The sequence below is a fragment of the Actinoplanes lutulentus genome, assembly GCF_003259845.1.
Taxonomy (GTDB): domain Bacteria; phylum Actinomycetota; class Actinomycetes; order Mycobacteriales; family Micromonosporaceae; genus Actinoplanes; species Actinoplanes lutulentus.
In genome coordinates, this window is record NZ_QLMJ01000012.1 from 113,123 (window position 1) to 170,793 (window position 57,671).

A 57,671-nucleotide genomic window follows, 5' to 3' on the forward strand; every position below is an offset into this window, starting at 1 on the left:
CGCGACGGCATGTTCGGCCTGCCGGGACGCCGGTATCGTGACCGGGCCGGCGCGGCTTTCGCCCGATGGGCCCCGCTGCCGCCGAGCAGCGCCCGCAGCGGGGCGAGGGTGTCGTTGGTGAGGTGGCCGGCCCACACCAGGTCCCACACGGCGGCCGCCAGATCGGTGTCATCGCCGGCGCCGACCCGATCAGCGAGCGACCGGAAGAACAGCGCCTGCCCGTCACCGAGCGCCTCCAGGACACTCTGGTGCAGTGGCGTTGCCGCGAACTCGTCGTCGGGCGGCGGCAGCAACAGAGCAGCACTGTCCGCGTAGGCCAGGGTGACCCACCCGTCCCCGCCGCTGATCGACCCGGAACCGGCCCACAGCACCTCGCCGCCGGCGCACAGCTCGTCGAGCATCGGCGGCGCGAAATCGGCCACCCGGGCCGGCAGCACCAGGCGCTCCCACGCGGACGCCGGCACCGCGATGCCCTGGATCTGCTCGATCGCGGCGGCCACCGCGTCCACCCCGCGCGTGTTGCCGCCCACCTGCTGCCAGCGCGGCAGGAACGCGGCCAGCACCCGCGGTGGCACCGGCTCGATCTCGCGGCGCAGCGCGGCGAGAGACCGCCGCCGCAGCATGCGCAGCACCTCGGCGTCGCACCACTCGGTCCCGGCGCCGCCGGGGGAGAACTCGCCGGTCGCCACCCGGCCGGTCGCGCTCAGCCGCTTGAGCGCCTGCTCCACGACGAAAACCCCGAGCCCGAATCTCGCCGCGCAAGTCGCGGCCAAGAAAGGCCCATGGGTACGCGCAAAGCGCGCCACCAGGTCACCGAGCGGATCCGCCACGGGTTCCAGATAGGCCTCAGGGATGCCGACGGGCAGCGCGACACCGAGGGCGTCCCGATAGCGCCCGGCGTCGTCGATGCCGATCCACCGCTCCTCGCCGGCGACCCGGATCCGAATCGCCCTGCGGCTGCTCTCGAGGCTGAGCGCCCACTCCTCCGGCGCCCCCCGGGAAGCCAGCTCGGCCGCCGAGAGGTCACCGAGCAGGCGCAGCAGCTCGGCCGTGTCCTCGGCGTCGCGGGGTGTGCGCTGCTCGGTCCGCCACTGCAGCTGGGCCTCGGTCTCGGTGACCACGCCCGGGTCGAGCAGTTCCCGCAGGTCGACCCGGCCGAGCAGCTCGCCGAGCAGGGTCGAGTCGAGAGTGAGGGCGGCGGCGCGGCGCTCGGCCAGCGGGGCGTCCCCCTCGTACAGAAAAGCGCCGACGTATCCGAAGAGCAGCGACCGCGCGAACGGTGACGGGCGGCTGGTCTCGGACTCGACGAGGCGAACCTTGCGGCCGGAGATCTCCCGCATCAGGCCGACCAGGCCGGGGACGTCGAAGACATCCCGCAGGCACTCGCGGGCGGCCTCCAGGGTGACCGGGAAGTCGGCGAACTCGCGGGCCACGTCGAGCAGCTGCGCGGACCGCTGGCGCTGCTGCCAGAGCGGCTGGCGGCGGCGCGGATCACGCCGCGGCAGCAGCAGCGACCGGGCGGCGCACTCACGGAACCGGGACGCGAAGAGCGCCGACGTGCCGACCGCCTCCTCGACGATCTGCGAGATCTCCTCGGGGTCGAACGCGACCAGCTCGGCGCCGGGCGGCTCGTCGGCGGTGTCCGGCAGGCGGACCACGATGCCGTCGTCGGAGGGCATGACCTGGCCGTCCACCCCGTACCGCTCGGAGAGCCGGCGGCCGATCGCCAGGGCCCAGGGCGCGTTGACTTTCGCCCCGAGCACACAGTGCACGGTCATCCGCCAGTCGCCGAGCTCGTCGCGGAACCGTTCCACCACGATGGTCCGGTCGTCCGGCAGGTGGCGGGTGGCCTCGCGCTGCTCCCGCAGGTACGCCACCAGGTTGCCGGCGGCCCACTCGTCCAGACCGGACTCGCGCAGCGTCGCGGTGGCCTTGTCGTCGCCGGCCCGGGTGAGGCCGCGCAGCCGGGCGCCGATGGCGCGGCCCAGCTCGATCGGGCGGCCGGGTGAGTCGCCTTTCCAGAACGGCATGCGGGCCGGTGCGCCGGGGGCGGGGGAGACCAGCACCCGGTCGGGGGTGATGTCCTCGATGCGCCAGGACGTGGACCCGAGGAGGAAGACGTCGCCCACGCGGGACTCGTACACCATCTCCTCGTCGAGCTCGCCCACCCGGGAGGCTTTCTCCGAACCGGCGAGAAAGACCCCGAAGGTCCCTCGGTCGGGGATGGTGCCGCCGCTGGTCACGGCGAGGCGCTGGGCGCCGGGCCGGCCGGTGAGCTCGTCGGTGCTCCGGTCCCAGACGAGGCGGGGGCGCAGCTCGGCGAAGGCGGTCGACGGGTATCGGCCGGAGAGCATGTCGAGCACCGCGTGCAGCGCGGAGTCGGGCAGCTCGGCGAAGGGCGCGCACCGGCGGACCAGCGCGGCCAGCTCGTCGACCTGCCAGGTGTCGAGCGCGACCATGGCGACGATCTGCTGGGCCAGCACGTCGAGCGGATTGCGCGGGTAACGCAGCTCCTCGATCGCGCCGGCGCTCATCCGCTCCGCGACGACCGCGCAGGAGAGCAGGTCACCCCGGTGTTTCGGGAAGACCACGCCGCGCGAGACGGCGCCCACCTGGTGCCCGGCGCGGCCGATGCGCTGCAGACCGGCCGCGACCGACGGCGGCGCCTCGATCTGCACCACCAGGTCGACCGCACCCATGTCGATGCCGAGCTCGAGGCTGGAGGTGGCGACCACGGCCGGCAGGGTGCCGGATTTCAGCGCTTCCTCGATCTGTTTGCGCTCCTCGCGGGAGACGCTGCCGTGGTGGGCGCGGGCGACCAGAGGCGGCGCGCCCTGGGTGGCGCCGGCCTGGGCCATCACCGCGGCCGGCATCGTGGCACCGGGCTGCGGTTGCATCGAGCCGGGATCGGCGCGCTCGGCGACCAGCTCGTTGAGGCGGGCGCAGAGGCGCTCGGCGCCGCGTCGCGAGTTCGTGAAGACGATCGTCGACCGGTGCGCCTCGATCAGGTCGAGCACGCGCTCCTCCACCGCGGGCCAGATCGACGGTGTGTTGCGCCCGCTGCCCGGGTCGTCGGCGTCGCGATCGGGCACCTCGTCGAGGCGGGTCATGTCCTCCACCGGGACCTCGACCACCACCTCGATGGTCTTGGCGCTCGGTGGCTGCACGATCTCGACGTGGTGGGCGCCGCCGAGGAACCGGGCGGTCTCGTCGATCGGCCGGACCGTCGCGGACAGCCCGACCCGCTGCGCCGGGCGCTCCAGAAGCGCGTCCAGCCGCTCCAGGGAGAGCGCCAGATGTGCCCCCCGCTTGGTCGCGGCGACCGCGTGCACCTCGTCGATGATCACTGTCTCGACCCCGCGGAGCGAATCGCGCGCCGCCGAGGTGAGCAGCAGGAACAGCGACTCCGGCGTGGTGATCAGGATGTCCGGCGGGGTGCGGGCGAAGAGCCGCCGCTCGTCGGCCGGGGTGTCACCGGTACGCATCCCGACGGTGATCTCCGGTGGCGGCAGGCCGAGCCGGCCGGACGCCTGGCGGATGCCGGTCAGCGGCGCCCGCAGGTTGCGCTCGACGTCGACCGCGAGCGCCTTGAGGGGGCTGATGTAAAGCACCCGGCACCGCTTGCGCGGCTCCTCCGGCACCGGCTCGTGGGCCAGCTTGTCGAGCGACCAGAGGAAGGCGGCGAGCGTTTTGCCGGAACCGGTGGGCGCGACCACCAGCGCGTTGCGCCCGGCGCCGATCGCCTGCCACGCGCCCGCCTGGGCAGCGGTGGGCGCGGCGAAAGCGGCCGTGAACCACTCACGTGTGGCCGGACCGAACGTTTCGAGCACCTCTCGCATGCGGACCATCCTGCCCCGGGGGTACGACAGAAAACCTGGCTCCGGGCGTACCCAAGAAGGGGTGTCGCTTTTGCCGTTTGTTGCTCTTCGCTGCCGTGATGGTGTCAGGCCGGATGTCTGCTTCGCGCGGAGACCGGGTGATCGTCATTCCTTGGGCGGTCTGTGGCTGATTATCCTGATACCCGACTCGATGGGTGGGTGCCGATGGCGGTCAGGCAGATGCTCGTCGCTGGTCGGTACCGTCTTCTGGAGCCGGTCGGCGCCGGTGGAATGGGACGCGTGTGGCTGGCGCACGACGAGATGCTTCACCGGGACATCGCGATCAAGGAGATCGTTCCCCCTGACTGGATGAGCGGTGCTGAGCAGGACCGGCTTCGGGAGCGGACCCTGCGCGAGGCGCGCAGCGCGGCTCGGCTCAACCATCCGCACGTGGTCCGGATCTATGACGTGGTGCACGCCGACGATAAGTCCTGGATCGTCATGGAGTACATCCCGTCGCGCTCGCTGCACCAGGTCCTCGGCGACGAGGGCCCGTACGATCCGGCCGGCGCCGCCCGGATCGGCCTCGCCGTGCTGGACGCGCTCGACGCGGCGCACCAGGCCGGCGTCCTGCACCGCGACGTGAAGCCGCACAACGTGCTGATCGCCGCCGACGGCAGAGTCGTGCTGACCGATTTTGGTCTCGCCACTTTCGTGGACGACGGCTCCGTCACGATGCCCGGACTGATCGTCGGCTCCCCGCAGTACGTCTCACCGGAACGCGCCCGCGACGGCGCCTCCACTCCGGAATCGGACCTGTGGTCGTTCGGCGCGACGCTGTTCGCTGCCGTCGAGGGCCAGTCGCCATATGCCCGGGAGACCGCGATGGCCACCCTCGCGGCGCTCGCCACCCAGCCGCCCGACCCGCCGGTCCGGGCCGGTCCGCTGGCGCCGGTCCTGGAGGGGTTGCTGCGGTACGAGCCCGGCGACCGGTTCACGGCTGCCGAGGTGGAGCGCCGGCTGCTCGCGATCGTGGCGACCGATCATCGGGACGCGCCGCTGGTCCCGGGCCAGAGGGGAGTCCGCAGGATGGCCGGGCGGACCGAGGACACCGCCCCGGCGGCATCGTCTTTCGACGATCCGTCGGGGGATATCTGGTACGCGGCCGAGGCCGAAGCGCCGTGGGACGACGGGCCGCTGAGTGTCGGGAACTGGCACTCCGAGGACTCCGGGCCCCTGTGGTCCGGATCTTCTTTGCGGCAGGGGACCGTGCCACCGCCGGCGGAGGGTTCGCCGGACGAGGACGCCGAGGCAGCGGCCGCGCCGGGGGAGGCGGCGGGCTGGTCCGAGCCGCTGCGGCCGGAGACGGGATCGGAGTCTGGATCGGGGTCGGAGCCTCCGGCCGCGGCGGCGGCGAGCGGTCCGGCCAAGAAGAAGTGGAAAGACATCCCCGAGACCGGAAATGATCCCTATCTGACGGGCGTGATATCCCTGTATGACAACGTCGGCCAGGAAGGCACAGTCAAAGCCGAACCTCCGGCGCCCGCCGCACCTCCGGCGCCCGCCGCACCTCCGGCGCCCGCCGCACCTCCGGCGCCCGCCGCACCTCCGGCCCCTGAAAACACCCCGGCCGCGCCGCGCAGCACCGGCCGGGCGATCGTCCGCGCGATCCCGGCCCCGCGAACCGTCTTCACCGGCGAGGTCCTGGACGGCGAAGCCACGCCGAAACCACCCAGGGCCAGAACCGGCCGGACCCGAGCGAGACTCGCCATCGCCGCGGTCCTGTTCGTCCTGCTGGGAAGCGGTGTCCTAGCCGGTTACCTGGCGCAGAACAACGGGCCCGGCCCGCGCGTGGTGCTCCCTCCGGTCGGCACGGTGCTACCCGCCGGCAAATCCGCGCCCCCCTCGGAACGACCCCAGCAGGCACCCGCCACGCCGGCGAAAAGCCACGCGACCGGGCCGGCAAAGCCGGCAACTACGCCGACCACACCCCTGCCCACCACCGTGACCACCGAGGTGATGACCTCAAGTCACCCACCCAGCTCGCCCCCGCCTGCCCCGTCGAAACTCGCCGCCCGCCTCGGTGGCTTCTCGCCGATCACCTGCGACGCGGCCCCGCCACCAGGCCTGCCGGTCACCCCGAAGAAGGACGCGGCCCGCGGCGTCAACGGCTGGACCCTGCTCTCCGGCTGGTCGTACTTCACCGACGGCTCGGGCTTCCACCTGGCCGTCCCGGACGGATGGACCTATCAGCGGATCGGCACCACGTACTGCTTCCGTAACCCGGAGAACTCGTCGGTGATGAGCCTCGACCTGGGCCGTGATCCGGACGACGACCCGGTGAAGGCCTGCCAGGCCGAGGACCGCCGCCTCCGGGAGGAGGGCAGGATCCCCGGTTACGCCCTGGTCGCGGTTGCCGTCGTCCCGTTGCTGCACAAGGCGGCCGACTGGGACGTCCGTTACCAGGGCGCCGGCGGTGAGCTCCGGCGCGCCACCACCCGGTGGGTCGCCATCGACGGCAAGGCGTACGCCCTCGGCTGGGCCACTCCGGACTCCGCCTGGACCGGCGCCAGCAGCCGCCTCCAGATGGTCCGCAGCACCTTTTACGCCACCAGGGCGAACGCCGGCGCCCAGGCCCGCAAGGGCTGACGGTCAGCCGGCGACGAGTTTGATACCGAACCCGACGAAGAGCGCGCCCACCCCGGTCGCCGCACCGGCCGCCAGCCGTCGCCGTGCCCGGAACTGACCGGCCAGGAACCGTCCTCCGAAGATCAGCGCGGTCAGGTACAGCATGCTGAAGAACTGGACCACCGAGCCGAGCACCAGGAACGACAGCGCCGGGTACGGGTAACCGGGCTCGACGAACTGGATGAAGAACGAGATGAAGAACAGGATCGCCTTGGGGTTCAGCAGGCTGATCACCGCGGCCCGCCGGAACGGGCGCTGCATCCCGGGCGGCTCCTCGACAGAGGCCGGAGTGGACTCCGCCCGGTCGCGCCACCGTTTCCAGGCACTGCGGATGATGGTGACGCCGACGTAGAACAGGTAGGCCGCGCCGGCGTACTTCAACACCAGGAACAGTGGCGGATAGGTGTTGAGCAGCGACGCCACTCCGGTCGCGGAGAGCACCATGAGAACCGCGTCGCCGACGAACACCCCACCGGCCGCGAGGTAACCGGCACGCACCCCACGTCGCGCGCCGACCGTCAGCACGAAGATCGAGTTGGGACCCGGGAGCAGGATGATCGCCACCACGCCGAGCACATAGGTCCAGAAATCCGTGACACCCAGCATGGTCAGGCCTCCATGCGGTCCCGCAGCCGCTGCGCCGCGGCCGGCCACTCGTCCGCCGTCATCGCGAACAGCACGGTGTCGCGCCACGTGCCGTCCGGCCGCAGGCGCTGCCGGCGGATGACGCCGTCCCGGCTGGCGCCGAGGCGGGCGATGGCCCGCTGGGAGCGCTCGTTGCGAATGTCCGTGTACCAGAAGACGCGCTCGGCGCCGAGCACGTCGAACGCCCGCTCCAGCAGCAGCAGTTTCGCCTCGGTGTTCACCCCGGTGCGCCACCAGCGGCGGCCCAGCATGGTGTGTCCGATGCCGACGGCTTTCAGATCGGTGTCGATGTCGTGGTATGTCGTCATGCCCATGACCTCGCCGGTGACCGGGTCGACCTGCGCCCAGCCGGACCGGCTGCCCAGCCACTGACCGCGCAGCACGCCCGCGATGTCCGCCGCGAGGCCGTCCGGCCCGCTCGGACGGGGGAACGGGATGTGCTTCCAGACCTCTTCGTCGTCGAGCGCCTCGAACAGAGCCGGCGCGTGCCCCGGCGTCAGCGGCTCCAGCCGCACGTGCCGGCCCTCCAGCACGACCGGCGTCTGCCAGGCCGACGGTGAACCCGGCAGATAAGCCGGCGGTGCCTGGGTGACCCCGGGCTCGGCCACCGGCGGGCCCGCCACGGTGCGCAGTGGCAGCACGCCCGCCCAATAGGGCAGGTCCATGTCCTCCGGCTCGTCGATCACGCCGCCGGTCCGCTCCCGGACCGACACCTCGACGAGCGGGAGCGCCAGCACGCTGGTCTGGGCGAGCTCGCGCCGATCGCCGGGCCGGCTGTCGGCGGCCCGCCCCGGGCCGATCTTCTCGGCGATGGCGGTCAGCACCCGCGCCTTCTCCGCCTCGTCGGTCACCAGCCGGGCGTCGCCGTGCACCACGACCGAGCGATAGTTGGCGCTGTGGTTGAACTGCGACCGCGCGTAGACCAGACCGTCCAGCAGCGTGACGGACACGCAGAGCGGGATGCCCTCGCCGCGGGCGGACAGACCCATCCGCCCGCCGCTGGACCCGTGCAGGTAAAGCGTGTCGTCCAGCCGGACGTGCAGGTTGGGAAGCACCCGGGGCTCGCCGTCGACGACGAAGCCGACCGCGCAGTCGAAGGCCTCGTCGAGGATGGCGTGGGCCTTCGCCCGGTCGTAGGCCATCTTCTTCCGATTACGCGTAGCAGTGGTGCGCTCGGTCGGCGGATAAATCTCGGTCATGGGTGATCCTCCTTGCGTGGATCCCTGTGCTAGTACACAATCACATCTGTGGCAGCACAGTATCAGGTCAGTGGGGACAGCGCCGCTGAGATTTCGGCGAGCATCGAGGCCGGCGTCCTGCGCGGTGACTGGGTGACCGGCGCGGCGCTGCCCTCGGTGCGTGTCCTCGCGGGTGCGCTGCACGTCAGCCCGGCCACGGTGGCAAAGGCTTATCAGGAGCTGCGCCACCGCGGCGTGCTCGAGACCGAGGGCCGCAAGGGCACCCGGGTCCGCTCCCGCCCGTCGGTGGCCGTCCTCCGCGCCGACCTCGCGCCGCCGGTCCCGCCCGGCGTCCGCGATCTCTCCTCCGGAGAGCCTGACGTGCGCCTTCTCCCTGCGCTCGGTCCCTCTCTCGCGGCCGTCGCCGCCGAGACAGGCAACCCCATGGGGTACGCGACAGCGGTCACCATGCCCGAGTTGATCGACGCTGCCCGTCCCCGCCTGCTCGCCGAGGGCATCCCGGTCGCCGACGCCGCGATCACGGTGACGGCCGGCGCGCTCGACTCGATCGAGCGCCTGCTCAACACACATCTGCGCCCCGGTGACGCGGTCGCCGTCGAGGATCCCGGCTGGGCCAACCTGATCGACCTGCTCGCCGCTCTCGACCTGCGCCCGATCCCGGTCGCCGTCGACGAGCAGGGCATGGACCCCGGCGCGCTGGCCGACGCGCTGCGATCGGGCGCGCGGGCCGTGGTCGTCACGGTCCGCGCACAGAACCCGACCGGCGCCGCCGTCTCCGAGTCCCGCGCCGCCGCGCTGCGTGAGCTGCTCAGCGGGCATCCCGACGTGCTGGTGATCGAGGACGATCACGCCGCCGAGCTGGCCGACCGTCCACCGCACTGCATCGGCCCGGTCACCCGTTCCTGGGCGTTCGTCCGCTCCGCGTCGAAACCGTTCGGCCCCGACCTGCGGATCGCCGTGCTGGCCGGCGACGAGACGACAGTGTCCCGGGTGGTGGGCCGCATGCGGATCGGCATGGGCTGGGTCTCCACCACAGCGCAGCGGCTGCTGCTGCGACTCTGGCAGGACCCGCAGGTCACCGACCTGGTGGCGGAGGCAGCGCGCGCTTACGCACGCCGCCGTGACGGCCTGCGAGACGCCCTGCGGGCGCAGGGCGTCCTCGCCTTCGGCGAGACCGGGATCAACGTCTGGGTCCCGGTCCCCGACGAGGCCCGGGCCGTCGCCGCTTTACGAGACCTGGGGTACGCGGTGGCGCCCGGCTCGTTGTTCCGCATCCGATCGGAGCCCGGAATCCGGATAACCGTCAGCACCCTGACCGACGAGGAGGTGCCGATCCTGGCCTGGGCGGTGGCAACAGCCGTCCATGCCGCCGGTTTCGGCCCCCCGATCCGCTGACGGTGTCCACCGGGAGTGTCGATGCGGGCAGCGTCCTGTCAGACCCTGCGGGTAAAACGGAGCGATGTCATCGAACGACGTACCACCCGGCGCGCAGCAGTGGGTGCCGCAGCACCCGGGGAGCATCGCCGATCTGAAAGCGGCCGCCGCCGGCTGCCAGGGCTGTGAGCTGCACGATCCCGCGACCCAGACGGTCTTCGGCCGCGGCGCGGAGGACGCGAGGATCGTCTTCGTCGGCGAGCAGCCAGGCGACATCGAGGACCAGCACGGCCTGCCCTTCGTCGGCCCGGCCGGCCGGCTGCTGCGCGAGGCCGTCGACGACGCCGGCATCAACCCCGCTGAGCTCTACATCACGAATGCGGTGAAGCACTTCCGCTTCGAGCTGCGCGGCCGCCGCCGGATCCATCAGACGCCCGGCCCGGCGCACATCACCGCCTGCCGCCCCTGGCTGGTGGCCGAGTTCTCGCTGCTCAAGCCGGAGATGGTGGTGGTGCTGGGCGCCACCGCGGCCAAGGCGCTGCTCGGACCGTCGTTCCGGGTGACCCGGTCCCGCGGGCAGCTGCTGCCGTGGCCGGCCTCGGCCCAGCACCCGGCGGACTTCCCGGCCGCCGAGATCCAGGCGCTCGCCACGATCCACCCGTCGGCGGTGCTGCGGGCCGACGATCGCGACGAGGCGTACCGAGGTCTTGTCGAGGATCTCAAAGTGGCGGCCGAGGCTGTCGGATAACAGTCTGAGTACGCTCGTCCGGTGCGGCTGACAGAATTCTGGGGACGGCTCGAGGAGTCGTTCGGAGCGACATATGCCAAGAGCATCGCGGCGGACCAAGCCTTTTCGGCGCTCGGCGACCGGACCATCGACCAAGCTATTACTCAGGGTGTCGAAACCGCCACTATCTGGCGTGCTGTTGTCGGCGCCTACCCCGATCGGGTGCCTTCCCGCCTGCAATGACGCGATTTTCGTACGCTTGTTCTGGCGTGTCGCTCGTTCGTAGTACAAGTGTTCGGCTATTGTCCACAGCGGCTCGGCCATCCACAGGCCGGGGTGGGGTGGATGTTTTTGTCATACCCACCGCATACCGTGTCGGCCGTGGTGAACAGAAGCTCTTCGGCGAAGACCGCGAACGCGAAGTCGATTACAGGGGTGGCGGCAATGGCAGGTCCGGACAAGGAAAAGGCGCTCGAACTCGCGCTGGCGCAGATCGACAAGCAGTTCGGCAAGGGCTCCGTGATGCGGCTCGGGGAGCGGCCGGTCGTCCAGACCGCTGTCATCCCGACGGGCTCCATCGCTCTCGACGTGGCGCTCGGCGTCGGCGGCCTGCCGCGTGGCCGGGTCGTCGAGGTCTACGGACCGGAGTCGAGCGGTAAGACCACGGTCGCCCTGCACGCCGTGGCGAACGCGCAGAGGGCGGGCGGCGTCGCGGCGTTCATCGACGCGGAGCACGCCCTCGACCCGGATTACGCACGGGCTCTCGGCGTCGACACCGACGCTCTGCTCATCTCCCAGCCCGACACCGGTGAGCAGGCACTGGAAATCGTGGACATGCTGATCCGCTCCGGCGCGCTCGACGTCATCGTCATCGACTCGGTCGCCGCCCTCGTGCCGCGTGCCGAGATCGAGGGTGAGATGGGTGACAGCCACGTCGGTCTGCAGGCCCGGCTGATGAGCCAGGCGCTGCGGAAAATCACCGGTGTCCTGAGCAACACGGGCACCACCGCGATCTTCATCAACCAGCTCCGCGAGAAGATCGGTGTCATGTTCGGCTCGCCCGAGACCACCACCGGTGGCCGCGCGCTGAAGTTCTACTCGTCCGTGCGCCTCGACGTGCGCCGCATCGAGAGCCTGAAAGACGGCACCGACGTCGTCGGCAACCGGACCCGGGTCAAGGTCGTGAAGAACAAGGTGGCCGCGCCGTTCAAGCAGGCCGAGTTCGACATCATGTACGGCAAGGGCATCTCGCGGGAGGGCTCGCTCATCGACGTCGGCGTCGAGCAGAGCATCATCCGTAAGTCCGGCGCTTGGTACACGTACGACGGCGACCAGCTCGGCCAGGGCAAGGAGAAGGCGCGGGAGTTCCTGAAGGAAAACCCGGACGTCGCCGCCGAGATCGAGAAGAAGATCCTGGAGAAGCTCGGCGTCGGCCAGGGCGCGGCTTCCGACGCCGCCGGTGGCCCGGAGCTGCCGCCGGTCGACTTCTGACGTGTGAGCGGTAATGCCAGGACGACGTGGTGCGCGGGCCGGGCGCGGGTGGGATGCCATTCCGCCCCGGACCGCGACCGACACGCCCGAAACCGACACACCCGAAACACGGAAACCGGCTCGCTCCGCTGATCCGCGGAGCGAGTCGGAGATCGCCCGTGAGATCTGCCTCCGGCAGCTCGCCACCCGTCCCCGGACGCGTGCCGAGCTGTCGAAGGTGCTGGTCCGCAAGGGCATCTCCGAAGAGGTGATCGCCGAGGTCCTCGATCGTTACGACGAGGTCGGCATCATCGACGACGCCGCCTTCGCGCGTGCCTGGGTCGCCAGCCGGCATCACGGCCGGGGTCTGGCCCGCCGCGCGCTCGCCAACGAGCTGCGCCAGCACGGGGTGGGCGCCGAGGAGGCGAGCGAGGCCCTCGAGGCCGTCGACGACGAGTCCGAGGCCGAGACGGCGCGAGCGCTGGTGGACCGCAAGCTGCGGACCGCCACGGGTGCTCCGGACGCGGTGTTCCGCCGCCTCGTGTCGATGCTGGCTCGCAAGGGTTACCCGGCCGGCGTGGCGATCCGCGCGGTCAAGGACGCCTTGGCCGCCCGCGACGAGGAGGCCGCCGAGTTCGCCGACGCGATCGACCCGGACGCCATGGCGAGCGACGCCGACCCGCTCTCCTAGATCACCCTCAACCTCCGCTCCTGACCCTCTGTCTGGCGTGAGGGTGGGACGACGCTGGGTGTCACAGCTACTCTCGGTGGCGATGAGGGCCATAATGGGCGAGGCCTTGGTTGCGGGTTGATAACGCTACCGTTGCCGTCATCACACAGTACGTCGGAAATGTCCTGGCGTGATCGTGAGCTGGGCGTAAGCACGTCTGTGCCGTACGTCCTATCCGCTGCCGAATCATGAGTCCTTGACCGAAGCAGTGCTCGCGACCTAGCCTCGCGTTACACAAGGTTTGTTCGACCATCGCAAGCAACAGTCACAACATAGATCGCATTACATTACGGCATCACTTGAGCGCTTTACCCGTACTCACCGATGCGATCGCCAGCCGCGAGCCACGCGGCCGGCGAAGCGACATATCGGTAGTCGACCCCACAACTCCACACACTCTGATCCGAACGGCGGACTGCCGGCTCGGAGCGGGGAAGGCATCCGACCGGCGGTGACGGCCTGAGTGAATCGATCACTCGGGGTGACGTCGAGCCGGGAGTGACGCCTTCGCGGTTCCAGGCCGACAACGACGGCGAGAGACCGACAACGACGGCGAAAGACTGGCAGCGGCTGACAGGGCCGACTGTCGCACCGCCGATCGCAGAGGTCGCAACGATCGCCGATCGCAGCAGGTCGGAGGGGAGCGCCAGCGCCTCGGAACGCTGACGTCACCCACAAGACGTGAACTCCGGAGACCCGACGAGGGCCCACCGGCGCCGAAGCACACCCGCCGAGCCACTCGCTGGGGCGCACGCACCTGAGAAGGCGCGAGTACCCGCGAGTCCGGCACCCGTGAAGGCCTGATGGCCCGCACGGGTGTGTGACGCACCTGCGACAGGTGCGGATGCGGAGATGGAAGGCCAGGGTCGGCCTGCGGCAAAGCGTGAAGAAGCCCGGAACCCGGTGAGACCCGGAACCCCGGTGCCGTCCGTGATCACTGCCTTGGTCGGGCATCCGCAGGATGGCCCGCGCGCGTGCACACCGCGCCGGCGGCGAAGGGAGACGCGGCGAGATGAAGCCCCTGGACTGGGTGCTCGTGATTGCTGTCATCGTGCTCGCCGTGTCGGTGATAGCCGGGCTGGTCCTCGGGGCGCGCGCGCTGCGCCAGATGCAGACCGAGCGTCACGACGCCCACGAGCGTCAGGAACTGGAGGTCGGCGAGGCGCAGGCGAAGGTCGCTGACGCCAACGCCAAGGCCGCGACCGTACGCGCGGAGACCGCCGCCGCGAAAGCGGAGGCCGGCGCCGCCCGGGCTGAGGCCCGCCGAGTTCTGGAAGCCGCGCACAGCGAGGCCGACACGATCCTGGAACACGCCCACCGCCAGGCCGAGTCCGACGCCGAGCAGGTCCGCACGGCCGCACGCCGCTCGGGGGAGCGGGAGATCGCGCTGCTCAACGCCACGGCGAAGGAACATGCCGCCGAGGTCGAGCGCCGGGCCGCCCGGATCGACGAGCGGGAGCGGCTGCACGCCGAGGAGCTGGAGCGGCTCGTCGAGCGCGAGCGCCGGCTCGGCGGCGTGGAGTCGGAACTGGCGAAACGGGAGGCCGCGCTCGGCAAGCGCGAGGCGGAGATCGCCAAGGTCGAGGAGACCAAGCGCCGCGAGCTGGAGCGGATCGCCGCGCTGACCGCGGACACGGCACGGACCGAGCTGATCGAGTCGATCGAGGGGCAGGCGAAGCGCGAGGCCGCGATCCTGATCCGCGACATCGAGACCGAGGCGAAGAACACCGCCGACACCCGGGCCCGGCACATCGTGGTCGACGCGATCCAGCGGATCGCCAGCGAGCAGACCGCGGAGAGCGTGGTCAGCGTGCTGCACCTGCCGAGCGACGAGATGAAGGGCCGGATCATCGGCCGCGAGGGCCGCAACATCCGGGCGTTCGAGTCGACCACCGGCGTGAACCTGATCATCGACGACACCCCGGAAGCGGTGCTGCTCTCCTGCTTCGACCCGGTACGCCGGGAGGTGGGCCGCCTCACGCTGGAGAAACTGGTGCTGGACGGCCGGATCCACCCGCACCGGATCGAGGAGGTCTTCGACAGCGCCAAGAACGAGGTGGAGATCCTCTGCGACCGGGCCGCCGAGGAGGCGCTGGTCGACGTCGGCATCACGAACATCCACCCGGAACTGGTGAAACTGCTGGGCCGGCTGCGGTACCGCACCAGTTACGGCCAGAACGTGCTGAAGCACCTGGTGGAGACCGCGCACATCGCCGGGATAATGGCCGCTGAGCTGGGCCTGGACGTCCCTACGATGAAGCGGTCCGCGTTCCTGCACGACATCGGCAAGGCGCTCACCCACGAGGTGGAGGGCAGCCACGCGCTGATCGGCGCCGACCTGGCCCGCAAGTACGGCGAGCACGAGGACGTTGTGCACGCCATCGAAGCGCATCACAACGAGGTCCCGCCGCAGACGATCGAGGCCGTGCTCACCCAGGCCGCCGACGCGTGTTCCGGCGGACGCCCGGGCGCCCGGCGGGAGAGCCTGGAGGCGTACGTGAAACGCCTGGAGCGGATCGAGGAGATCGCCGGCGGCAAGGTCGGGGTGGAGAAGGTCTTCGCCATGCAGGCCGGCCGGGAGATCCGGGTGATGGTGCGGCCGGACGACATCGACGACATCGGGGCGGCGGTGCTGGCCCGCGACGTGGCGAAGCAGATCGAGGAGGAGCTGACCTATCCGGGCCAGATCCGCGTCACGGTCGTGCGAGAGTCCCGTGTGACGGAGCTGGCCCGGTAAGCCACAAGATCAGCCTGATAAGCCTGATAAGCCACAAGATCAGACAGCGTCGCCGGCCTCGACGAGAGCGGCCGTCCGCGGCGCCTTACCCACCCGCCGGGTCCGTCGCTCCAGCCACCCGGCCAGGGCGGTCAGCGACGAGTTCACCAGGATGAAGATGATCGCGACCACGATCGCGGCCTGAACCACGTTGCCGAAGTTCGCCGCGACGTTGTTGACGCCCATCTGCAGCAACTCGCTGTACGAGATGATGTATCCGAGCGCCGTGTCCTTCACCAGCACCACCATCTGGCTGACGATCACCGGCAGCATCGAGCGGGCGGCCTGCGGGACGAGGATCTCCCGCATCACCTGGCTCTTGCGCATGCCGATCGCGTACGCCGCCTCGCTCTGCCCGCGCGGCACCGCGTAGATGCCGGCCCGGAAGGCCTCGGCCAGCACCGACCCGTTGTACAGGGTCAGGCCGAGCACGACCGCCCAGAAGATCGACATGGGCTGCTCGGTGATGAACGGAACACCGAAGAAGATGAAGAACATCAAGAGCAGCAGGGGTACGGCGCGGAAGAACTCCACGACCGCCCCGGCCGGCAGCCGGACCCACCAGTGGTCGGAGAGCCGTCCGACAGCGAAGACGATGCCGAAGGTCAGCGCGAGGACCATCGCGACCGCCGCCGCGCCGAGCGTGTGGCCCAGGCCCGGCAGGATGTAGTCGGTCCAGGTGCTGGCCGCGGTGAACGGCTTCCAGAGGGGTCCCGCCCACTGGCCCTTCTCGTCGAACCTCGCGTAGATCCAGTACGCCAGCCCCAGCAGGGCGACACCGAAGACCACGGTCAGAACCACATTGCGGATCTTGGCGCGGGGCCCCGGGTGGTCGTACAGCACAGCATCCGTGCTCATCGCTTCACCGCCAAGCGGTTGGCGAGCCAGCCGAAGCCGTACCCGGCCGGGATCAGGACCACCGCGAACGTGCCGGCGAAGACCAGGAAGATCGGGATGACGGCGTCGCCGTTCGCGTTGATGAGTTCCTTCATGGCGTTGGACGACTCCATGAGCCCGATCGTGCCGACGATTGTCGCGTTCTTGGACAACGCGATGAAGATGCTGCCCAGCGGCGCGATCACCGCCCGGCCGGCCTGCGGCAGGACGATCATCGTGAGGGTCTGCCGGAAGGACATGCCGATCGCCCGGGCCGCCTCGGCCTGCCCGGCCGGCACCGTGTTGATGCCGGAGCGGATCGCCTCGCACACGAACGCGGCGGTGTAGACCGAGAGCCCGATGACACCGAGCCAGTAGTTGTTCAGGTCGATCTCGTCCGACACCGAGAAGCCGAGCGTCGAGAAGAGGCCGAAGTAGCAGAAGAAGATGATCAACGTGAGCGGCGTGTTCCGGAAGACGTTCACCCAGGCCGCGCCGAAGCCACGCAGCACTGGGACCGGCGAGACCCGCATCGCGGACAGCAGTACGCCGAGCACGAGAGCGCCCACCGTGGAAGCCGCCGTGAGCTTGAGGATCCAGAGGAAACCCGTCACGTACACGTCGACGTTGTAGGGGTCGGAGAAGACGTCCATCGTCACCTTTCGGCAACAGGTGAGCGGAGCCGGGTCGCCCCGGCTCCGCTCAGGTCAGACAGGTCAGGCGCAGTTGGTGAGCTTGGTGGTGTCCAGCTCCGGCGCCGCGGTGCCGCTCTTGCCGAGCGAGTCGTCCCAGGCCTTCTTGTACGAGCCGTCGGAGGCAGCGGCGGTGAGGATCTCGTTGATCTTCTTGCAGCCCTCGCTGTCGTCCTTCTTCAGGCCGATGCCGTACGGCTCCTCGCTGAACGGCTTGCCGACAACCTTGAACTTGCCGGCGTACTGCTCCTGCGAGGCGTACCCGGCGAGGATGATGTCGTCCGTGGTGACCGCGTCCACCTGGCCGCCGGCCAGCGCCGTCACGCACTTGGAGTACGAGTCGAACTGCTGGAGCTGAGCGTCCTTGTAATCGGTCTGGATCCGCTTGGCCGGGGTCGAGCCGCTGACCGAGCAGACCTTCTTGCCCGCGAGGGACTCCGGTCCGGTGATCGTCGAGTCGACCGGGACGAGCAGGTCCTGTCCGGCGATGTAGTAAGGACCGCCGAAGCTGACGACCTTCTTACGCTCGTCGTTGATCGTGTACGTGGCGACCACGAGGTCGACCTGGCCCTGCTGGATGTACGGCTCACGGTTCGCGGAGACGGTGGTCTTCCACTCGATACCGCTCTCCTCGACGCCGAGACCCTTGGCAATGATCTTGCCGATCTCGATGTCGAAGCCGGTGTAGGTGCTGCCGGTCTGCAGACCGAGGCCGGGCTGGTCGGCCTTGACACCGATCACCAGCTTCTTGTCGCTGGAGGCCTTGCCGACAATGCCGGAGGCGCCGCCGGAGCTGCCGCTCTCGTCGTCTCCGCCGCCGCATGCGGCCACAGCCAGCGCCATGGTCAGGGCGCCGAAGGTAGCTGCCAGTCGGGTGATGCGCATGTTTACGCTCCTCGAAACAGGGGTTCTGGTCAATGCGTCAGGATCTTGGAGAGGAAATCGCGCGCGCGTTCACTCTTCGGATTGGCGAAGAACTCTTCCGGCGGCGCCTGCTCGACCAGCTGGCCGTCGGCCATGAAGACCACACGGTTCGCCGCGTGCCGGGCGAAGCCCATCTCGTGGGTAACCACGACCATGGTCATGCCCTCACGGGCGAGCGAGGTCATCACGTCCAGGACCTCGCCGACCATCTCGGGGTCGAGCGCGCTGGTCGGCTCGTCGAAAAGCAGGGCCTTGGGCTGCATGGCGAGCGCACGCGCGATAGCGACACGCTGCTGCTGGCCGCCGGAGAGCTGGGCCGGGTATTTCTCGGCCTGGTTGGCGATGCCGACCCGCTCGAGCAGGCCCATGGCCCGATCACGGACCACCGCCTGCTTCTCCTTGCGCACCTTGATCGGACCCAGCATCACGTTCTGCAGGATCGTCTTGTGCGCGAAGAGGTTGAAGGACTGGAAGACCATGCCGACCTCGCTGCGCAGCTTGGCGAGCGCCCGGCCCTCCGCGGCGAGAGGCTGTCCGTCGAAAGTGATCGTGCCGGAGTTGATCGGCTCCAGCCGGTTGATGGCGCGGCACAGGGTGGACTTACCGGAACCGGACGGTCCGATCACGACCACGACCTCGCCGCGCGCGACAGACAGAGACACGTCCTGCAGCACGTGCAAGGGTCCGAACCACTTGTTTACGCTCTCCAGCACGATGAGTGCTTCGTCTGTCACCCCTGGTCCATCCACTCGTAGTCGGTTCACTCGAATGGACACACCCTAGGGGGCCGTCCGTATCGGATCGTGTCGAGAATGGTCACGGAGCGGTAACACAGCCCACGCCGGGCGTTAGGGGTGTAGAGCATGGTGGACATGGCGGACGGCCTCTGGAACTGGTGTGTCGCCCAGGAAGTCGACGCTGACCGCGTGGAAGGCGCCTTGGCCGGTGCCCTGGAGCGGCGTGTCGGCGAGATCGAGAACGCCCTGCCCGGCGCGTTGATGACAGACGTCTACCGCGTCGGTGGTGACTTTCCGACACTCGTCGATGTCTACCTGGCGCCCTCGGACGTGGCCGAGGAAACCATCGCGAGCGCCGTCGCGGTCCGGCTGGGTGCCGCCGTCCTGCTCCCCGACGACACGCTCAACCCGTCACGGTACGTACTCGCCGAGCCGGACGGGACGCTCCGGGCCGTGCACGTGGCCGAGGTGGAGACCGACGACGGCCCGGAGAGGCGGCATGTCCGCCCCTGCACCGGCTCCGACCCGGCGTGCGCCTCGCCGGGCGGATGTGACCGTTCGCGCTTCAAGCCCGACCCGACGCGGGAACGGCCGACGCCGGTGTAACGGGTAGCCTGGTCAATTGCCATGACTACCGAAACGCAGGGCAGCACCCGCACGTACGACGTGCGCACGTACGGCTGCCAGATGAACGTCCACGACAGCGAGCGGATCTCCGGCCTGATGGAGGACGCCGGCTACGTGCGCGCCGTTGACGCTGACGCCGCCGACATCGTGGTCTTCAATACCTGCGCGGTACGCGAGAACGCCGACAACCGCCTCTACGGCAACCTCGGCCGGCTGCGCCCGACGAAGCTGGCGAACCCCGGCATGCAGATCGCGGTCGGCGGCTGCCTCGCGCAGAAGGACCAGGGCGACATCGTCAAGAAGGCCCCCTGGGTCGACGTGGTCTTCGGCACCCACAACATCGGCTCGCTGCCGGCCCTGCTGGAACGCGCCCGGCACAACGAGGAAGCCCAGGTCGAGCTCCTCGAGTCGCTCGAGGTCTTCCCGTCCACGCTGCCGACGAAGCGCGAGTCGACGTACGCCGGCTGGGTCTCCATCTCGGTGGGCTGCAACAACACCTGCACGTTCTGCATCGTCCCGTCGCTGCGCGGCAAGGAGAAGGACCGCCGCCCCGGCGACATCCTCTCCGAGGTACGCGCACTGGTCGCCGAGGGCGTCCTCGAAGTGACCCTGCTCGGGCAGAACGTGAACTCGTACGGCGTCGAGTTCGGCGACCGTCTCGCGTTCGGCAAGCTGCTGCGCGCCACCGGCGAGATCGAGGGCCTGGAGCGGGTCCGCTTCACCAGCCCGCACCCGAAGGACTTCACCGACGACGTGATCGCCGCGATGGCCGAGACGCCGAACGTCTGCCACTCGCTGCACATGCCGCTGCAGTCCGGCTCGGACCGCGTGCTCAAGGCGATGCGCCGCAGTTACCGCCAGGAGAAATACCTCGGCATCATCGAGAAGGTCCGCGCCGCCATGCCGGACGCCGCGATCACCACGGACATCATCATCGGCTTCCCCGGCGAGACCGACGAGGACTTCGAGCAGACCCTCGAGGTGGTCCGCCAGGCCCGTTTCTCCAGCGCGTTCACGTTCCAGTACTCGAAACGCCCCGGCACTCCCGCCGCGACCATGGAGGACCAGCTGCCCAAGGTGGTCGTCCAGGAGCGTTACGAGCGCCTGATCGCCGAGCTCGAGGACATCAGCTGGTCGGAGAACAAAAAGCGGGTCGGCGAGAAGGTCGAGGTCCTGGTCGCGGTCGGCGAGGGCCGCAAGGACGCGCACACCGGCCGGATGTCCGGCCGGGCCCGCGACGGCCGCCTGGTGCACTTCGCGACCGGCGATCTGACCGGCCCTTCGGCCCCGCGTCCCGGCGACATCGTCGAGACCGTCGTGACCTACGCGGCCCCGCACCACCTCAACGCCGACGGCGCCCCGCTCTCGCACCGCCGCACCCGCGCGGGCGACGCCCACGAGGCCGGCCGCACCCCCAAACTCAAAGGCGTCTCCCTGGGCCTGCCCACCCTCGGCGTCCCGGCCCCGCTCCCCGCCGCAACAGAGGGCTGCGCCCTTTAACCCCTTTTGAGTACGCCCAACGGGGCTCGCCACAAAGCCCCAACCCGTACCGCAGCCCGAGCCTCTGACGCCCCTCCCCCCGGCGCCCGCCACCACCGGCCCCGGCGCCCCCTCACGCCCAGACCATTACCCCACCCGCCCACAGGTCCAGCTCGTGCTCACGGTCGCGCAAAGCCCGAATCAACGACCGCAAGCACAAGCCGGCCGGCCGCTGCGGTGTGGGCGGCGGTTACCAGGTGATCCAGCAGTGCCGCTGTTCCGGGGGGATCGGGTGGGTCGCCGGCCACGGCCACCGAGATGCGGCGGCCCGGGCCCGGCAGCGGCACCACCCGGACCCGCGGATTGCGGTGGGCGGCGAGCGCCAGCGCGGGCAGCGTGGTGGCACCCATCCCGGCGGCCACCAGCGCCTGTACGGCCACGTAGTCGTCAGTGGTGAACCGGATGTCCGGTGTGAACCCCTCGGCCGCACACGCGATCCTCAGCCGCTCCTGGCAGCGTTCACAGCCGCCGATCCATGGCCGGTCCCGGTGGTCGGCCAGCCGGTCACCGGTCCAGTCCGCCGGAACCACGAGGTGCGCCGCCTCCTCCATCACCGTGACCACCCGGAGCCCGGCAAAGCTGGAGGAGACGAGCCCCGGGACGGCGGACAGGTGCTCGAAGACCACTGCCGCCTCGACCTCGCCGTTTCGCAGCAGGCGCACCGCCTCCGGTGGCTCGGCCTCGGTGAACCGCAGGTCCACCCCCGGGAACGCCGCGGCGAACGATGCCGCCGCCACCGGTACGAACGTGCCCAGCGCCGACGGGAACGCCGCGAGCCGTACCCGTCCGCTTCGCAGCCCGGTGTGTGCGGCCAGTTCGGATTCCGCGGCGGCCAGCCGGCCCAGGATCTCCTCGGCCCGGTCGGCCAGCAGCCGGCCCGCTTCGGTGAGGCGGATGCCCCGGCCGGCCCGCTGGATCAGCTGGCTGCCGGTCTCCGCCTCCAGCCGGGCCAGGTGGTGGCTGACCGACGGCTGGGCGTAATGCAGGGCGCGGGCGGCCGCGGTGACCGAGCCGTGCCGGGCCACCGCGACCAGGACGGTGAGCCGGGTGACGTCGAGCATCGGGTCAACCTATCAATCGGATCTATGGGTATTCGAGGGCTTTGACATTGGACCTATGGATAGGGGAGGGCTGACGATCGAAGCCATGGAACCGACTCTCGCCGACGTGCGCGCCGCCCGGACCCTGCTCGCCGGTCACCTGCCGCCCACGCCGATCTGGTCCTACCCGCTCGTCGACCGGGTCGCCGGGGCGAACGTGCTGGTCAAGCACGAGAACACCCAGCCGGTCGGAGCGTTCAAGGTACGCGGCGGATTGACCCTTTTGTCGAACATGACAGAGGCCGAGCGCTGTCATGGCGTTGTCACCTACTCCACCGGTAACCACGCGCAGTCGATCGCGTACGCCAGCCGTGTCTTCGGGGCGCCGTGCACTGTCGTCATGCCGGCGAGTGCCTCGGAGAGCGCGACGAAGAAGGTCGAGGCGTGGGGAGCGCGGGCCGTCCGCACCGGTGACTCGCTGGAGGCCGCCGAGCGGTACGCCCGCGAACACGCCGCCGAGACCGGCGCCCGCCTGGTCAGCCCGGGTGACACGCCGGAGCTGATCGCCGGGGTCGGCACGCTGTACCTGGAGATCCTCGAAGCGCACCCGGACCTGGACGCGATCGTGGTGCCGGTCGGCAGCGGCACCGGCGCGGCGGCCGCCTGCCTGGTCGCGGCCGAGCTGGCGCCGGGCTGTGAGGTGATCGGCGTGCAGTCGTCGGCGTCACCGGCAGCCCACGACTCCTGGCGTGCGGGAACGCTTGTCGAGCGCCCGAACCGCACCGCCGTGGCGGGCCTGGCCACCGGCCGGGGGTACGCCCTGCCGCAGCGGATGATCGCCGGCCGGCTGAGCGAGTTCCTGCTGGTCACCGACGACGAGATCAGCGAGGCCCGCCGCCTGCTGGCGACCGCGGCGCACACGCTCGCCGAGGGCGCCGGAGCGGCCGCCCTGGCCGCCGTGCTGACCCACGCGAAGCTCTTCGCCGGTCGCCGGGTGGCCGTCGTCTGCACCGGCGCCAACGCCACCATCGCCGAGATGTCGAGCCTGGTGCCCTCGGCCATGCACCGATAGCGAAAGGCGCGCAGCGGCCTAGCGTCGCAGGGGCGTCGCGGTGGGTGCCACGGGCGTCCTGCGAAACGCGTACCAAAAGCGCGAAGGCGGCAGGCCAACGGCCTGCCGCCTGATTGCGCAGATGGAGCTAGATGGAGCTGGTTGGAGCTGGTTGGAGCTAGTTCGCCTGCTCGGCGAGAGCGAGGAACTGGCGCTTGGACGCCAGGGCCTGCTCGGCCTCCTTGATCCGGCGGTTGTCGCCGGCCGCCTGGGCGCGGGTGAGGCGCTGCTCGGCCTCGGCGACCTGGTCACGCATCTGGCGCAGCAGCGGGTTGTCCTGCGGGCTGGTCTTGCGCCAGGCCGAGTCCATCGCCACGCGGATGCGCTCCTCGGCGGCCCGCCAGCGACGGTCGAGCGAGGCGGACGCCTCGCGCGGCACGCGGCCGGCCTCGTGCCAAGCGGCCTGGGCGTCGCGGAGCTTGTTCTGTGCGGCGCGGGCGTCGGAGTCGACGTCGAGCGCCTCCACCTCGGCGAGGATGGCGTGCTTGCGGTCCAGGTTGCCCTGGTACTCGGCGTCGCGGGCGGAGAAGACCTCGCTACGCCGGGTGAAGAACGCGTCCTGAGCGGCACGGAAGCGTTCCCAGAGGCGCTGCTCGGCCTCCTTGGCGGCGCGGGGCGCCGACTTCCACTCGGTCATCAGCTCCTTGAGACGGTTTGCCGTCGACGACCACTCGGTCGACTCGGCGAGCGTCTCCGCTTCCTTGACCAGGTCTTCCTTGGCAGTCTGAGCCTGCTTGCGCTGCCCGTCGAGGGTGGCGAAGTGCGCGCCGCGGCGACGGGTGAAGCCGTCCCGCGCGGTCGCGAACCGCTTCCACAGCTCGCCGTCGGTCTTCTTGTCGACGCCGCGGATCGTCTTCCACTCGTCGAGGATCTCCTTGAGACGGTCGCCGGCCGTTTTCCAGCCGGTGGCGTCGGCGGCGATCTTCTCCGCCTCCTCGACGAGGGCGGTCTTGCGCGCGAGGGCCTCGGTGCGGGCCACCTCGCGGGCGGCACGGGCCTCGCCGGCTTTCTCGTCCGCGAGGGTGGAGAGGCGCTCCAGCCGGGCCACGAGGCCGTCGATGTCGCCGACCACGTGAGCCTCGTCGAGCGTGGTGCGAATCCGTTTCACGCTGCTCAGGGAGTGGGCCGCGTCCGCCGCGCCCGACTTGAGGCGAGCCTCGACGAGGTCGACCTCGGTCACCAGGTCGGCGAATCGGCGGGCGAAGTGTGCAAGACCCTCCTCCGGCGTACCCGCCTGCCAGGAGCCGACCACCCGGTCGCCCTCGGCGGTCTTCACGTACACGGTGCCGTCGGCATCCACGCGCCCGAAGGCCGTCCAGTCGTTCATCAGCTCATCCTCGTTCTCCCGGCGCCGTCGGACCTGAACCCGGCCCGCGGCCACCGCCACAGCGCAGTGAATGCCAACCTTCCCACCGGCATTCTTTCTCGCGCATTGTCACAGGTCCAACCCGGTTAGGGGAAAGCTCCCGCCAACGACCGTGACACAACGGTGTCCTACCGTTGTCAAGTGCCGTCCCCAGCAGGTCATCGAGTGGTCACCGTCGTCGGCCCGACGGCGGCCGGCAAGTCCGCCCTGAGCATCGCTCTCGCCCACGAAACAGGTGGTGAGGTGGTCAATGCGGACTCGATGCAGCTTTACCGGGGCATGGACATCGGCACCGCCAAGCTGAGCGTGGCCGAGCGTGACGGCGTGCCGCACCATCTGCTCGACATCTGGGACGTGACCGAGCCGGCGGCGGTCGCCGAATATCAGCGGCTGGCCCGCGCGGCCATCGACGACATCCTCGGGCGAGGCAAGGTTCCGCTGCTCGTCGGGGGTTCCGGGCTGTATGTGCGAGCCGTTCTGGAAGATTTCGAGTTTCCTGGGACGGATCCCGCGATTCGGGCGCGTCTTGAGGCGGAGCTGGCGGCCGGCGCTCCGCTATATGCGCTTTTAACGGAAAAGGACCCGGTGGCGGCCGCGAAGATCCTGCCCTCCAACGGCCGCCGCATCGTCCGCGCCCTCGAAGTGATCGAGCTGACCGGGCAGCCCTTCACCGCGTCGCTGCCCGACCCGGCGCCGGTCTACGACTCCGTGCAGATCGGCGTCGACCGGGATACCGCCGCCCTCGACGAGCGGATCGCCCTGCGGGTCGATCTGATGTGGGAAGCCGGCCTGATCAAGGAGGTCCAGGGCCTGACCGGGATCCGGGACGGCCGGACCGCGTCCCGGGCGCTCGGTTACCAGCAGGCTCTCGCCCAGATCGACGGCGAGCTCACCGAGGACCAGGCGAAGGACGACACGGTTCGCGGCACCCGGCGCTTCGTCCGCCGCCAGCGGTCCTGGTTCCGCCGCGACCCCTCGACCACCTGGCTGGACGGCGCCTCGCCGACGCTGGTGGCCGACGCCCTCACTGTTGCGCGATGATGGGCGGCGTGCGTTTCACCAAAGGTCATGGGACCGGCAACGACTTCGTGATCCTGCCCGATCCGGACGGCGAGCTCGCGCTCACGCCCGAGATCGTGGCGTCGCTCTGCGATCGCCGCCGCGGGATCGGCGGCGACGGCGTCCTGCGGGTGGTGCGCAGCGCCAAACACCCCGAGGCCGCCGGTCTCGCCGGCGAGGCCGAGTGGTTCATGGATTACTGGAACAGCGACGGCTCGATCGCCGAGATGTGCGGCAACGGCGTCCGCGTCTTCGTCCGATACCTCCTGGACAACGATCTCGCCACGGCAGTCCCTGCGGGCCTGCCGGTGGCGACGCGAGCCGGGATCATGGTCGCCCTGGTCAGCGCGGACACGATCAAGGTGCGGATGACAACCCCGCGTGTGTACGCCGGAAGCGCGGCCACCGTCGGTTCCCTGACCCTTCCGGGTGTCGCCGTGGACTGCGGCAACCCGCACCTGGTCTGCGGCCTGCACGACGGCGTGTCGCTGGCCGGCCTGGACCTGCATCGTGAGCCCGCTTTCGACGCCGGCGTGTTCCCGCACGGGGTGAACGTCGAGTTCGTCGAGCAGGCCGAGCCGGTCAGCGGCGTGGACGGCCACGTCCGGATGCGGGTGCACGAGCGCGGCTCCGGCGAGACCCTGTCCTGCGGCACCGGCGCGCTCGCGGTCGGCGCGGTCGCCCTGCGCGACCGGGGCCTGTCCGCCGGCTCGATCGCCGTGGACGTGCCCGGCGGCCGGCTCATCGTGACCCACGACGAGGCGGACGGCTGGTGGCTGGAGGGCCCGGCCGTGCTGGTCGCCACCGGTTCGGTGTTGTGACGCTGCATCGCGTGGCCCACCGGGGTTACGCGGCGGCCGCGCCGGAGAACACCCTGCCCGCCTTCGAGGCCGCGGTCCGGGCCGGCGCCACGTTCGTCGAGTTCGACGTACGCGTCACCGCCGACGGCGTGCCCGTGGTGATCCACGACCGGACCGTCGACCGCACCACCACCGGCCGGGGCCGCGTCTGGGACCTGCGCTGGGACGAGATCGCCGCGCTGGACGCCGGCGTGCGGTTCAGCCCGGCGTTCGCGGGTGTGCGGGTGCCCGCCCTGGCCTCGGTGCTGGACCTGCTCGCCCCGGCCGCCCCCGAGCTGCTCGTCGAGATCAAGCCGCCGGCCACGCTGGACGAGGTGAAATCGATCATCGCCCAGCTGGCCGAACGCGACCTGCTGGACCGCACGGTGGTGCAGAGCTTCGACCCGGACGTGGTGCGCAAGGTCCGCGACGTCGCCCCGGACGTGCGGCGCGGGCTGCTGTTGTTCCGCTTCGACGCGGAGACGGTCCCGCTGGTCCGCGAGCTCGGCGTGGTCCTCTGCAACCCGCCGGTCGACGACGCGCTACGTCTGCGTGAGGTGACCGCCGAGCTGGCCGAGGCGGGGGTGGGCGTGATGCCCTGGACGGCGAACGACCGGTCCCGCTGGCCGGAGCTGGTGGAGGCGGGAGTGGCCGGCCTGATCACCGACTACGTCGGCGAACTGACCGGCTTCTCGCTCACGATCCGCTAGGCCGGGTTTTCTAGAAGATGCCCTCCGGGGCCTTGTCGAGCTCCGATTCCGGTACCGCAGCCGGGTTCTGCGGCGCCGGAGTGCCCCGGACCACCGCCCGGATCGCCGCCGCCACCGCCGGGGTCACCCGCTGGTCGAAGACGCTCGGCACGATCACCGTCGGGTTGAGCTTGTCCTCGCCCACCACGTCGGCGATCGCCCGGGCCGCCGCGAGCGCCATCTCCTCGGTGAACGCCTCGGCGCTCACGTCGAGCATGCCGCGGAAGACACCGGGGAACGCCAGCACGTTGTTGATCTGGTTCGGCTGGTCGGACCGCCCGGTGGCCACGATGGCCGCGTGCTTGCGGGCCTCCCGCGGGTCGACCTCGGGGTCCGGGTTGGCCAGCGCGAACACGATCGACTTGTCGGCCATCTTGGCGATGTCGTCGCCGGTGAGCAGGTTCGGGGCGCTGACGCCGATGAAGACGTCCGCTCCGGCGATCGCACCGGGCAGGTCCCCTGAGTAGCCGGCCTTGTTCGTGTTCTCGGCCAGCCACTGCCAGGTCTCCGACATGTCGGGCATCCCGCGGTGCAGGGCGCCCTTCCGGTCGTACGCGATGATGTCGCCCACACCCTGGCGCAGCAGGAGCTTCATGATCGCGGTGCCGGCCGCGCCGGCGCCGGAGACCACGACCCGGACGTCCTCGAGCCGCTTGCCGACCACCCGCAGGGCGTTGGTCAGCGCGGCCAGCACGCAGATCGCGGTGCCGTGTTGGTCGTCGTGGAAGACCGGGATGTCCAGCAGCTCCCGCAGCCGGGCCTCGATCTCGAAGCACCGCGGCGCCGCGATGTCCTCCAGGTTGATCCCGCCGTACGCCGGAGCGATCGCCTTCACGATCGCCACGATCTCGTCGGTGTCCTGGGTGTCCAGGACCACGGGCCAGGCGTCCACGCCGCCGAACCGCTTGAACAGGGCGGCCTTGCCCTCCATGACCGGCATCGCCGCGGCCGGCCCGATGTTGCCGAGGCCGAGCACGGCCGAGCCGTCGCTGACCACGGCCACGGTGTTGCGCTTGATGGTGAGGCGGCGGGCGTCGGCCGGGTTCTCGGCGATCGCCATGCAGACCCGGGCCACACCCGGCGTGTACGCCATGGACAGCTCGTCGCGGTTCCGGAGCGCGACCTTGGAGCTGACCTCGATCTTGCCGCCCAGGTGCAGGAGGAAGGTCCGGTCGGAGACCTTGCGGACGTCGACGCCGTCCTGGTCCTCGAGTTGCTTGACGACCTGGTCGGCGTGCGCCGCGTCAGCGGTGTCACAGGTCAGGTCGACGATCACGTGGGTGGGGTCGGAGTCCACGACGTCCAGCGCCGTCACGATCGCCCCGGCCTCACCCACACAGGTGGTGAGGCGGCCGATGGACGAGGCATCCGCGGTAACGGCAATGCGAATCGTGATCGAGAATCCTGCGCTCGGCAGGCGGGTGGTCACCACGGTGTTCCCTCCGACGTTGGTGGGTGAGTCTCCGCATTGTCGCTCTTGCGGAATAACGACCGCTGCTGCGGTGGTTACTGAGTAGTCAGTTTCCGACAGCCAGAACGTCCGGGTCGGTTATGTGGATGCGCCCGTCGCCGGGACGTGCCACGATCGGGCCGGAGGAGGTCACTTTTGCGAAACACCTACCAGGCACCCGTGCTGGACGAGCCCGACCTGACCACCGGTGAGCTGGAGCTGGAAGAGCGGCACTCGCTGAGGCGTGTGGCGGGTCTCTCCACGGAGCTGACCGACGTCACCGAGGTCGAGTACCGACAACTGCGACTCGAACGTGTCGTTCTGGTCGGCGTCTGGACCGAAGGCAGCGTCGCCGATGCGGAAAACTCGCTGGCCGAGCTGGCCGCCCTCGCCGAGACCGCCGGATCACAGGTGCTCGAGGGCCTGATCCAGCGGCGCAAGCAGCCCGACGCGGCCACGTTCATCGGCCGCGGCAAGGTCGACGAGCTGCGCGACGTGGTCATCATGACCGGCGCCGACACCGTCATCTGTGACGGTGAGCTCTCGCCCTCGCAGCTGCGCAAGCTGGAGGAGCAGGTCAAGGTCAAGGTGGTCGACCGGACCGCGCTGATCCTCGACATCTTCGCCCAGCACGCCAAGAGCCGTGAGGGCAAGGCCCAGGTCGAGCTGGCCCAGCTGCAATACCTTCTGCCGCGACTGCGTGGCTGGGGTGACTCGCTGTCCCGCCAGGGCGGCGGCGCCGGTGGCGGTTCGGGTGGCGGCGGTGTCGGCACGCGTGGTCCCGGTGAGACCAAGCTCGAGACCGACAAGCGGCGGATCAACACCCGCATCTCGAAGCTGCGCCGCGAGATCAAGAACATGAAGACGGTACGCGAGACCAAGCGGTCCCGCCGTGCCGCGAGCGGCATCCCGGCCGTGGCCATCGCCGGTTACACCAACGCCGGCAAGTCGAGCCTGATCAACCGGCTGACCCAGGCCGGTCTGCTGGTGGAGGACGCGCTGTTCGCCACCCTCGACACGACCACCCGGCAGACCGCAGCGGAGGACGGGCGTCTCTACACGCTCTCCGACACTGTCGGTTTCGTCCGGCACCTGCCGCACCAGATCGTGGAGGCGTTCCGCTCCACGCTCGAGGAGGTCGCACAGGCCGACCTGGTGCTGCACGTCGTGGACGGTGCCCACCCGGACCCCGAGGGTCAGGTCAGCGCGGTCCGTGAGGTGCTCGGTGAGGTCGGCGCCGACCGGATTCCCGAGCTGCTCGTGGTCAACAAGGTCGACGCGGCCGACGAAGAGACAAAGCTGCGGCTCAAGCGGACCTGGCCGGATGCCGTCTTCGTGTCGGCGCGATCCGGAGCGGGCATCGAGGAGCTGCACAAGGCCATCGCCGATCGGCTGCCCCGGCCGGCCGTCGACTTGACGATCCTGCTGCCGTACGACCGGGGTGACCTGGTGGCCAGGGTGCACCGGTCCGGTCAGGTGATCCAGTCGCGACACCTGGACGACGGCACTGAGCTGCGCGTACGGGTGGACGAACATCTCGCCTCCGACCTGGACGCTTTCCGGCTGTGAGGCGATGGCCTCACAGGTGCTCCCACCAGCGTTGATCCACACGTAATACCAACGGGCGACGCCGCATGCGACACTGTGCGGATGCGGCGTCTCGTCTTCTCGATCATCGTGGCTATGGGCTTCGTGATGGTCGGTTCCTCCAGCGCGTCGGCTGAGGACCCGACACCCGCGCCGACGGTGAGTGCCAAGGCGACCCCGGGGAAGAAGCTCTGCAAGATCACCGACAAACGGCTCGATGAGATCTCCGGGCTGGTGGCGACGAAGACCGGGTACGTCGTGATCGACGACGGCACCGATAATTCCGCCAAGGAAAAGATCTTCTTCCTCAACAAGAAGTGCGCCGTCACCAAGGAGCAGGAATACAGCGGTGACGGCCCCTTCGACACCGAGGACATGGTCCTGTCGCCGGACGGCAAGACGCTCTGGATCGCCGACATCGGTGACAACGGCGTCCGCGACGAGGACCCGAAACCGCGTCCGACCATCTCGATCTGGAAGATGGCGGCCGACGGTTCCAAGAAGGCCCAGATCTACCGGATGACGTACCCGGACGGTGACGCTCACGACGCCGAGGCCATCCTGATCGACAAGGACGGCCTTCCGCTGGTCATCACCAAGGAGATCGGCGTGGCGGCCGGGGTCTACAAGCCCTCCGCGCCGCTGGTGGCGAAAAGCGCCGACGGCGTGCCGATGACGCGGGTGGCCGACCTCACGGTCAACGCCACCGAGACGGCCGGCAACGCGGTGGCCCGGATCGGCAACAAGACGATCACCGGCGGAGCGATGGCTCCCGGTGGGGCCAAGGTCGCGCTCCGCACCTACACCGACGCGCTCGAATGGGACGTCACGAACGGCGACGTGCTGGCCGCTCTGAAGAATGAGCCCCGCACGACCGGCCTGCCGAACGAGCCGTTCGGCGAGGCCATCTCGTACAGCGCGGACGGCAAGACGTTCCTCACCGCCTCGGACATGAACGGCGACACCGAGACCGTCAGCTACATCCGGGAGTACACGCCGGCCACCGAGATCGCCGAGATCTCGGAGAAGTCCGGGCAGAGCGCCTCGGGCGGCTCCTGGTACTCGAACCTGACCGTCAACGACGTGACCTACATGGTCGCCGGCGTGGGTGGTCTGGGTCTGCTGCTGGTGGCGGCCGGTGTCTTCGGCATCGTGCGCTTCCGCAAGTCCCCGCAGGCGACCGCGGCCGCCGAGGCCGACGACCTGTCCGGCGGGCTGAACACCGACGACCCGGAGACCGAGCTGATCGGGGTCGGCGGCGTGCCGCAGCGCGGCGCCGCGGCGTACGGGCGGCCCGGTGGTGGCGGTGGCGGCCCGGTCTACGGCGCCCAGTCCGGTCCTCCGGCCGGCGCCGGCGGCCCTGGCCCGCAGCGGGGCGGGCCCGGCGTCTACAGCGGTGCTCCCGCGGGTGCGCCGGCAGGCGCTCCGGCCGGCGGCGGCCAGTACGGCCGGCCCGGTGGGCAGCAGCCTCCCCGCGGACCGCAGCAGGGCGGACCGCAGCAGGGCGGACCCCCGCAGCGTGGTCCCCAGCAGCAGCCGCGTGGCCCGCAGCAGGGTGGTCCGCAGCAGGGTGGCCCTCAGCAGCCGCGCGGTCCGCAACCGCCGCGTGGGCCCCAGCCTCCGCAGCGTGGTCCCCAGCAGCAGCCGCCGCGTAACCCGCAGCAGGGCGCTCCGCGTGGCCCTCAGCAGCAGCCGCGGGGGCCGCAACAGCCTCCCCGTGGGCCGCAGCAGCAACAGCCGCGTGGTCCGCAGCAGGGTGGGCCCCCGCAGCGTGGTCCCCAGCAGCAGCCTCCGGGCCGTGGCGGCGGCGGTGGCGGTGTCTACGGCCGCCCTGACGACCAGGATCACCGCCGATAGAGCTTCACGACGAAGGGCCGGTCCCACTGGGACCGGCCCTTTTCGCGTACCCAAAGGGGTTTTTCAGACGCGGCGCAGGACGGCCACGACCCGGCCCATGATGGTGGCGTCGTCGCCGGGGATCGGGTCGAAGGCGGGGTTCGCCGGCATCAGCCAGACGTGCCCGTCCCGCTGGCGGTAGCTCTTCACCGTGGCCTCGCCGTCGATCATGGCGGCCACGATGTCGCCCGCCTCGGCGGTGGGCTGCTGGCGGACCACCACCCAGTCGCCGTTGCAGATCGCCGCGTCGATCATCGAGTCGCCCTTGACCTCGAGCATGAAGACCTCGCCCTCGCCGACCAGCTCGCGCGGCAGCGGGAAGAACTCCTCGACGGACTGCTCGGCGAGGATCGGGCCACCGGCCGCGATCCGGCCGACCAGCGGAACGTACGCCGGCTGGGGGCGGGCGGCGCGCAGGGCCTCGTCGTCGACGAGCTCACCGGGCACGCGGACGTCCACGGCGCGCGGCCGGTTCGGGTCGCGGCGCAGGTACCCCTTGGTCTCCAGAGCCTTCAGCTGGTACGCCACGCTGGACGGGGAGACCAGGCCGACCGCCTCGCCGATCTCGCGCACGCTCGGCGGGTATCCGTACTTCTCCACCCAGTCGCGGATGAACTCCAGGATCCGGCGCTGGCGTGCGGTCAGGTCGGTGGCGACGGCCTCGGGCACGTTGCCGACCGGGGTGACCGAGCGCAGCTGGGGCGCGTCGCCGCTGCGGCCCCGGCTCGGTGTGCTGCGGCGGCGGATGGCCCCCGGGCTCGGTGGTTGCTGTTGGCTCGTGCGGTCGTCGGTAGGCACGTCCCCGCCCTCCCTGTCGGCCAGTGCCTTCCGGCACGTGGTGCGTCGCGGACCCGGACCGACGTTGTGGGGATGACGTCCGGCCCGGCTGACCCTCTTGACGGAAAACCGTAATAGGGAGATGCGACTTATTCAAACATCTGTACGAGTTTTCTCCGGCGTGTCGCGCCTCAAGGCTCGACTTCCGTACTCCTGTTCTGATAGACCGTCGTACGGGCGTTCTATCGAACGGGTGTCCGAGAAGGGGAGTCGTGATGGTTTCCAGTGGGATGCGACACGCGCCGCAGCCGGTGCGGCTCACCAGGCGTGGCCGGGCGGTTCTGCTCGGCGCCTATTTCCTTCTGGCGGTTCTCGCGAGTGTCGTGTTGTTCACTGGCGCTTCGCAAGGTTGACCAGCGATCTTCGGTGTCCCTTGGTGGTCGCCGGACGGGTGGGTCGTCCGTTTCATCGGCACGTCATGTCACCCTTGCCCGCTGCGGCGAGTGATTGTGACATCACCCCTGGTGGTGATGTTGAAAAACTCGGCGCGTCGGCACGTTGCTGAACTTGCGTCGGCGTCCGCCGGGGCCTAGCGTCTACCCCAACATCTAGTGGTTACACGGATGTAAGTCATCCACAGGTTGGGTTTCCCTCTCCCCGGTTATCCACATGCCGTCCACAGCCTCGCGTTGGTCTCGACCATGGCGAAGCTGTGCTTCTGTGTGTCCGGAGCCCGTCGGGAGGAAGCCGGAGGGGGTCAGCGGTGCGTTGCCCGTACTGCCGTCACGCCGATTCGCGCGTGGTCGACTCACGAGAGGCCGACGACGGTCAGTTGATCCGTCGCCGCCGGTCGTGTCCCGAGTGCGGCAAACGTTTCACCACGGTCGAGGAGGCGGTCCTCGCGGTGGTCAAGCGCAGCGGCGTCACCGAGCCCTTCAGCCGTACCAAGATCATGAGTGGTGTCCGGAAGGCCTGTCAGGGCCGTCCCGTCGACGAGGACTCGATCGCGCTGCTCGCGCAGCGGGTGGAGGAGACCGTCCGGGCCAAGGGCGCCGCCGAGATCCCCAGCCACGATGTGGGCCTGGCGATCCTCACGCCTCTGCGTGAGCTGGACCAGGTGGCTTATCTGCGGTTCGCGAGTGTTTATAAAGCGTTCGACTCTCTGGACGAATTCGAGAAGGAGATCGCCGCGCTCCGCGACGCGCCCGCCGTCAGGGAACCCGGGACGCGACATGCCGTCGCGCCGCGGTCCGGCTCGCGGGCGCCCAAGCTCAACAGCTGATCAGTTCGACGACTGATTCAGCCGGCAATTCAGCTACACCTTTCCGTGGTACTACGAGGGGGAGCACATCCTTATGGCCGGAGACGGCATCACTGCAGGTCGCCAGCGCAGCCGGACGAGCGGCGGCACCGGCGCGGCGGCCGGGGGGCTGCGAGTGGAGCGGGTGTGGACGACCGAGGGCGTCCACCCGTACGACGAGGTGGAGTGGGAACGCCGCGACGTCGTCATGACCAACTGGCGTGACGGCTCGATCAACTTCGAGCAGCGTGGCGTGGAGTTCCCGGCGTTCTGGAGCGTGAACGCCGCGAACATCGTCACGACCAAATACTTCCGGGGTGCGGTCGGTACCACGGTGCGTGAGCAGTCGCTGAAGCAGCTCATCGACCGCGTGGTGAAGACGTACCGCAAGGCGGGCGAGGAGAACGGTTACTTCGCCACCCCGGCGGACGCCGAGCTCTTCGACCACGAGCTGACCTGGATGCTGCTGCACCAGGTGTTCAGCTTCAACTCGCCGGTCTGGTTCAACGTCGGCACCCAGTCGCCGCAGCAGGTCAGCGCCTGCTTCATCCTGTCCGTCGACGACTCGATGGACTCGATTCTCGACTGGTACAAGGAAGAGGGCCTGATCTTCAAGGGCGGCTCCGGTTCCGGAGTCAACCTCTCCCGGATCCGCTCCTCCAAGGAGCTGCTCTCCTCCGGCGGCACGGCGAGCGGCCCGGTCAGCTTCATGCGCGGCGCCGACGCCAGCGCGGGAACCATCAAGTCCGGCGGCGCCACCCGGCGCGCGGCGAAGATGGTCATCCTCGACGTGGACCACCCGGACATCGAGGAGTTCGTCCGGACCAAGGCGCGCGAGGAAGACAAGATCCGCGCGCTGCGGGACGCCGGCTTCGACATGGACCTGGGCGGCGACGACATCGTCAGCGTCCAGTACCAGAACGCCAACAACTCGGTCCGGGTCACCGACGAGTTCATGAAGGCGTACGAGGAGGGCACCGAGTTCGGCCTCCGCGGCCGGCTCAACGGCGAGGTCATCGAGACCATCGACGCGCGCAAGCTCTTCCGTGACATCGCCAAGGCCGCGTGGGAGTGCGCCGACCCGGGCCTGCAGTACGACGACACGATCAACGACTGGCACACCAACCCCGAGACGGGCCGGATCACCGCGTCCAACCCCTGCTCGGAGTACATGTCGCTGGACGACTCGTCCTGCAACCTGGCCTCGCTGAACCTGATGAAGTTCCTCAAGGCCGATGGCGGCTTCGAGGTGGAGAAGTTCGTCAAGAGCGTCGAGTTCATCATCACCGCGATGGACATCTCGATCTGCTTCGCGGATTTCCCGACCGAGAAGATCGGGATCACCACCCGCGCCTACCGCCAGCTCGGCATCGGGTACGCGAACATCGGCGCCCTGCTGATGGCCTCCGGCCTGCCGTACGACTCGGACGCCGGCCGTAACGTCGCCGCCGCCATCACGTCGCTGATGAACGGCACCGCGTACCGCCGCTCCGCCGAGCTCGCCGGCGTCGTCGGCGCGTACGAGGGCTACGCCCGCAACGCCGAGGCGCACCAGCGCGTCATGCGCAAGCACGCGGCCGCCAACGACGAGATCCGTCCCGTCGGCCTGGTCGCCACCGAGATCGTCCGTGAGGCCACCAAGCAGTGGAAGAACGGCAACAAGCTCGGTGAGAAGAACGGCTGGCGCAACGCCCAGGCGTCGGTGCTCGCCCCGACCGGCACCATCGGCCTGATGATGGACTGCGACACCACCGGCATCGAGCCCGACCTTGCTCTGGTCAAGTTCAAGAAGCTGGTCGGCGGCGGCTCCATGCAGATCGTCAACCAGACGGTGCCGCGCGCCCTGCGCACCCTCGGATACCCCGAGGAGCAGGTCGAGGCGATCGTCGAGCACATCTCCGACCACGGCAACGTCGTCGACGCGCCCGGCCTCAAGCCGGAGCACTACGCGGTCTTCGACTGCGCCATGGGCGAGCGGGTCATCGCGCCCCTCGGCCACGTGCGGATGATGGCGGCCGTGCAGCCGTTCATCTCCGGCGCGATCTCGAAGACGGTCAACATGCCGGAGACGGCGACCGTCGAGGAGATCGAGGAGATCCACTACCAGGGCTGGAAGCTCGGCCTGAAGGCGCTCGCGATCTACCGCGACAACTGCAAGGTCGGCCAGCCGCTCTCGGCCGGCAAGGGCGCCAAGGCGACCGAGAAGGCCGCGGCTGACAAGGCCGCTGCCGAGGCCGAGGTCACCAAGGCGGTCGAGAAGGTCGTCGAGAAGATCATCGAGTACCGCCCGGTCCGCAAGCGCCTCCCGAAGAAGCGCTCGTCGGAGACGGTGTCCTTCTCGGTGGCCGGCGCCGAGGGCTACCTCACCGCGTCGTCCTACCCGGACGACGGCCTCGGCGAGGTCTTCCTCAAGATGTCGAAGCAGGGCTCCACTCTGGCCGGTGTGATGGACGCCTTCTCGGTGGCCATCTCGATAGGCTTGCAGTACGGCGTCCCGCTGGAGACGTACGTCGCGAAGTTCACCAACATGCGCTTCGAGCCGGCCGGCATGACCGACGACCCGGACGTGCGCATGGCGTCCTCGGTGATGGATTACATCTTCCGTCGCCTGGCGCTGGACTTCCTGCCGTACGAGACCCGCGCCGAGCTCGGCATCTTCACGGCGAAGGAGCGGACCCTCCAGGCGCAGGCCGAGGCCGCCGCCGAGGCTGCCGCAGTGGACGTGGCCGTGACCGGCATGGCCTCCTCAGCCCCGGTTTCCTCCTCCACGGTCACCGTGGCCGAGATCGCCGAGGTGAAGGCCGTGCTGCCGGTGCCGGTGAAGGCCGGCTCGTCGACCGAGCTCCTCGAGGTCGTCACGGGCCACGCCTCCGACGCGCCGCTCTGCTTCACCTGCGGCACCAAGATGCGCCGCGCCGGCAGCTGCTACGTGTGTGAGGGCTGCGGCTCGACCTCCGGCTGCAGCTGAACGAGAACCATCTGATCGCCCGGTCCGCTTCGGTGGGCCGGGCGATCTATGGTTTGGGCCATGCTGAGAGCTGACGCGGTCAAGGGCGGCCTGGGACAGTCGCTGGTGGTGTGGGTGGCCGTCGTTGTCGCCCTGGCCTTCACGCGGCAGATCGCGGTCGCCGGGGCGCTCTTCGGCGCCGGCCTGCTGTCAGTGATCGTTCTCGGTCAGTGGCACAGGCGGCACGCGCGCCGGGACACCGCCGCCGGCGCCTTCACCGGGGCGGTGCTGTGGCCGATTCTGATCGGCCTGACGATCGTCCTGATCAACATCGCCTCGATGTCACTGTCCGACGTCGAGTGACGGCGGCCGGCAAGCCTCAGCGGTGCTCGGCCAGGAAGTCGCCGATGATCTGGGCGAGGGCCGCCGGCTGTTCGACCACCATGGCGTGTGAGGCGTCGGCCAGCGTCAGGTACCGCAGGTTCGGCACCGACTGGGCCTGCTCCACGAGATAGCGCCGGTGCGCCTCGTACAGCTCGGCGAAGGGCTCCTGCTCGGGCAGGCTGCGGGTCGGCAGGACCACCAGCTCGGGGCAGGTGGTCGCCGCGTAGACCGGGCCGAGGTCCAGCGAGTTCATCAGGGCGCGCAGCTCGGACGTGGTCCCCGCGGGCGGCCGGATCGAGGTCTCGCCGTTCACGTGGGCCAGGTTGCGCCGGAAGCCCTCGATCCACACCTTCTCGTTGGCGCCCATGTCGCGGGCCGCCATCTGCTGGCGTTCCACCAGGTCGGGCAGCTGGTCGGCGGGGATCACCTGGCCGGCGGACGCCTCGATCGCGTCGAAGACCGTGTGCAGCCGGGCCAGCTCGCCCGCCGCCTTCTCGGGGTCGAGGCCGGGCAGGTGCTCGGGCCGGCTGGGCGGCGGGTTGCCGTCCAGGCTCACCACGCCGGGCGTCTCGGGGTGCCGTTGCGCCCAGAGAGCGGCGATCATCCCGCCCAGGGAATGACCGGCCACCGCCGGCCGGGTCAATTCCATCTGTACGCACACCGCGGCCAGATCACCCAGCACGGCGTCCCAGGTCCACGGCCCATCGCCGGAGCGGCCGTGGCAGCGCAGGTCGACGGTGATCACCCGGTGCCGGGGGCGCAGCTCGCGGGCCAGCGTGGTCAGGTGCGCCAGGTTGCCGCCAGCGCCGTGCAGAAGCAGCAGCGGAGGCTGGTCGCCACCGAAGTCGCGCACGGCCAGGGGCAGGTCCCCGGCATCGATGAGACGGTCGTTGATCATTGGATCTCCCCATCAAAGGCGTGTACGGATGGTAACCACCAGCCCGACCCTTCCGCTCGCGCCCCGCGCCCAATAAGGTGTGCGCGGACCCGGGAGGATCACTAGTGCGTACGCGTTTCGCCGTGCCGGCCGTCGCTCTGCTGCTCGCCGTCTCCGGCTGCGGCCCACGTGACGACGAAGCCGCCGCGTCCACGCTGCCCCCGGTCGAGGTCGTCGCGCCGCCCGCCGCGTCGGCCGGTGGCGCCTGCATCCTCTGGGACTGGGAGTTCATCGAGGGGACCCTCGGCGTCAAGTTCTCGGTGGCCGCCTCCGACCAGGTCGACGAGACGTCGACGTGCGTCGTGCAGAACGTCGACCAAGAGTGGCCCGACCTGTCACTCTCCGTGGTCGAAACGACCAAGGCTGACGCCGAGATCTTCACCGAGGAGCGCATGCCGGCGAAGGCGACCAAGCTCAAGAAACTGGGCAAGGCCGCCTATCGGCTCACCGGCAAGGCCAAGGACGGGCACGGCCCGAGTGTGGAGATCGGCTGGCTGAGCGAGGCGAAGCAGCTCCAGACGCTCAAGTACACCTTCGAGAAGGGCGCCGACGCGGCGACCGTGAAGGCCATGAACGGGAAGCTTTTCGCCCTCGCTCAGCAGATGAACACCACCGACGGCTGACGGGGCTAGCGCGCGGCGACGAACACCCGCGACGCCACCTCGCGCGGCAGGCGGATCTTGTCGCCGGAGACGTCGATGGTGACGCCGTCGCGTTCCTGAGCCACGTTGACCGTGGTGCCCGGGTCTATCCCCGCGGCGTGCAGCTGGCGCAGCACGTCCGAGTTGGTCTGCACGCTCTCGCAGATCCGGCGGACCACGACGCTGCCGGTCAGTCCGGGGAAGGCCAGGTTGCGCTCGCCGTGGCCGAGCACCTCGTCCAGTGCGCTCTCGTCCGGCGCGCCCAGCTCCTCGAGACCCGGGATCGGGTTTCCGTACGGTGAGCGGGTCGGCTTGTTGAGCAGCTCGTAGACGCGTTTCTCCACGGAATCGCTCATCACATGCTCCCAGCGGCAGGCCTCCTCGTGGGCCTCCTCGTAGGGCATGCCGATGACGTTGACCAGGAGCAGCTCGGCGAGCCGGTGCTTGCGCATGACAGCGACCGCGCTGGCGCGGCCCATGTCGGTCAGGACCAGGTGGCGGTCACCCTCGACGGTCAGCAGACCGTCTCGCTCCATCCGGGCGACGGTCTGGCTGACCGTGGGACCGCTCTGGTGCAGGCGTTCGGCGATGCGGGCTCGAAGTGCGGGCACACCTTCTTCCTCAAGCTCGAGGATGGTGCGCAGGTACATCTCGGTGGTATCGACGAGATCGTTCACGATGCGGTCCTCCCAGCAGCGATAATACCGCGCGGCGGGGAGTTCACTTCCGCCCCGAGCAAGTGCCTGACGACCCTACCTGACAGCGGAACACGTGTGCTAACGACACGTCGTCCCCGACCGGGGGACAGCGCTCATGGGAGCATGTCCACATGGCGGACGAGACGACGGCTGTCGTGTGGGACAGTGCCCTGCTGGAGTACGACATGGGCGACCATCCGCTCAATCCGGTGCGTGTCGAACTGACCATGGCGCTGGCCCGTGAACTGGGTGTGCTGGACCGGCCCGGCGTCCAGATGATCACGCCGCGGCCAGCGAGTGAGATCGATCTCACTCGCGTGCACCGCGCGGATTACCTGGATGCCGTACGGCTGGCCCCCATCGATCCATTCTTCACCGGCTGGGGCCTCAACACAGCGGACAACCCGGTATTCGAAGGAATGCACGACGCCTCGGCGCGGATCTGCGGCGCCACCATCGCCGCCGCGGAGGCGGTCTGGAACGGCTCGGCCCGGCGCGCGGTGAACGTGTCCGGCGGCCTGCATCACGCGCTGCGGGCCCGGGCCGCCGGCTTCTGCGTCTACAACGACCCGGCCGTGGCGATCGCCTGGCTGCTCGAACACGGCGCCCAGCGGATCGCGTACATCGACGTCGACGTGCACCACGGCGACGGGGTGCAGGCGGCGTTCTTCAACGACCCGCGGGTGCTCACGGTCAGCCTGCACGAGACGCCGCTCGCGCTCTTCCCGGGCACCGGGTTCGCCGACGAGATCGGCGGGCCGGACGCCGAGGGCACCGCGGTGAACGTGCCGCTGCCGCCGGGCACCGAGGACGCCGGCTGGCTGCGCGCCTTCCACGCGGTGGTGCCGTCGGTGGTCCGGGCGTTCGCGCCGGAGATCATCATCAGCCAGTGCGGCGCCGACGCCCACCGCCTCGACCCCCTCGCTGACCTGCGGCTGTCGGTGGACGGCCAGCGGGCCGCGTACGTCGCGATCCGCGCGCTCGCCGACGAGATCTGCGACGGCCGGTGGGTGGCGACCGGCGGGGGCGGGTACGCACTGGTCGAGGTCGTCCCGCGGGCCTGGACACACCTCCTCGCCGTCGCCACGGGGGAGCCGCTCGACCCGGAGACGCGTACGCCGAAAGGCTGGCGTGAACTCGCGGCGCAGCGGTGCCCGGGAAGTCCGGTGCCCGAGTCGATGTCCGACGGCGTGCCTCCGGTGATGGAACACTGGTCGCCGGGTACGACCGATCCGGTGGACCGGGCCATCCAGGCGACCCGGACCGCTGTCTTCCCCCTGCACGGACTGGACCCGCACGACCCAAGGGACTGAGGACGTGGAGAACCGGGCCATCACACGAAGCGCGGACATCCTGCTCGCCGACGGCTCGACCGCGCACCTGCGGCAGATCCGCGCCGAGGACGCCCCGGCAATCGTGGACTTCCATTCCCGGATGAGCGACCGTACGCGCTACCTGCGCTACTTCTCGCCGTACCCGCGGATCCCCGAGCGGGACCTCCAGCGTTTCGTGAATGTGGACCATCACGACCGGGAAGCCTTCGTGACTGTCGACGCCGACGGCCGGATCACCGCGGTGGGCCGGTACGAGCGTCTCGGCGAGGACTCGCCGGAGGCCGAGGTGGCCTTCGTCGTCGAGGACGCGCTGCAGGGCCGGGGCATCGGCTCGGTGCTGCTGGAGCACCTGGCCGAGGCGGCCCGGGACAACGGCATGACCCGTTTCGTCGCCGAGGTGCTGCCGGAGAACGGCGGGATGCTGCGGGTCTTCGGCGACTCCGGCTTCCAGGTGCAGCGGCGGTACGCGGACGGTGTGGTCCACCTGGACTTCCCGATCGCGCCGACCGAGAAGTCCCGTGAGGTGCAGGAGTCCCGCGAGCACCTCACCGAGGCCCGGTCGATCGCCCGGCTGCTGGCCCCGCGTGGCATCGCGATCTACGGCGCCAGCGCGAGCGGACAGGGCATCGGCGCCGCGATGCTGGGCAACCTGCGCGACGGCGGGTACACCGGCGCCATCGTCCCGGTGCATCCCACGGCGGAACGAGTTGCCGGGCTGAAGGCGTACCGAAGTGCCTCGGAAGCCGGTGTCCCGATCGACCTCGCCCTGATCGCGGTGCCTGCCCACGCGGTTCCGGATTCCGGGACCGACGCCGCCCGCGCGGGCGCGGGCGGCGTCGTGGTGGTCTCGGCGGGTTTCGGGGAGACCGGGCCGGAAGGCGCGGCACAGCAGCGCCGCCTCGTGGAGGCCGCGCGCGCCGCCGGGCTGCGGGTGATCGGCCCGAGCAGTTTCGGGATCGCGAACACCGAGGCCGGCGTCCGGCTGAACGCCACGCTGTCGCCACGGCTGCCGAAAGCCGGCCGGGTCGGCTTCTTCGCGCAGAGCGGCGCGCTCGGTGTGGCGCTGCTGGCCGAGGCGGACCGGCGTGGGCTGGGCCTGTCGAGTTTCGTGTCGGCCGGCAACCGGGCCGACGTCTCCGGCAACGACCTGCTCCAGTTCTGGCAGGACGATCCGGGCACCGACGTGGTCCTGCTCTATCTGGAGACGTTCGGCAACCCGCGCAAGTTCGCCCGGCTGGCCCGCCGGATGAGCCGGGTGAAGCCGGTGGTTGCGGTCGCGTCGGCGACGAGGCCGCCCGGGCTGGCGGGCGATGCGCCCGGTCCGGACGCCAATGCGGTGACTGCGCTTTTCGCGCGTTCTGGCGTCATCCGCGTGGACACCGTTCAGGAACTTTTCGACGTCGGCATGCTCCTCGCCCACCAGCCGCTGCCGGCCGGCCGCCGGGTCGCCGTGGTCGGCAACTCCTCGGCGCTGGCCGAGCTCGCCGTCGTCGCCTGCCGGGCCGCCGGTCTGACCGTGGCCGACGGCTATCCGAGCGACGTCAGCCCGACCGCCACCGCGCACGATCTGGCCGACGCGCTCGCCGACGCGGCGGTCGACCCGAGGGTGGACGCGCTCGTCGTGGTCTTCGCCCCGCCGGTGCCCGGCCAGCACGCCGACGAGGACGCCGACTTCGCCGCGGCGGTGGCGAGCGTGGCGCTCGCCGGGGAGAAACCGACAGTCGCCACGATGGTGTTCGGGCAGGTCCCGCGCCGGGTGCCGGCCTACGCGTCGGTGGAGGAAGCGGTGCGGGCGCTGACCCGGGTGGTCAATTACGCCGACTGGCTGCGCCGTCCGCCGGGTGTGATGCCCGTGCTGTCCGGTGTGGACGTGGAGGCTGCCGAGGCCGCCGCCGACGCCGGTGACACCGGCGCGCTCCTGACCGCTTACGGCATCCCGGTCGTGCCGTCCACGCTGGCCGGTTCCGCCGACGCCGCGGTGCTGGCGGCGGGCGCGCTGGGTTATCCGGTCGCGCTCAAGGCGGCAGGCGGTGGGTTGCGCCATCGGATCGACCTCGGCGCGGTGCGCCTCGCTCTGGGCGAGGCAGACGACGTACGCACGGCGTACGGCGAACTGTCCGCCGCGTTCGGCCCGGACGTGCTCGTGCAGACCATGGTGCCGGCGGGTGTGGCCTGCCGGATCGAGGTGGTCGAGGACCCGGCGTTCGGCCCGGTCGTCGGGTTCGGCCTCGGCGGTGTCGCGAGCGAGCTGCTCGGCGACCTGGCCTGGCGGGCCGCGCCGCTGACCGACCGCGCCGCGGAGGCGCTGGTCGACGAGCCGCGCGCGGCCCCGCTGCTGCACGGTTACCGGGGATCGACACCGGTGGACCGGGCAGCGCTGATCGATCTGTTGTTGCGGGTCGGCCGGATCGCCGACGAGCACCCGAGGATGCGGTCACTCACGCTGAACCCGGTGCTGGCCCGGCCGGACGGTTGCTCCGTCCTGCACGCCGCCGCCGAGTTCGGCGATGCCGGTGTCCGTCATGACACCGGCCCGCGGAGGCTGCGAAACGCCTGAGGTCAGGACCCGCAGACCTCAGGGCCCGCAGACCTCAGGACGCGTACGCCTCGAGGCGGGAGGCCCGCTCCGGGTCGCGCAGCTTGAGCATCGTGACCTTCTCGATCTGGCGGATGCGCTCGCGGCTCAGGCCGAACTCGCGGCCCACCTCGTCGAGGGTGCGCTGCCGGCCGTCGTCCAGGCCGAAGCGCAGCCGGATCACCGCCGACTCCCGCTCGGAGAGGGTGGCGAGCACGATCTCGACCTCGCTGCGCAGCTCGCCCTGGCCGACGCCCTCACCGGGCTGGTTCGGGTCGACCGCGGCGACGAAGTCACCGAGGGCGCTCTCGCCGTCCTCGCCGACCGCCTGGTCCAGGCTGACCGGCTCCCGGTCGTACGAGATCAGCTCGATGACCTGGTACTCCGGGACGTCCATGGTCTTGGCGATCTCGCTGATGCTCGGCTCCCGGCCGAGCGAGGCGGCCAGGTCGCGCCGGCAGCGGACCATGCGGTTGACCTGCTCGACCATGTGCACCGGGATGCGGATGGTGCGGGCCTGGTCGGCCATGGCGCGGGTGATGGCCTGGCGGATCCACCAGGTGGCGTACGTGGAGAACTTGTAGCCCTTGGTGTAGTCGAATTTCTCGACGGCGCGGATGAGGCCGAGGTTGCCTTCCTGGATCAGGTCCAGGAATGCCATGCCGCGACCGGTGTAACGCTTCGCGATGCTGACCACGAGGCGGAGGTTCGCCTCGAGCAGGTGGTTTTTCGCCGCCTTGCCCTCGGCCGCGATGATGAGGAGCAGGGGCGCAAGCTCGGCGGGGGCGGCGGGGAGTTTCTCCTCCGCGTACAGCCCGGCCTCGATGCGCTTCGAGAGGGTGACCTCTTCGACGGCGGTGAGCAAGCGTGTGCGGCCGATTCCGTTCAGGTACGCACGGACCAGGTCGGCGGAAACGCCGCGCTCGTCCGTGGCGTCCAGGTCGGCGAGCGCCTCGATCCCCTCGGTCACGATCTCTTCGACTGCCATCTGCTCCGACGCCTTCATCTCCAGGACCACTTGAGTCCCCTCCCCGCGATTAACGTCTCGTGCGTACCAGCCGCTTCCGTGCCGGTGACGCAAGCTTCGTCGCAAGCGCGTTAAGCGGAGGTGAGGCCAGCCTTCAGGTGGCATGAATCAGGGAGAACCCTGACGTCGACAAGCCGACAACCCGGTCGTTCGGGCAGTGCCGGTACTTGCCGGTCGCCGATAATGTGCCTGGACGAGAAAGGGTGATGACTGTGGTCTTCAAGCGCATGATGCAGGCGTTCGGTGTGGGTGGGCCTTCGGTCGACACCGTGCTGGCGAACCCCAACACCTATCCGGGCGGGTTCCTGGAAGGCACCGTCCACGTGGTCGGCGGTGACCACGCTGTCGACATCGAATATCTCGCGATCGGCCTGATCACCAGGGTCGAGGTGGAGAGCGGTGACAGTGAGTACCAGACCGACCAGGAGTTCCACCGGCAGCGCCTGACCGGTTCGTTCAAGCTGGAGCCCGGCGCGCGTCACGACGTCCCGTTCCGCTTCGACGTCCCGTGGCAGACGCCGATCACCGAGGTGTACGGGCAGCACCTGCACGGGATGACGATGGGTCTGACCACCGAGCTCGAGGTGGCCCGCGCCGTCGACAAGTCCGATCTGGACGCGGTGGCCGTGCACCCGCTGCCGGCCGAGGAGCGGATCCTGGAGGCGCTGCTGCGTCTCGGTTTCCGGTTCAGCCGGGCGGACGTGGAGAAGGGCCGGGTCTACGGGGTGGACCAGCAGCTCCCGTTCTACCAGGAGATCGAGTTCTACCCGCCGTCGTCGTACGCGAGCGGCATCAACCAGCTCGAGCTGACGTTCCTGCCGACGCCGAACAAGCTCCAGGTGATCCTGGAACTGGACAAGCGTGGTGGCCTCCTCAGCGAGGGGCACGATTCGTTCGGCAGCTTCGACGTGGATTACGCGACCGCCGACCAGATCGACTGGGCCGGCCGGCTCGACCAGTGGCTGCGCCAGTCCGCGCAGCGCCGCGGCCTGTTCTTCTAGAGCTCCAGCAGGACCGTTCGCGGTCCGACGTTCACGCTTTCGACGAGCATGTGTGCCCGGAAGCGGCCGGTGGCGACGGTCGCTCCCCGGGCGCGCAGCGCCTCGACGAACGCGGTGATCAGCGGCTCGGCCACCTCGGCCGGCGCGGCCGCGTTCCAGGTGGGCCGGCGACCCTTGCGCGCGTCGCCGTACAGGGTGAACTGGCTGACCGCCAGCACCGGCGCGTCCTCGTCCGAGGCCGACCGGTCGCCGTCGAGGATGCGCAGCTCCCACGTCTTGCGGGCCAGCTCGGCCGCTTTCGCCGCCGTGTCGTCGTGAGTCACTCCGACCAGCACGAGCAGGCCGTCCTTGATCTCGCCGACGACCTCGTCGCCGACCGTCACACTCGCACGGCTCACGGTCTGTACCAGTGCGCGCATCGCGGCCCCCTGCCGTTCCGGCCGCCTCGCCGGTCGCGGCGGCCGTCAGGACGGTAACCCGGAGGACCCGGAGGCTCTGATCCCGGGTGTTCCGCGAGTGAAATAGCGATTTGCATAGATATACCCATGGCCTGCCCTCTGCCGGTGCCAGGATTTTCCTGGTCGGAGGGGAACGCCGGCCACATGACTCCGGAATCGACCGGACGGCGCGCTCCTGATCACGGTGACCTGTGCCGGATCGACCGTATGCGGACGGGAGCCACCCCATGCCCCTCACGAGCACCTCGACCGGGCGTGCGACCGGAGCCTCCCGCCCACCCGCCGCACCGGCCGGCGGGGCACGGCTGTCTGCCCGGGGCGGTGATCCGGAGGCCAGCCGCCGCCATGCGCGTTCGGTGGCGAAACAGCAGCAGGCGGCCGAGCGGATCGCCACGGCGACCGCCGAGATCTCCGCGCAGAACGCCGAGGCCGCTGAGGCGTCCCGCCAGCTCGTCGACTCGATGCGGCAGATCGCGGCCGGCGCCGAGGAGGCGTCCGGCGCCACCCAGGAGAGCCTGGCCGCGATGAGCCAGATCGAGGAACGGGTCAACGGTCAGGAGAAGACCACCCGGCAGGTGGCCGATCTGAGCCAGGCCCTGCAGAGCCTGCTGAACGAGACCCGCAACGGGGTCAGCAACCTGCTCGCCAACGTCGAGAGCGCCTCGGCCCGGCAGACCGCTTCCGTGGTCACCATCACCGAGCTGGAGAAACAGGCCGACGAGATCGGTGAGATCGTCAAGACCGTTGCGCACATCGCCGACCAGACGAACCTGCTCGCGCTCAACGCCGCGATCGAGGCGGCCCGGGCCCGCCAGCACGGTAAGGGCTTCGCGGTGGTCGCCGACGAGGTACGCACCCTCGCCGAGACGAGCGAGCGCAGTGCCCGGCAGATCCGTGACCTGATCGACGAGGTGCGCAGCAGCGTCACCGAGATCGCCGGAGCGGTGCAGAGCTCGGCGGAGGCAGCCCGCGCCGAGGCGGAGAAAGGCAAGACCATCACGTCGCAGCTGGAGACCATCCGCGGCGACATGGGCACGATCATGACGAGCGCCATCGAGATGGCGGGCTCGGCGGAGCAGGCGAGGCGGGCCGCGGGCACCGCCAAGCAGCGTTCCGAGGAGATCGCCGCGGCGGCCGAGCAGCAGTCGGCGGCCTGCGAGGAGTCACTCCAGACGGTCGCTCAGCAGACGCAGGCGCTGCGGCAGAGCGAACAGGCCGCCGAGGAGCTGGCCGAGGTGGCCGAGACGTTGCGCAGCAGCACGGACATCGCGAAGTCCGCCGAGGACGTGGCCTCCTCGGCGGAGGAACTGTCGGCCGCGGTCGAGGAGACCACCCGGGCGGCCGGCCAGATCAACGTCGCGATCAACGAGATCAACATCGGGGCGCGCACGGCGGCCGAGAAGGGCGAGCAGACCGCGGACCTGGTCAGCCAGATCGAGGAGGGCGCGCAGGCGTCGGCGAAACGTGGCGCCGCCGCGGTGGCGCAGTCCGACACGATCCTGGAGCTGATCGGCACCAACAAGGAGGCGGTCGCCTCGATGATCGAGGCGATCGGCGGGTCGGCACAGGAGGGCGTCGAGAACGTCCGCAAGGTCACCGAGCTGGAGCAGATCTCCCGCCGGATCGACAAGATCGTGGACGCCATCGCCAACGTGTCTATCCAGACCAACATGCTGGCGGTCAACGGGTCGGTCGAGTCGGCCCGTGCCGGTGAGTTCGGCAAGGGCTTCGCCGTGGTCTCCACCGACATCCGCAACCTGGCCCGCGACTCCGCGGACAACGCCGACCGGATCAAAGACCTGGTCAAGGCGGTGCAGGACCGGATCGCCGACGTGCGTTCCGCACTGGAGGAGACCAGCCGGCTCTCGCTCTCCGAGGTGGCCGCGGCGCAAGCCACCACCTCGCGACTTGAGGAGATCGAGCGCGACATGCAACAGGTACGCGACGGCAACGCGGAGGTACGGGAATCGGCGCTGCAGATCGTCGGCGTACTGACCGAGGTGCGAACCGGGCTGGAGCAGATCGCCTCCTCCGCGCTGCAGGCCGAGCAGCTGGCCGGCCAGGCGTCGGCGGCGGCCCGCGAACAGGCGTCGGGCGCCGAGGAGCTGGCCGCCGCGGTCGAGGAGATCGCGGCCCTCGCCGACGAGCTCCAGAACGCCGCCTGACCCTCCATGGACGCCCAGGACGTCGACAGCGACTACGTCACGTTCGACGTGGCGGGCCAGCGGTACGCCTTCCCGATGAGCCGTGTCCAGGAGATCGTCCGGATGCCGAAGCTGGTGCGGGTGCCGCTCGGGCCGTACCCGCTGGAGGGTTTGGCGAACCTGCGCGGCCGGGTGCTCCCGGTGGTGAGCCTGCGCCGCTGCGTCGACATGGAGCAGCCCGCCCACGACGAGGCGACCCGGGTGATCGTGGTGGACGGCGGCGTGCCGCTCGGCTTCGTGGTGGACCGGGTGGCCAGCGTGGTCAGCGCCGGCCCGCAGGACGTCGAGCCCGGCGAGACGATCCGGTCCGCGGTCCGCTCCGACGTCCTGATTGGGATGATCAAGTCGGACGGCGGCGCCCTGACCACCGTGCTGGATGTGGACAGCCTGATCGGGACTCGGTTCGCCCGGCTCGCCGAGCGGCACGGTGGCCGGGACAGCTCCCCGGTGACCCGGCTGGCGGCCGAGAACGATCCGGACGCCGAGTACGACGACACCCTCGAACTGATCAGCTTCACGGTCGAGGGTCAGGAGTACGCGTTACCGATCGACGGCGTCCGGGAGATCGTGCAGGCGCCCGAGACGGTGAGTCACGTGCCGAACTCCGCCACCGGCGTGCTGGGCGTCATCGACCTGCGGGGACGGCTGCTCCCGGTGGTCAGCATGCGCCGCGTGTTCGGCCTGCCGGTCACGCCGCTGGAGCCGCAGAACCGGATCGTGGTGGTCTCGGCCGGCGACAGCGCGGTCGGCGTCGTGATGGACACCGTGCGCGAGGTGCTCCGGGTGCCGCACGAGCTGGTCGCGCCGCTGCCGAGCGTGGTGACGGGCGACGGCCGCGCGAGCGAGGTGGAGTCGGTGTGCCGGCTCGAAGACGGCCGGCGGCTGGTCTCGGTGCTCAGCGTGAAAGCGATGTTCGACCTGCTCAGCGTGAATGCGATGTTCGACCTGCTCGGCGCGAACGCGATGGTCGGCTCGCCCGAGGTACCCGACGAGATCGGCGGTGGCCGGGAGGAGAAGCAGGAGATGCCCGTGGAAGAGGACCGGACCGACGAGGAGCTCTTCGTCGTGTTCCGCCTCGGCGACGAGGAGTACGCCGTCGACGTCGACACGGTCCAGGAGATCATCCGGGTGCCCGAGGCGCTGATCCGGGTGCCGAAGACCTACGACTTCGTGGAGGGCCTGGTCAATCTGCGCGGGACCGTGATGCCGGTGGTCGATCTGCGTACCCGGCTCGGGCTGGGCCGCTGTGAGCCGGACGAGCGGCAGCGCATCGTCGTGATGATCATCGGCGGGACGCGTACCGGCTTCGTCGTGGACTCGGTCGCCGAGGTGGCCCGGGTCGCGCGTGACGTGCTGGAGCCGGCGCCCGAGCTCTCGCCGGAGCAGGCCCGGGTGGTGTCCCGGGTGGCGAACCTGCCGGACCAGCAACGGATGCTCCTGCTCATCGCGCCCGACCAGTTGCAGCCCGACCAGGCGCAGCCCGACCGGTCGCGATCCGTCGCGGGCGACGTGCTCGCCGGGGTCTGAGCGGAGCGCCCCGATGTCCACCTCCGTTCTGGTCGTCGACGACTCGGCGCTGATGCGCCGGGTGTTGAAGGACATCCTCACCAGCACCGGCGAGTTCGAGGTGCGGACGGCGCGCAACGGTGTCGACGCCCTGGAACAGCTCGGCCGGATGCGGCCGGACGTGGTGACCCTGGACGTCAACATGCCGGAGATGGACGGGCTCACCTGCCTTGCGCAGATCATGGAGCAGGACCCGGTCCCGGTGGTGATGGTCTCCTCGCTCACCGATCACAACGCCCTGGCCACGCTGGAGGCGCTGGAACTGGGCGCGATCGACTACGTACCCAAGCCGGGCGGGACCGTCTCGCTCAACATCGAGGACGTCAGCGACGAGCTCGTCACCAAGGTCCGGGCCGCGGCGAAGGCACGCCTGCGGCGCGCCGGAGGTCTCACAGCTCGGGTACGCGCACAGAACAGGCAGGTCACGGCCTCGCCACGTCCGCAGGCGCGCCGTGAGCCGGGCGCGGCCGGTGCCGTCGACCTGGTGCTGATCGGCTCGTCCACCGGCGGTCCGGCGCTGCTCTCCGAGCTGCTGCCGAGGCTGCCCTCGTCGCTGGGCGCACCGGTCGTGGTGGCGCAGCACATCCCGGCGTCGTTCACCGCGGCGCTGGCCGGCCGCCTCGACGAGATCTGCGCGCTGCGGGTGCACGAGGTGGACCGGATCATGAATCTGCGGCGCGGCAACATCTACATCGGTAGGGGCAACGCCGACGTGGTGGTGGCCCGGCGTACCAGCGGCCTGATCGTCAAGAGCGTGCCGGCCTCCGCCGAGTACCGCTGGCATCCCAGCGTCGACCGGCTGGTCGGCTCGGCCCGCCGGTACGTCGACCCGCAGCGGCTGGTGTGCGCGCTGCTCACCGGCATGGGTGACGACGGCGCCACCGAGATGCTCGCGGTCAAGCAGGGTGGCGGCCGGACCGTCGCCGAGGCCGAGGAGACCGCCGTGGTCTGGGGCATGCCCGGTGAGCTCGCCCGGCGTGGCGGGGCGACGGCCGTGCTGCCCGCACACGAGATCGTCGACCGGCTGACCGACTGGGTGCGCTGAGGGGGTTTTCACGATGGGACTCGTCCGCAAGAAGATCACCGGACAACCGGAGCAGATCACGTGGGAACGGCTGTCGGCTGACGCGTTGCGGGCCCTGCTCGGCGACCCTGATCCGGATGTCCGGCGGGAGGCGGCGCTGGGGCTGGAAGGCGTCGAGGAGGCGGTACCGGATCTGCTGACGCGGGTGATCCTGGAGACCGAGCCGAACATCCGTGACTCCGTGCTGACCACGGTCTCCGCGTACGACACCGAGGCCGTCGCCGGCGCCCTCGCCGTCCATCTGGCCAGTGACGACGCGGCTCTGCGTACGGCCGCCGCGGAGGCGCTGGCCCGGATGCCCCGGTCGATGCCGGCCCTGCTGCCCAGCCTGGTCGCCGCCCCCGACCACGACGTGCGCGTGATGACCGTGATGGTCCTGGCCGACCTGATCCACCCGGATACCGGGTACTGGCTGACCCGGGTGATCCGGGACGACCCGCATCCGAACGTGGTGACCGCGGCGATCGACGCCCTGCTGCCGCTGGCGACCGCCGAGCACGCGCCCCTGCTGGAGGCGGCCGCGCGGCGGTTCCCGGACGATCCGTTCCTGCGGTTCACGGTTCAGGCGGCGCTGCCCGGCCTGACCGGGACGGCGTGATGGCCCGGGCACAGGCCGTCGGCGCCGGGCTCACCGATGCCGACTTCACCCGGTTCGCCGAGTACTTCTACAAACGCACCGGCATCCATTTCGCCTCGTCGAAGCGGTACTTCGTGGACAAGCGGATCGAGGCCTGCATCCGGCAGTCGCCGTACGACAACTTCGCCGGCTGGTTCGCGGCTCTCCGGGTGAACGAGAGGTCCGGTGCCATGCATCAGGAGTTGATCAACCAGCTCACCGTCAACGAGACGTACTTCCTGCGTGAGGACTACCAGTTCGACGCGATGCTCAGCACGGTGCTGCCGAACGTGCTGCGCGACCGGGGCGGGGTGGCCCGGATCGACGGTCCGGTGAAGATTCTCTCGCTGCCCTGCTCGACCGGCGAGGAGCCGTACTCGATCGCGCTGCGGGTGCTGGAGGAGTGGGACCGGATCGACGACGTGGACGTAGAGATCCACGGCGCGGACATCGACAGCGACGTGCTCGCCAAGGCCACCCACGCCAGTTACGGCGACCGCTCGCTGCAACGGGTGCCGAAGCCCTGGCTGCACAAGTACTTCGCGCCGATCGGCGCCGGGCGGTACCAGGTCGACGAGGCGATCCGCAGCGCGGTGACGCTGCACCGGGTGAACGTCTGCGACACCCCGGCGATGCGCGTCTTCCGCGACTTCGACGTCGTCTTCTGCCGCAACGTGCTCATCTACTTCGACGAACTGTCCAGCCGGCGGGCGGCCGAGAACCTGTACGGCGCGATGCGCCCCGGCGGCTATCTGTTCCTGGGGCACTCCGAGTCGATGAGCCGGATCTCCCCGATCTTCACGCCGACCCGCCTGCCGGAGGGCATCGTCTACCAGCGACCGACCGGAGCCAAATGATGACCGCTACCGAGACACCACCGCGGGTGCTCATCGTCGACGACGCCGCCACGGTACGGATGTACCACCGGACCCTGCTCACCGGAGCCGGGTTCGAGGTGGACGAGTCGGTGAACGGCCTGGAGGCCGTGGAGGTGGCCATGTCCGCGTCGTACGACCTGTTCCTGGTCGACGTGAACATGCCGAAGATGAACGGATACATCTGCGTCGAGGCGCTGCGCTCCGGCGCGGTCGGCTCCGACGCGCCGGTCGTGATGATCAGTACGGAGGACCGGCAGCGTGACGCGGATCGTGCGTACGCGGTCGGCGCCAACCTGTACCTGGGCAAACCGGTCGCCGGGGAACGGCTGATCCGGATCGCCACCATGCTGACCGCAGGGAGGGGCACGCCGGAATGAACCCGCTTCTCGCACAGTTCCTCGCCGAGGCGAACGACCTGCTCGCCTCGGTCGACGCGGGCCTGCTCCAGCTGGAACGCGATCCGGGTGACCCGGAGCTGGTCAACCAGGTGTTCCGCGCGGCGCACACGTTCAAGGGCTCGTCCGGGCTCTTCGACTTCCCCGAGCTGACCCGGCTCACCCATGCGGCCGAGGACCTGCTGGAGGCCGTCCGGGGCGGCCGGCTCCCGCTCGACTCGGCGATGGCCGACGACCTGCTCGCCACGTTCGACCTGATCCGTGGCTGGCTGGCACACGTCACCACCCACGAGCGGCTGCCGTCCGGCGCCGGCACCGACGCGGCCGGGCTGATCACCAGGCTGCGGGCGCCGCTCGGCGGTGAGCCGCGGGCGGCCGTCCAGGCGTCGTCCACCGGCGGGATCACCACGATCGGCGGTGCGCCGGACTGGCTCGCCTGGTTCGACGCCGAGTGGCTGACCGCGACCGCGAGCTGGCTGGACATCACGTCCTCGACGATGCGGTTCGTGCGGTACGTCCCGGAGGCGGACTGCTTCTTCCGGGCCGAGGACCCGATCCACCTGGTCCGCCAGGTGCCCGCCCTGGACCGGCTCGGCATCGTGCAGCCCGCGACCTGGCCCGAGCCGGGGGAGTACGACGAGTACGTCTGCCTGCTCTCCTTCGTGATCGCCACCCGGGCCGCGATCGGCGAGCTGGAACACCTCTTCCGGTACGTCCCGGAGCAGGTGCAGATCGTCGAGCTCGACGCCGGCGCGATCACCCGGCACGTCAGCGGTGAACCGCCGCTGAAGGCCGAGGAACGGGTCACCGTGGTGGTCGCCGAGGTACGCGACTCCGAGCAGGCCGCCGACGCGCGAGCCGTGCTGCACGCGGCGCGGCGCACCTTCGAACTGCATCCGGTGGAGGGCGCTCACCTGCGATCGGTGGCGCGTGCTGTATCGGCGGCGGCGCGGGCTCTCGGCGTACCCAAGGATCTGACCGATGCCGATCAGCCAAGGGTGAGAGAGGCGGTGGATTTTCTTCTCGCCGAAGCGACGCCGGCGCCGCTCGGCGCCGCGCCCGCCGCGACGGCCGTGCCGATCACGCCCGCCGAACCCGCCGAACCCGCAGAGCCAGCCGAGCCGGCCGAAGCCGCCGAAGCCGAGCCCTCGGGCCGTGCGGATGAACACGGTGGGCAGGTCGGGACCCGGGTTCTCAAGGTCGACCAGGAGAAGGTCGACCGGCTGATGGAGCTGGTCGGTGAGCTGAACGTGGCGAAGAACGGGCTCACGTTCCTCGCCGACGCGGCCGAGGAGGAGTTCGGCAGCCGGGTGCTCAGCCGCCGGATCAAGGACCAGTACGCCGGTCTGCACCGGATCGCCGAGGAGCTCCAGTCCGGGGTGATGGACATCCGGATGCTCCCGATCTCGGTGGCTTTCGGGCGTTTCCCGCGTCTGGTACGGGACCTGAGCCGGCGTCTTGGCAAGACCGTCGAGCTGCACACCGAAGGCGACGACACGATGGCCGACAAGGATGTGATCGAGGCGCTCGTCGACCCGCTCGTGCACCTCGTGCGCAACAGCCTGGACCACGGCATCGAGACGGCCGAGCAGCGGCAGGCGGCCGGCAAGAACCCGGCGGCGCGGCTCACCCTGGCAGCGGTGGCCGACGGTGACGCGGTGCTCGTCGAAGTCTCCGACGACGGCCGTGGGGTGGACCCGGAACGTGTCCGGCGTACGGCGTACGAAAAGGGGTTGATCTCCGAGGACCAGAGGGAGTCGCTGAGCGACAGCGAGGCGATCGACCTGGTGTTCCGCCCGGGATTCTCGACCGCCGAGGAGATCTCCGATCTCTCCGGGCGCGGCGTCGGGATGGACGCGGTACGCGCCAGCGTGGAGAAGCTGGGCGGCACCGTCACGATGCGGTCGAAGCTCGGGCAGGGCGCCTCGACCCGGCTGCGCCTGCCGCTGTCGATGGCCGTCACCCAGGTGATGGTGGTCAGCGTCGCCGGCCAGCGGTTCGGCATCCCGGTCGACCTGGTGGTCGAGACGGTACGCGTGCCGGCTGCCGAGATGGGCCGGGTGCTGCATCAGGACGTGGTCGTGCTGCGTGGTGACGTGGTGCCGGTGCTGGATCTGGCCCGGTTGCTGGAGATGCCGTCACGTGACGAGGGGGCTGACCGGGCGATCCTCGTGGTGACCGTTAACGGTCAGCGCGCCGGTCTGATCGTCGAACAGTTCCACCGCGAGGTCGACGTGATCCTCAAACCGATGGAAGGCCTGCTCGCGTACGCCGACGAGTTCTCCGGTACCGCGCTCCTCGGCGACGGCCTGGTGCTCCTGGTGCTGAACATGAAGGAGGTGCTCGGCCTTGCCGCTCGAACTGCATGACGACACCGCGACCCTGGTCGGCGTGGTGACCGTCGACGAGGTCGAACAACTGGTCGGCTGGCTGCGCGCCGCCCGGAAACCGAAGGTGAGCCTGCGCAGATGCAACCATCTGCACACCGGAGCGCTCCAAGCCCTGCTGCTCTTCAAGCCGAAGATATCAGCGGCACCGAACAACGCCTTCCTGGCGGCGCAGGTGCTGCCGCTGCTCGACTCGAGCCAGCGGAACCGCCGGTAGGAAGGGGAGAGATTCGTGACCACAGTGATGCTCGTCGAGGACTCCGCCACCATGCTCATGAGCCTTCAGTCGATCCTGACGAAAGCGGGATACGACGTCGAGACGGCCGGGCACGGGCAGGAAGCGCTCGACAAACTCGGTAAGGGCGTCAAGCCGAACCTGATCATCAGCGACGTCAACATGCCGCAGATGGACGGGATCACCTTCACCCGCGAGGCGCGCAAGGCGCCAGGCATGCGTTTCACCCCGATCCTGATGCTGACCACCGAGTCCGATCAGGCGAAACGGACCGAGGCGAAGAACGCCGGCGCCACCGGCTGGCTGGTCAAACCGGTCGGGCCGGACCAGCTGCTCGGTGTGATCAAGCAGGTCCTGCCCGAGATCTGACCGTCCTCGTCCTTCTCGCTCTATTGGGGGTATCCGCATGCCGACTCTTCTCCAGCAGCAGGTGCGGGGCGACGTCGTGGCCGGGGCGCTGGCACCGGTCGTCTCGTACTGCGACGTGATCGACGGGCACCTGCATGACGTCATCGACCAGACCGGGGAGGCCGCGCGAGCGATCGTCGAGCAACTCGGGGAGGTCGACTCGCTGGCCGACGTGATCACCGGTGACGCCGAGCGGCTCGCCGGGATGCTGCACCGGGCGCTGGGTGAGCTGGAGTCGGTGCGCCACACCCGTCGCGACCAGCAGATCCGGACGCTGGTGGAGCAGATGCGTGAGCTGAACCAGCTGGTCACCGGCATCGAGGAGACCAGCCGGGTGACCAACACGCTGGCGCTTGCGACGATGGTCTCGGCGGTTCGGGCCGGCTTCCCCGCCATTGACTTCTCCGCCGTCGCGGACGAGGTACGCGAACTGGCCCGGCAGTCGGCCGAAGCGGCCCGTGGCGTCGGCAGCGGCATCGCCGACATCACCGCGAGGCTGGACTCGATCCTCGCCGACGACCAGGCGGGCAAGGGCCGTTTCGAGGCGCTCACCGAAACCCTGGAGGACGCCGTGATCGCGGCGCGTCAGGTGCAGCGCGACTCCGGCGCCCTGACCGTGGAGACCGCCGGGGCGGTCGGGCACGCCCAGTTCCAGGACATCAGCCGTCAGATGCTGGAACATGTGGCTGGGGCGGTCGGCGACGTATGCCGGCAGGCGGAGGACGTCACGGCGTACACCCGTGGTGATCTCGCCGAGGGCGAGCTGCGCGCCCGAGCGATCAAGGTGGAGGACCTGCGTGCCAAACACGTGATGTCACGGCAGCGATCGACGCACGCCCAGCAGACCGGGCAGGAGGCCCAGTCCGCCACCGAACCGCTCATCGAGCTCTTCTGAGAACTTCTTGACGTACGAGACTGCCAGCGAGAGGTGCCCGGCGATGGCCCGCATCGAGAACTACGGCCACGAGCTGCCGACGGAGCAGGACGCGGTCAAGGCCCTGGCGGACCTGGTCGGCCCGCAGATGGCAGAGGGCCTGTGGAGCCTGGCCGTGCAGGCGCTCGGCATGCGGCGGCCGGTCGTGGATCCCGCCGCCCTGCGCCGCGTCGCCGAGCACGTGATGGAGGTCGGCGAGCTGAGCCGGGTCGCCGGGCGGTCGCTCAAGGTCCGGATCATCACGTACGAGGCTCTGGCCCGGACGGTCTCCTCATGACGACGCTGCGGTACCCCGAGGTCCGGGACCGTGCCCGGCTTCTCGAAGTGGCCCGACTCGGCGTGGACGTCGACGAGCCCCGGGAGTACCTCACCGAGCTGGTGGAGGAGGTCGCGGCCCGGATGGGCACCCCGCTCGCCATGGTCACCGGCCTGCTCAGCGACGCACAGGTCTTCCTCGCCGGCCGCGGCCCGGTCCCCGAATGGGTCACCGAGGTCGGCGGCACCCCGATCGAATGGGCGTTCTGCGGGCCGCTGCTGCGGTCCGAGGAGGCCAGGTACGTCAACGACTTCACCGCCGACGCCGAGTTCCAGGACAACCCGCTGGTCACGCGCGACGGCGTCCGGTCGTACATCGGCGCCCCGGTGATCTCCAGCCGGGGTCTGGTCCTCGGAAGCGTCTGCGGGCTGGACCTGTGCCCCCGAGAGTTCGACGCCGCCCACCTGCAGCTGGTCCAGGACCTGGCCGACGAGACAGCCCGCCGCATAGAGTCCCACGCCTTCCCCGACGAGTACGCCTAGGCCGCTGGCCGGGTTCGTTATCGCCAGTGACTTGGCCGGTTGAAGGTCGTGCCATCCACGGCCTTGACATTGTCCGGTAACAGGTGACGTTCGGGTACTCGATCGTAGATTTGGAGGGTGGCGTCGACGGTGTTCTTGAGCGTCACGCTGCTGCGTCGTGGAGGGAAG

50 protein-coding genes (2 of these 50 running past the window's edge) are annotated in these 57,671 nt (G+C 70.0%); 34 read left to right on the forward strand and 16 right to left on the reverse strand.

The features are described from left to right. A protein-coding gene (locus B0I29_RS24715) for an ATP-dependent helicase (protein WP_111651447.1) crosses the window boundary here: on the reverse strand, positions 1-3,848 show its 5' portion. Its footprint begins 712 nt before the window's first position; 3,848 of the gene's 4,560 nt are visible here — the first part of the coding sequence; its start codon is at positions 3,846-3,848; its stop codon lies beyond the left edge, outside the window. A gap of 195 nt (positions 3,849-4,043) precedes the next feature. Here B0I29_RS24715 and B0I29_RS47510 point away from each other — a divergent pair, with 195 nt between their 5' ends. After that, positions 4,044-6,467, forward strand: a complete 2,424-nt coding sequence (locus B0I29_RS47510; protein WP_111651448.1) for a serine/threonine-protein kinase — start codon at positions 4,044-4,046, stop codon at positions 6,465-6,467. 3 nt (positions 6,468-6,470) lie between these two features. Here the strand turns inward: B0I29_RS47510 and leuE are convergent, their stop codons facing one another. Both leuE and B0I29_RS24730 read right to left on the reverse strand, forming a co-directional pair. Further along, positions 6,471-7,112 carry a leucine efflux protein LeuE gene (leuE, locus tag B0I29_RS24725; RefSeq protein WP_111651603.1) on the reverse strand — a complete coding sequence of 214 codons (642 nt, stop codon included), beginning with the start codon at positions 7,110-7,112 and terminating at the stop codon, positions 6,471-6,473. A gap of 2 nt (positions 7,113-7,114) precedes the next feature. Next, positions 7,115-8,350, reverse strand: a complete 1,236-nt coding sequence (locus tag B0I29_RS24730) for a bifunctional pyridoxamine 5'-phosphate oxidase family protein/GNAT family N-acetyltransferase (RefSeq protein WP_181557959.1) — start codon at positions 8,348-8,350, stop codon at positions 7,115-7,117. 48 nt (positions 8,351-8,398) lie between these two features. On the opposite strand from B0I29_RS24730, the gene B0I29_RS24735 reads away from it, so the two are divergent. The 6 genes from B0I29_RS24735 (at position 8,399) to rny (ending at position 15,388) form a co-directional block, all read left to right on the forward strand. Then, a complete protein-coding gene (locus tag B0I29_RS24735; protein WP_111651449.1) occupies positions 8,399-9,745 on the forward strand; it encodes an aminotransferase class I/II-fold pyridoxal phosphate-dependent enzyme in 1,347 nt (448 codons plus the stop codon). Between the two features lie 64 nt (positions 9,746-9,809). After that, a complete protein-coding gene (locus B0I29_RS24740; protein WP_111651450.1) occupies positions 9,810-10,472 on the forward strand; it encodes a UdgX family uracil-DNA binding protein in 663 nt (220 codons plus the stop codon). A 21-nt stretch (positions 10,473-10,493) separates the two neighbouring features. Beyond that, positions 10,494-10,694: a DUF3046 domain-containing protein gene (locus B0I29_RS24745; RefSeq protein ID WP_111651451.1), complete on the forward strand. Its 201-nt coding sequence runs from the start codon at positions 10,494-10,496 to the stop codon at positions 10,692-10,694. Between the two features lie 201 nt (positions 10,695-10,895). Continuing rightward, a complete protein-coding gene (gene recA, locus B0I29_RS24750; RefSeq protein ID WP_111651452.1) occupies positions 10,896-11,942 on the forward strand; it encodes a recombinase RecA in 1,047 nt (348 codons plus the stop codon). A gap of 13 nt (positions 11,943-11,955) precedes the next feature. Then, positions 11,956-12,612, forward strand: a complete 657-nt coding sequence (locus B0I29_RS24755) for a regulatory protein RecX (protein WP_111651453.1) — start codon at positions 11,956-11,958, stop codon at positions 12,610-12,612. 1,051 nt (positions 12,613-13,663) lie between these two features. Continuing rightward, positions 13,664-15,388: a ribonuclease Y gene (gene rny / locus B0I29_RS24760; RefSeq protein ID WP_111651454.1), complete on the forward strand. Its 1,725-nt coding sequence runs from the start codon at positions 13,664-13,666 to the stop codon at positions 15,386-15,388. Between the two features lie 39 nt (positions 15,389-15,427). Here rny and B0I29_RS24765 read toward each other — a convergent pair whose 3' ends face one another. The 4 genes from B0I29_RS24765 to B0I29_RS24780 all read right to left on the reverse strand — a co-directional run bounded on the left by B0I29_RS24765 (position 15,428) and on the right by B0I29_RS24780 (position 18,653). Next, on the reverse strand, positions 15,428-16,285 hold the full coding sequence (locus tag B0I29_RS24765; protein WP_111651455.1) for an amino acid ABC transporter permease: 858 nt from the start codon (positions 16,283-16,285) through the stop codon (positions 15,428-15,430). Next, a complete protein-coding gene (locus B0I29_RS24770) occupies positions 16,282-16,956 on the reverse strand; it encodes an amino acid ABC transporter permease (RefSeq protein WP_111651456.1) in 675 nt (224 codons plus the stop codon). Before B0I29_RS24770 ends, B0I29_RS24765 begins: the two co-directional genes overlap by 4 nt. A 63-nt stretch (positions 16,957-17,019) precedes the next feature. Next, entirely contained in the window at positions 17,020-17,880 is an 861-nt protein-coding gene (locus B0I29_RS24775) for a glutamate ABC transporter substrate-binding protein (RefSeq protein WP_111651457.1), read from the reverse strand. A 29-nt stretch (positions 17,881-17,909) separates the two neighbouring features. Further along, complete coding sequence (locus B0I29_RS24780; protein ID WP_111651458.1) at positions 17,910-18,653, reverse strand: amino acid ABC transporter ATP-binding protein; 744 nt, start codon at positions 18,651-18,653, stop codon at positions 17,910-17,912. A 129-nt stretch (positions 18,654-18,782) separates the two neighbouring features. Between B0I29_RS24780 and B0I29_RS24785 the strand changes: the two genes are divergently transcribed. Together B0I29_RS24785 and miaB are read left to right on the forward strand one after the other, a co-directional pair. After that, on the forward strand, positions 18,783-19,262 hold the full coding sequence (locus tag B0I29_RS24785; protein WP_111651459.1) for a hypothetical protein: 480 nt from the start codon (positions 18,783-18,785) through the stop codon (positions 19,260-19,262). A gap of 15 nt (positions 19,263-19,277) precedes the next feature. Further along, the gene (gene miaB / locus B0I29_RS24790) at positions 19,278-20,783 is read left to right on the forward strand and encodes a tRNA (N6-isopentenyl adenosine(37)-C2)-methylthiotransferase MiaB (RefSeq protein ID WP_375790600.1); all 1,506 of its coding nucleotides are present in this window, start codon (positions 19,278-19,280) and stop codon (positions 20,781-20,783) included. A gap of 158 nt (positions 20,784-20,941) precedes the next feature. Here the strand turns inward: miaB and B0I29_RS24795 are convergent, their stop codons facing one another. Further along, positions 20,942-21,883, reverse strand: coding sequence for a LysR family transcriptional regulator (locus B0I29_RS24795; RefSeq protein ID WP_111651461.1), 942 nt, complete (start codon positions 21,881-21,883; stop codon positions 20,942-20,944). Between the two features lie 85 nt (positions 21,884-21,968). Here B0I29_RS24795 and B0I29_RS24800 point away from each other — a divergent pair, with 85 nt between their 5' ends. Then, complete coding sequence (locus B0I29_RS24800) at positions 21,969-22,934, forward strand: threonine ammonia-lyase (protein ID WP_111651462.1); 966 nt, start codon at positions 21,969-21,971, stop codon at positions 22,932-22,934. A gap of 157 nt (positions 22,935-23,091) precedes the next feature. Here B0I29_RS24800 and B0I29_RS24805 read toward each other — a convergent pair whose 3' ends face one another. Beyond that, on the reverse strand, positions 23,092-24,300 hold the full coding sequence (locus B0I29_RS24805; protein ID WP_111651605.1) for a DUF349 domain-containing protein: 1,209 nt from the start codon (positions 24,298-24,300) through the stop codon (positions 23,092-23,094). A gap of 162 nt (positions 24,301-24,462) precedes the next feature. Here B0I29_RS24805 and miaA point away from each other — a divergent pair, with 162 nt between their 5' ends. Genes miaA through B0I29_RS24820 form a run of 3 tightly spaced genes read left to right on the forward strand, consistent with a single transcriptional unit; the run spans position 24,463 to position 26,947 of the window. Next, entirely contained in the window at positions 24,463-25,380 is a 918-nt protein-coding gene (gene miaA, locus B0I29_RS24810) for a tRNA (adenosine(37)-N6)-dimethylallyltransferase MiaA (protein WP_111651463.1), read from the forward strand. An 8-nt stretch (positions 25,381-25,388) separates the two neighbouring features. Then, positions 25,389-26,219, forward strand: a complete 831-nt coding sequence (gene dapF, locus B0I29_RS24815; RefSeq protein ID WP_111651464.1) for a diaminopimelate epimerase — start codon at positions 25,389-25,391, stop codon at positions 26,217-26,219. Further along, positions 26,216-26,947: a glycerophosphodiester phosphodiesterase gene (locus tag B0I29_RS24820; RefSeq protein WP_181557960.1), complete on the forward strand. Its 732-nt coding sequence runs from the start codon at positions 26,216-26,218 to the stop codon at positions 26,945-26,947. Before dapF ends, B0I29_RS24820 begins: the two co-directional genes overlap by 4 nt. A gap of 10 nt (positions 26,948-26,957) precedes the next feature. On the opposite strand, the gene B0I29_RS24825 is transcribed toward B0I29_RS24820, so the two are convergent. Beyond that, complete coding sequence (locus tag B0I29_RS24825; RefSeq protein ID WP_111651466.1) at positions 26,958-28,418, reverse strand: NAD-dependent malic enzyme; 1,461 nt, start codon at positions 28,416-28,418, stop codon at positions 26,958-26,960. A 174-nt stretch (positions 28,419-28,592) separates the two neighbouring features. On the opposite strand from B0I29_RS24825, the gene hflX reads away from it, so the two are divergent. Then, a complete protein-coding gene (gene hflX, locus B0I29_RS24830) occupies positions 28,593-30,005 on the forward strand; it encodes a GTPase HflX (protein ID WP_111651467.1) in 1,413 nt (470 codons plus the stop codon). An 81-nt stretch (positions 30,006-30,086) separates the two neighbouring features. After that, the gene (locus tag B0I29_RS24835; RefSeq protein WP_111651468.1) at positions 30,087-31,880 is read left to right on the forward strand and encodes a hypothetical protein; all 1,794 of its coding nucleotides are present in this window, start codon (positions 30,087-30,089) and stop codon (positions 31,878-31,880) included. 63 nt (positions 31,881-31,943) lie between these two features. Here B0I29_RS24835 and lexA read toward each other — a convergent pair whose 3' ends face one another. Beyond that, a complete protein-coding gene (gene lexA / locus B0I29_RS24840) occupies positions 31,944-32,717 on the reverse strand; it encodes a transcriptional repressor LexA (protein ID WP_111651469.1) in 774 nt (257 codons plus the stop codon). Positions 32,718-33,459: 742 nt separating this feature from the next. Between lexA and nrdR the strand changes: the two genes are divergently transcribed. The 3 genes from nrdR (at position 33,460) to B0I29_RS24855 (ending at position 37,306) form a co-directional block, all read left to right on the forward strand. After that, positions 33,460-33,978, forward strand: coding sequence for a transcriptional regulator NrdR (gene nrdR / locus B0I29_RS24845; RefSeq protein WP_111651470.1), 519 nt, complete (start codon positions 33,460-33,462; stop codon positions 33,976-33,978). A 73-nt stretch (positions 33,979-34,051) separates the two neighbouring features. Then, entirely contained in the window at positions 34,052-36,964 is a 2,913-nt protein-coding gene (locus tag B0I29_RS24850) for a vitamin B12-dependent ribonucleotide reductase (RefSeq protein ID WP_111651471.1), read from the forward strand. A gap of 60 nt (positions 36,965-37,024) precedes the next feature. After that, complete coding sequence (locus tag B0I29_RS24855; protein ID WP_146616882.1) at positions 37,025-37,306, forward strand: hypothetical protein; 282 nt, start codon at positions 37,025-37,027, stop codon at positions 37,304-37,306. A 16-nt stretch (positions 37,307-37,322) separates the two neighbouring features. On the opposite strand, the gene B0I29_RS24860 is transcribed toward B0I29_RS24855, so the two are convergent. After that, positions 37,323-38,225, reverse strand: coding sequence for an alpha/beta fold hydrolase (locus tag B0I29_RS24860; RefSeq protein WP_111651473.1), 903 nt, complete (start codon positions 38,223-38,225; stop codon positions 37,323-37,325). A gap of 104 nt (positions 38,226-38,329) precedes the next feature. Here B0I29_RS24860 and B0I29_RS24865 point away from each other — a divergent pair, with 104 nt between their 5' ends. After that, entirely contained in the window at positions 38,330-38,887 is a 558-nt protein-coding gene (locus tag B0I29_RS24865) for a hypothetical protein (RefSeq protein WP_245972721.1), read from the forward strand. Between the two features lie 5 nt (positions 38,888-38,892). Here B0I29_RS24865 and B0I29_RS24870 read toward each other — a convergent pair whose 3' ends face one another. After that, positions 38,893-39,585 (reverse strand): iron-dependent transcriptional repressor DtxR, encoded by a 693-nt coding sequence (locus B0I29_RS24870; protein WP_111651474.1) that lies wholly within the window; start codon positions 39,583-39,585, stop codon positions 38,893-38,895. A 149-nt stretch (positions 39,586-39,734) separates the two neighbouring features. Between B0I29_RS24870 and B0I29_RS24875 the strand changes: the two genes are divergently transcribed. Then, a complete protein-coding gene (locus B0I29_RS24875; RefSeq protein WP_111651475.1) occupies positions 39,735-40,916 on the forward strand; it encodes an acetoin utilization protein AcuC in 1,182 nt (393 codons plus the stop codon). Between the two features lie 4 nt (positions 40,917-40,920). After that, complete coding sequence (locus B0I29_RS24880) at positions 40,921-43,494, forward strand: bifunctional acetate--CoA ligase family protein/GNAT family N-acetyltransferase (protein WP_245972722.1); 2,574 nt, start codon at positions 40,921-40,923, stop codon at positions 43,492-43,494. A gap of 34 nt (positions 43,495-43,528) precedes the next feature. Here the strand turns inward: B0I29_RS24880 and sigB are convergent, their stop codons facing one another. Next, complete coding sequence (sigB, locus tag B0I29_RS24885) at positions 43,529-44,500, reverse strand: RNA polymerase sigma factor SigB (RefSeq protein ID WP_111651608.1); 972 nt, start codon at positions 44,498-44,500, stop codon at positions 43,529-43,531. A 251-nt stretch (positions 44,501-44,751) separates the two neighbouring features. On the opposite strand from sigB, the gene B0I29_RS24890 reads away from it, so the two are divergent. Beyond that, complete coding sequence (locus B0I29_RS24890; RefSeq protein WP_111651609.1) at positions 44,752-45,540, forward strand: sporulation protein; 789 nt, start codon at positions 44,752-44,754, stop codon at positions 45,538-45,540. Here the strand turns inward: B0I29_RS24890 and dtd are convergent. Continuing rightward, positions 45,537-45,959, reverse strand: a complete 423-nt coding sequence (gene dtd / locus B0I29_RS24895; protein ID WP_111651476.1) for a D-aminoacyl-tRNA deacylase — start codon at positions 45,957-45,959, stop codon at positions 45,537-45,539. The two genes, B0I29_RS24890 and dtd, sit on opposite strands and share 4 nt — an antisense overlap. 266 nt (positions 45,960-46,225) lie before the next feature. On the opposite strand from dtd, the gene B0I29_RS24900 reads away from it, so the two are divergent. The 12 genes from B0I29_RS24900 to B0I29_RS24955 are packed head-to-tail and all read left to right on the forward strand — an operon-like array spanning position 46,226 to position 57,503. Next, positions 46,226-48,163: a methyl-accepting chemotaxis protein gene (locus B0I29_RS24900; RefSeq protein WP_111651477.1), complete on the forward strand. Its 1,938-nt coding sequence runs from the start codon at positions 46,226-46,228 to the stop codon at positions 48,161-48,163. 6 nt (positions 48,164-48,169) lie between these two features. Continuing rightward, positions 48,170-49,729 (forward strand): chemotaxis protein CheW, encoded by a 1,560-nt coding sequence (locus B0I29_RS24905; protein WP_111651478.1) that lies wholly within the window; start codon positions 48,170-48,172, stop codon positions 49,727-49,729. 13 nt (positions 49,730-49,742) lie between these two features. Next, complete coding sequence (gene cheB / locus B0I29_RS24910; RefSeq protein WP_111651479.1) at positions 49,743-50,813, forward strand: chemotaxis-specific protein-glutamate methyltransferase CheB; 1,071 nt, start codon at positions 49,743-49,745, stop codon at positions 50,811-50,813. A gap of 13 nt (positions 50,814-50,826) precedes the next feature. Then, on the forward strand, positions 50,827-51,450 hold the full coding sequence (locus B0I29_RS24915) for a HEAT repeat domain-containing protein (RefSeq protein WP_111651480.1): 624 nt from the start codon (positions 50,827-50,829) through the stop codon (positions 51,448-51,450). Then, the gene (locus B0I29_RS24920; RefSeq protein WP_111651481.1) at positions 51,450-52,325 is read left to right on the forward strand and encodes a CheR family methyltransferase; all 876 of its coding nucleotides are present in this window, start codon (positions 51,450-51,452) and stop codon (positions 52,323-52,325) included. The genes B0I29_RS24915 and B0I29_RS24920 overlap by 1 nt, the downstream gene beginning before the upstream one ends. Further along, a complete protein-coding gene (locus tag B0I29_RS24925) occupies positions 52,325-52,723 on the forward strand; it encodes a response regulator (protein ID WP_245972723.1) in 399 nt (132 codons plus the stop codon). The genes B0I29_RS24920 and B0I29_RS24925 overlap by 1 nt, the downstream gene beginning before the upstream one ends. Beyond that, on the forward strand, positions 52,720-55,110 hold the full coding sequence (locus tag B0I29_RS24930; protein WP_111651483.1) for a chemotaxis protein CheA: 2,391 nt from the start codon (positions 52,720-52,722) through the stop codon (positions 55,108-55,110). Before B0I29_RS24925 ends, B0I29_RS24930 begins: the two co-directional genes overlap by 4 nt. After that, positions 55,091-55,345: a hypothetical protein gene (locus tag B0I29_RS24935; RefSeq protein WP_111651484.1), complete on the forward strand. Its 255-nt coding sequence runs from the start codon at positions 55,091-55,093 to the stop codon at positions 55,343-55,345. The genes B0I29_RS24930 and B0I29_RS24935 overlap by 20 nt, the downstream gene beginning before the upstream one ends. Before the next feature lie 15 nt (positions 55,346-55,360). Beyond that, positions 55,361-55,732: a response regulator gene (locus tag B0I29_RS24940; RefSeq protein ID WP_111651485.1), complete on the forward strand. Its 372-nt coding sequence runs from the start codon at positions 55,361-55,363 to the stop codon at positions 55,730-55,732. A gap of 37 nt (positions 55,733-55,769) precedes the next feature. Continuing rightward, the gene (locus B0I29_RS24945) at positions 55,770-56,666 is read left to right on the forward strand and encodes a methyl-accepting chemotaxis protein (RefSeq protein ID WP_111651486.1); all 897 of its coding nucleotides are present in this window, start codon (positions 55,770-55,772) and stop codon (positions 56,664-56,666) included. Between the two features lie 43 nt (positions 56,667-56,709). Then, a complete protein-coding gene (locus tag B0I29_RS24950) occupies positions 56,710-56,982 on the forward strand; it encodes a hypothetical protein (protein ID WP_111651487.1) in 273 nt (90 codons plus the stop codon). Next, positions 56,979-57,503, forward strand: a complete 525-nt coding sequence (locus tag B0I29_RS24955) for a GAF domain-containing protein (protein ID WP_111651488.1) — start codon at positions 56,979-56,981, stop codon at positions 57,501-57,503. The genes B0I29_RS24950 and B0I29_RS24955 overlap by 4 nt, the downstream gene beginning before the upstream one ends. A gap of 17 nt (positions 57,504-57,520) precedes the next feature. Here B0I29_RS24955 and B0I29_RS24960 read toward each other — a convergent pair whose 3' ends face one another. Beyond that, a protein-coding gene (locus B0I29_RS24960; RefSeq protein WP_181557962.1) for an NYN domain-containing protein crosses the window boundary here: on the reverse strand, positions 57,521-57,671 show its final stretch. It continues 470 nt past the right edge of the window; 151 of the gene's 621 nt are visible here — the last part of the coding sequence; its start codon lies beyond the right edge, outside the window; the stop codon is at positions 57,521-57,523.

Bases quoted from the DNA above. Each gene is read 5' to 3' on its own strand.
- recA (WP_111651452.1), top strand. From the start codon at position 10,896: ATGGCAGGTCCGGACAAGGAAAAGGCGCTCGAACTCGCGCTGGCGCAG.
- B0I29_RS24755 (WP_111651453.1), top strand. From the start codon at position 11,956: ATGCCAGGACGACGTGGTGCGCGGGCCGGGCGCGGGTGGGATGCCATT.
- B0I29_RS24925 (WP_245972723.1), top strand. From the start codon at position 52,325: ATGACCGCTACCGAGACACCACCGCGGGTGCTCATCGTCGACGACGCC.
- leuE (WP_111651603.1), bottom strand. From the start codon at position 7,112: ATGCTGGGTGTCACGGATTTCTGGACCTATGTGCTCGGCGTGGTGGCG.
- B0I29_RS24860 (WP_111651473.1), bottom strand. From the start codon at position 38,225: ATGATCAACGACCGTCTCATCGATGCCGGGGACCTGCCCCTGGCCGTG.
- B0I29_RS24955 (WP_111651488.1), top strand. From the start codon at position 56,979: ATGACGACGCTGCGGTACCCCGAGGTCCGGGACCGTGCCCGGCTTCTC.
- B0I29_RS24785 (WP_111651459.1), top strand. From the start codon at position 18,783: ATGGTGGACATGGCGGACGGCCTCTGGAACTGGTGTGTCGCCCAGGAA.
- B0I29_RS24855 (WP_146616882.1), top strand. From the start codon at position 37,025: ATGCTGAGAGCTGACGCGGTCAAGGGCGGCCTGGGACAGTCGCTGGTG.
- B0I29_RS24770 (WP_111651456.1), bottom strand. From the start codon at position 16,956: ATGGACGTCTTCTCCGACCCCTACAACGTCGACGTGTACGTGACGGGT.
- B0I29_RS47510 (WP_111651448.1), top strand. From the start codon at position 4,044: ATGGCGGTCAGGCAGATGCTCGTCGCTGGTCGGTACCGTCTTCTGGAG.
- B0I29_RS24775 (WP_111651457.1), bottom strand. From the start codon at position 17,880: ATGCGCATCACCCGACTGGCAGCTACCTTCGGCGCCCTGACCATGGCG.
- B0I29_RS24765 (WP_111651455.1), bottom strand. From the start codon at position 16,285: ATGAGCACGGATGCTGTGCTGTACGACCACCCGGGGCCCCGCGCCAAG.
- B0I29_RS24795 (WP_111651461.1), bottom strand. From the start codon at position 21,883: ATGCTCGACGTCACCCGGCTCACCGTCCTGGTCGCGGTGGCCCGGCAC.
- B0I29_RS24950 (WP_111651487.1), top strand. From the start codon at position 56,710: ATGGCCCGCATCGAGAACTACGGCCACGAGCTGCCGACGGAGCAGGAC.
- B0I29_RS24835 (WP_111651468.1), top strand. From the start codon at position 30,087: ATGCGGCGTCTCGTCTTCTCGATCATCGTGGCTATGGGCTTCGTGATG.
- rny (WP_111651454.1), top strand. From the start codon at position 13,664: ATGAAGCCCCTGGACTGGGTGCTCGTGATTGCTGTCATCGTGCTCGCC.
- B0I29_RS24805 (WP_111651605.1), bottom strand. From the start codon at position 24,300: ATGAACGACTGGACGGCCTTCGGGCGCGTGGATGCCGACGGCACCGTG.
- B0I29_RS24930 (WP_111651483.1), top strand. From the start codon at position 52,720: ATGAACCCGCTTCTCGCACAGTTCCTCGCCGAGGCGAACGACCTGCTC.
- B0I29_RS24800 (WP_111651462.1), top strand. From the start codon at position 21,969: ATGGAACCGACTCTCGCCGACGTGCGCGCCGCCCGGACCCTGCTCGCC.
- B0I29_RS24905 (WP_111651478.1), top strand. From the start codon at position 48,170: ATGGACGCCCAGGACGTCGACAGCGACTACGTCACGTTCGACGTGGCG.
- B0I29_RS24900 (WP_111651477.1), top strand. From the start codon at position 46,226: ATGCCCCTCACGAGCACCTCGACCGGGCGTGCGACCGGAGCCTCCCGC.
- B0I29_RS24915 (WP_111651480.1), top strand. From the start codon at position 50,827: ATGGGACTCGTCCGCAAGAAGATCACCGGACAACCGGAGCAGATCACG.
- B0I29_RS24875 (WP_111651475.1), top strand. From the start codon at position 39,735: ATGGCGGACGAGACGACGGCTGTCGTGTGGGACAGTGCCCTGCTGGAG.
- B0I29_RS24740 (WP_111651450.1), top strand. From the start codon at position 9,810: ATGTCATCGAACGACGTACCACCCGGCGCGCAGCAGTGGGTGCCGCAG.
- dtd (WP_111651476.1), bottom strand. From the start codon at position 45,959: ATGCGCGCACTGGTACAGACCGTGAGCCGTGCGAGTGTGACGGTCGGC.
- B0I29_RS24730 (WP_181557959.1), bottom strand. From the start codon at position 8,350: ATGACCGAGATTTATCCGCCGACCGAGCGCACCACTGCTACGCGTAAT.
- B0I29_RS24850 (WP_111651471.1), top strand. From the start codon at position 34,052: ATGGCCGGAGACGGCATCACTGCAGGTCGCCAGCGCAGCCGGACGAGC.
- cheB (WP_111651479.1), top strand. From the start codon at position 49,743: ATGTCCACCTCCGTTCTGGTCGTCGACGACTCGGCGCTGATGCGCCGG.
- B0I29_RS24945 (WP_111651486.1), top strand. From the start codon at position 55,770: ATGCCGACTCTTCTCCAGCAGCAGGTGCGGGGCGACGTCGTGGCCGGG.
- B0I29_RS24920 (WP_111651481.1), top strand. From the start codon at position 51,450: ATGGCCCGGGCACAGGCCGTCGGCGCCGGGCTCACCGATGCCGACTTC.
- sigB (WP_111651608.1), bottom strand. From the start codon at position 44,500: ATGGCAGTCGAAGAGATCGTGACCGAGGGGATCGAGGCGCTCGCCGAC.